A 55839-nucleotide genomic window follows, 5' to 3' on the forward strand; every position below is an offset into this window, starting at 1 on the left:
CCTCGGGGGGCCGCCCGGGGTGCCCCCGCCGGACCCGGGCCCCCACCCCGCGGGCCGCCCAAAACCGGGGTTCTTTGTCAACTTCCGGGCGGCTAATTTCCACTCGGACCCCGGTTTTGATTTAGACCCGCCTTTGCGACGTCTGTACCCGACTCTGGACGCACGCGAACATCACCTGCTGGGATGTGGGGCAATCCCTGGCCAGGACGCCGCGCCGCCGGACGAGCACCTCGATGCGCCCGCTGACTTCGACACGAACCCCAAAAAAAAACCCGGCCGTTTCCGGCCGGGTCGGTGCAGCATCCAGTAGGGGGAGAGGGGACGCGCCAGGGGAAGCGCGGACCGGATGCTGCGGGGACTCTTACCAGCTCAGACGGGGGCCGACGAACCACTGCACGTCGCCGCCCTTGATGAGCTTGACGTCACCGGCGACGCCGAAGTTGGGGTTGAACTTCCACTGCGCGCCGAGGCGGCCGTAGAACTCGCTGTCGATGCCACGGCCGTAATGCTCGTAGCCGGCCAGTGCATAGCCTTCGAGCGCCGGCAGCAGCGCACTGCGCGCGCCCACTTCAACGGCGTAGCCGCTGGCGTCAATGCCCTGACCGAAGTCGATGCTCTGGTAGGCCACGCGGGTCAGCAGATCGGTGCGGTCCGACAGTTCGTGGTTGTAGCCGATGCCCAGCCGCCACTGGTCGCGGTCGCGGTGCACGTTATCGATGCTTTCGCGGGTGTAGTCGCCGAAGGCGTGGAAATTGGGATGGAACGCCGCGGCGCCACGGATCGACCAGCCGTCGGAATCGACGTCGCGGTTGATCGGCGCGATGTCGGCCTTGCTGGCCGAATAGCCGCCTTCGACGTAGTTGTAGGACAGGCCCTGGGCCGCGTTCGCGGCGAACGGAAGGGCGGCGGCCAAGGCCGCGATCGGCAGGATGCGCTTCATGGGGGACAACTCTCTCTCAGTGAATCGGGACAACGAAATCGAACGTCTTGTTGTTTTTATGGACTTGCGCAGATGCGCGGACGCATCGAAAAAGGCCGGCCCGGGTGGCGGGGAGGGGATGGCGCTTCGAGGGGGAGGGGAAGCACGACCACCCGGGCCGTGAACGCATCTTCGGCCCGCGCGCTGAAATCCCGGCTGAATATTGAACTTTCCAGTACAGGAACTTTTGTCCCCGCATTCAGTCCGCTCATGCGCCGCCTTCGAAGCCCTGCTGCCGCCACGCCTCGAAGACGACCACCGCCACCGCGTTCGACAGGTTGAGGCTGCGGTTGCCTGGCCGCATCGGCAGCCGCAGGCGCTGGCCATCCGGGACGGAGGCGAGCACGTCGTCCGGCAGGCCGCGGGTCTCGCTGCCGAACAGGAACGCATCGCCGGGCGCGAAGTCCGGCGCGTCGTAGCGCACGGCATTCCGGGTACTCAGCGCGAACAGCCGAGAAGGCGCGATCGCCGCCAGCGCGGCGTCGAGGGTGTCGTGCACCTGCAACGTCGCGTACTCGTGGTAGTCGAGCCCGGCGCGGCGCAGGTTGCGGTCGTCGAGGTCGAAGCCCAGCGGCCGGACCAGGTGCAGCCGCGCGCCGGTGTTGGCGCACAGCCGGATGACGTTGCCGGTGTTGGGCGGGATTTCGGGCGTGTGCAGGATGACGTCGAACATGGTGCGGGGGCCGGGACGCGGGCCGCCATTGTCCGTGCTTGCGGCGTCACCAGGGCATCGACGCGCCGGTCCAGTCGAGGAACTGGCCGCTGTCGTCGGCCGACAGGCCGTCGATCACCCGCAGCAGGCCGGCGACCGCGTCGTCCGGCGCCTCGCTCGCCTGCTCGCCGCCCATGTCGGTGCGCACCCAGCCCGGGTGCAGCGCGACGACGACGATGCCGCGCTCGCGCAGCGCATGCGCCAGTTGCACCGTGGCCATGTTCAGCGCGGCCTTGCTGATCGCGTAGCTGGGCGTGCCAAAACGGGTGGTGCCGGCGATCGAGCCCAGTTGCGAGGATAGGTTGGCCACGCGGGCGCCGCCCGCCAACCACGGCGCCAGCGCCTGGGTCAGCAGCAGCGGGGCGATCGCATTCGTGCGCAGGCTGTGCTCGAGGGTGTCGCCGTCCAGGTGCCCGAAGCGCTCGCCGCCATGCAGGACGCCGGCGTTGTTGACCAGCAGATCGATCCGGCCGGTCTTGCCGATCGCCAGCGGCAGCTCGCGCACCAGCTCGGCGCGCGAACGCGGGTCGATCGCATCGAGCGGCAGGACCTTGAGGTGGCCAGGGTGTTCGCCAGCGAGTGCGTTGAGTGCTGTCGCGCGCCCTGGCTGCCGGCAGGTGGCGACGACCGGTGCGCCTGCCGCCAGTCGCTGCCGGACGAACTCCAGGCCCAGGCCGCGGTTCGCGCCAGTGACCAACGTCCACTCTGGCATGGCGGCAGACTCCAACGGGGCAGTGCCCCCACCCTAGCCCGCCGGCGATGAGGGCGAAGTCGTCGCGGCCGAGGCGATCGCGGCATGCGCGGCCACCGGCCATGACCTGCGGCCCGTGCCAGCCCACGGGCGTGTGGCTAGGATGGGCGCATCGTCCGCCCCGCGCGGCCCGTTGCTCAGGAATTGCACATGCCCGTCGGTCTTGCCCGTCCCGCCTTCTTCCGTCCCCGCCGCGCTGTGTTGGCGCTGGCCACCGGGCTCGCCCTGGCCGGTGCCGGCCTCGCACCGTCGGCCATGGCGCAGGCATCCGCCCCGGCCGCCTTCGGCGTCGACATCCCCTTTGAGAGCTTCACCCTGCCCAACGGGCTGCGGGTGGTGGTCCACACCGACCGCAAGGCGCCGATCGTCGCGGTCAACATCTGGTACCACGTCGGCAGCAAGGACGAGCCGGCCGGCCGCAGCGGCTTTGCGCACCTGTTCGAACACCTGATGTTCCAGGGCAGCGAGAACCACCACGGCGAGTTCTTCGAGCCCTTCAAGCAGGTCGGCGTCACCGACCAGAACGGCACCACCAACACCGACCGCACGAACTACTTCCAGAACGTGCCGACCACCGCGCTGGACATGGCGCTGTGGATGGAATCCGACCGCATGGGCCACCTGCTCGGCGCGATCGACCAGGCCGCGCTCGACGAGCAGCGCGGCGTGGTCCAGAACGAGAAGCGCCAAGGCGAGAATCAGCCCTACGGCCAGGTGTGGGACAAGCTCACCCGCGCGCTCTATCTCAAGGGCCATCCCTACCACCACGGCGTCATCGGCTCGATGAACGACCTCGACGCAGCCTCGCTCGACGACGTCAAGCAGTGGTTCCGCACCTGGTACGGCCCCAACAACGCGGTGCTGGTGCTGGCCGGCGACATCGACCCGGCGACGGCCAGGCAGAAGGTCGCGCGCTACTTCGGCGATATCCCGGCCGGCCCGACGATGGCCCAGCCGCAGGTGGATGTCGCCCGGCGTAACGCCGACACCCGCGAGACCATGGAGGACCAGGTGCCGCAGGCCCGGATCTACCGCGCGTGGAACGTCGCGCAACTGGGCACCGCCGACCTCGACCACCTGCAGGTGCTGGCCAGCGTGCTCGGCGGCGCGAAGGCCTCGCGGCTCGACAAGCGCCTGCTGCACGACGACCGCCTGGTCGACAACATCAGTGCCGGGGCCTACGGCTCGCAGCTGGGTTCGAACTTCATCGTCATGGCGACCGTCAAGCAGGGCGTGGACCCAGCGAAGGTGGAAGCGGCGATCGAGGAAGAACTCCAGCGCCTGATCGAGCAGGGCCCCACGGCCGAGGAACTCGAGCGCGCCAAGACCTCGTTCCGCGCCGGTTTCGTCCGCGGCATCGAGCGCATCGGCGGGTTCGGCGGCAAGGCCGACGCGCTGGCCGAATGCACCGTCTACGACGGCGACCCGGGCTGCTTTCGCGCGGCACTGGCGAACGTCGCGGCGACGACCATCGACGACGTCAAGGCGGCCGGCGCGACGTGGCTCGATGTCGGCAGCCACACCATCACCGTGGTGCCGGGCGCGCGCACGCCGCTGGCCGAGGAACCCGCGGTCACGCCGGCACCGTTCACGCCGCCAGTGCCCGATCCGAAGTACCGCACCGCGCGCACGGACGTCGATCGCAGCCAGGGCGTGCCCCGGACCACGTCGTTCCCGGAACTGAAGTTCCCCCAGCAGCAGCGCGCGACGCTCACCAACGGCACCCAGGTGATTCTCGCCCGTCGCCCGGAAATCCCGGTGGTGCAACTGAGCTACGAATTCGGCGGCGGCTACACCGCCGACCAGGGGCGCACGCCGGGCACCGCGAGCTTCACGATGAGCGTGCTCGACGAAGGCGCTGGCGGCCTGGGCGCGCTGGACTTCGCCGACCGCGTCGAATCGCTGGGCGCGAGCTTGGGCGCCGGCGCTTCGCTCGACGGCAGCAACGCCTATGTATCGGCGCTCAAAGAAAACCTGGACGCATCCTTGGCGCTGTTTGCGGACATGGTCCGCCGCCCGAACTTCGAGCCCAAGGAGATCGAGCGCATCCGCGCCAGCTGGATCGCCGGGATCGGCCAGGAAAAGGCGCGGCCGTCGAGCGTGGCGATGCGGGTGCTGCCGCCGCTGGTCTACGGCGCCGGTCATCCTTACGCGATCCCGTTCACCGGCAGCGGCGACGAGGCCTCGATCGCCAAGCTCACGCGCGAGGACCTGGTGGCCTTCCATCGCGACTGGGTGCGCCCGGAAGGCGCGACGCTGATCGTGGTCGGCGACACCACGCTCGAGGAGATCGTGCCGCTGCTGGAGAAGCACTTCGGCGACTGGCGCGGCACCGGCACTGCGCCCGCCCCGATCACCGTGCCGGAGGTCGCCCGTCCCAGCGCGCCGCGGGTGTTCCTGATCGACCAGCCGGGCGCGGTGCAGGCCAACATCTTCGCCGCCCAGGTGATCCCCCCGACCAACGACCCAGCCTCCACCCGCTTCGACATGCTCAACACCGTCGTCGGTGGCGACTTCACCGCACGCTTGAACATGAACCTGCGCGAGGACAAGCACTGGTCGTACGGCGCACGCAGCTCGGCGACCGGCACGCTGGGCCAGCGCCCCTGGATGGCTTCGGCGCCGGTGCAGATCGACAAGACCGCCGAGGCGATGGCCGAGATCCGGCGCGAGCTGGCCGAGGTCGCCGATGGCGAGCGTCCGGCCACCGACGCCGAGCTCGCGCGCGCCAAGGCGATCCAGACCCTGAGCCTGCCCGGCGCCTACGAGACCGCGTGGTCGGTGATGTCGACGATCGGCGGCAACCTCCGCTTCGGCCGGCCGGACGACTACGTCTTCCAGCGCAAGGCCGAAATCGAGGCGATGACGGTGACCGACCTGGCCGGCGTGTCGCGCACGTTCGACCCCGCGACGTTGACCTGGGTGGTCGTGGGCGACCTGTCGAAGATCGAGACACCGATCCGTGCGCTCGAGTTGGGCGAGGTCCAGGTGCTCGACGCCGACGGCAAGCCGGTGGCCCGGTGACCGCATTGATCGCGCGTCCGCGCGATGCCCGCCACAATGGCGGGCATCGCGCCCTTCCTCGACTGTCCGGAGTCTCCATGCGCAAGTCCCTGCTGGTTCTGCTGCTGTCCGTGTCCGCCACCGGCTGTACCTGGGTGCACATGGCGCCCGGTGCGAGCGCGGTACGTGTGGTCAACCCGGCGCCGGGCAACTGCGAGAAGCGCGGCGAGGTCGAGGTCTCGGTCAAGCACAGCATCGCGTTCGTGGAGCGCAACGCGCTGCGTGTGCGCGAGGAGCTCGAGACACTGGCGCGCAACGAGGCGCCGGGCCTGTCGGCCGACACCATCAGCCCGCTGGGCGAGCCGGTCGCCGGCAGTCAGCGCTTCGGCGCCTGGCGCTGCGGACGCTGAACACGGTATTCCCCCTGCGGATCGGCCCGCAGGGCATCGCCCGCCCCATCCTCGCGCGGTCGGGCGGCCGACTGCGCGCCCGCAACATGCGTCGCCCTGGCGAAGCGGTTACCCTATGCGGCTCCCTTTGCCACATCCGGCGCCCAGCCCATGCTTTTTGAAAACGTCGCCATCGCCGGCCTCGCCCATGTCGATGCGCCGCACCGTCTGTCCAGCGACGACATCAACGCTCGGCTGAAGCCGACCCTCGACCGCCTCGGCATCAAGACCGACGTCCTCAAGGACATCGCCGGCATCCACGCCCGCCACCTGTGGGACGACGAGACGCTCGCCTCCGACGCGGCGACGCTGGCCGGACGCAAGGCGCTCGCCGATGCCGGCATCGAGGCCACGCAGCTGGGCCTGCTGGTCAACACCTCGGTCAGCCGCGACTTTCTCGAGCCGTCCACGGCGAGCATCGTCGGCGGCAACCTCGGCATCGGCGACACCTGCCAGAACTACGACCTGGCCAATGCCTGCCTGGCATTCGTCAACGGCATGGACGTGGCCAGCCGCATGATCGAGTTGGGCGAGATCGACTACGCACTGATCGTCGACGGCGAGACCGCCAACCTCGCCTACGAAAAGACCATGGAGCGTCTGCTGCATCCCGACGCGACCGAAGAGGACTTCCGCAACGAGCTGGCCACGTTGACCCTGGGCTGCGGCTCGGCGGCGATGGTGCTCGCGCGCGCCGACCTGGTGCCCGACGCGCCGCGCTACAAGGGCGGCGTGACCCGCTCGGCGACCGAGTGGAACACCCTGTGCCGCGGCAACCTCGACCGCATGGTCACCGACACCCGCATGCTGCTGCTCGAAGGCATGAAGCTGGCGCAGAAGACCTTCATCGCCGCACGCGAGGCGCTGGGCTGGGTCGTCGACGAACTCGACGAGTTCGTGATCCACCAGGTCAGCAAGGTCCACACCGCCTCGTTCGTGCAGGCCTTCGGCATCGATCCGAAGAAGGTCCACACGATCTTCGGCGAGCACGGCAACATCGGCCCGGCCTCGGTGCCGATCGTGCTGAGCAAGCTGCGCGAGATGGGCCGCCTGAAGAAGGGCAACCGGGTCGCCCTGCTGGGGATCGGCTCGGGCCTGAACTGCTCGATGGCCGAGGTGGTCTGGTAACCATCGACCTGGCGTCGCGCGCATCGCGCGGGCGCCCGGCGGTCCCAGCATCGCCACAGGCCGGTCGTACCGGCCTGCGACGAGGCGTCAGTTCGCGGTCGCGTGCGCCGGTCCGATCAACGATTGCAGTTCGGCCTCCAGGCCGTTGATCCGCGCCGACAGCTGCGCCGCTTCCTGCGGGCTGACGTGCACTAAACCGTCGAGCAGTTCGGACATCTGCATCAGCCGGGTCCGCTGCTCGCGCACGTCCATGCGCGCGCGATGCGCACGCAGGTCGCCGACCTCGGCATGCAGCACGCTGTGGCGGTAGCGTTCGCGCAGGGTGGCCTGCAGGCGACCGACGATCCGACGGTCGGCATCCGACCACGGCACGCCGACGCCGCGCACGGTCTCGTGCCAGGCGGCAAAGCTCGCCCGCGGACCGATGCGACCGCCATCCTCGTCGATCAGGAACGGCTCGTCCGGGCGACCGGCCCAGCGCACATCCTGGACTTCCTCGCAGCGGAAGAAGAACAGCCATTCCTCGCGTGCCGGGTCGAGCGGCAATGCCAGCACGCCGGCGATGCCATCGGCCTCGTCCAGGTCGCGGCTCCAGTCGGCAGCGGTGTCGGTGCTCACCAGACCGGTGCCCGCATCGTTGCGCTGGATCCAGTCCAGCAGCCCGGGCATCTGGTCCTGGCCGGGCGTGCGTCCGGCACTGTGCCAATGCCCGCCCTGCAGCAAGCCGACGCCGTCGCAGTCGACTGCGCGGGCCAACAGGTCGAGCTCGGTGGACAGCGCCAAGCGCGGATCGATCGCGTTGTCGAGCCGCAGGGCGAGGGTCTCGCGTACACCGCGTGCCGCTTCCTCCAGCGCCAGCGCCCGCTGCTGCTCGCGCGCGGCCACCCGCATCGAGACGAACAGCCCGAACAGGTCGGCCGCCGCACGCACGCCCGGGGGCACGCGGCGCGCCGTGCGGTGGTGGCAGGCGATCAAGCCCCACAACCGGCCCGCAGACACGATCGAGATCGACATCGACGCGACCACGCCCATATTGGCGAGGTATTCCAGATGCACCGGCGAGACACTGCGCAGCGCCATCTGCGCCAGGTCCAGCGGCCCGCCGCGCCCGTCGCGATCGGGCAGAATCGGCACCGGCACATACGTGGCATCGGGGATCACGCGGATGCGGTTGCGCAGGTACAGGGTGCGCGCCTGCACCGGGATGTCGGATGCGGGATAGCGCAGGCCCAGATAGGACGTCAGCGCCGAATCGCGCGACTCGGCGATCACCTCGCCCGAGTCGTCGTGGCGGAAACGATAGACCATCACCCGGTCATAACCAGTCAACAGGCGCACCTGCTCGGCGACCCGCTGGTGGAAGTCGACGATGTCGTCGCTGCCGGCCACGCGCGCGATCATCGCCTGCGCGACCACCGTCGGCGAGCGCTCGGCTGCGCTGCGCGGCTGCGGCTCGATCTCCAGGTGCACCAGTCCATCGACGACGTGCACGCTGACATCGCATAGATGCGCCATCGGGCCGATGTTGCCCACCGCGGCGCGCTGCGGCGGTGCGCCGGATTCGCCAAAGCCGATGGTCTCGGCCACGGCCTGGATCAGGTCGTCGGTCAAGAATTCCCGCAACGTGTGCCGCAACATCTCCTCCGGACCCACGCCCAGCAGCGATTCGATGTTGGCCGAGACATGGTGGATGGTCCAGTCGGGCAAGTGGCAGCTGATCAGGTACCCGTGTGGCTGGATCGCCCCGGACAGGTGGATCGGTTCATTGGCACAGACCTGCAACGCGCGCTCGAGAGCGGTGTTCATGTGGCGGACTCCTGAGCGGGAACGGGGTGGGTCTGGAAACTGCGTTCGAAACAGTCATGCACCTGGACGAACGCATCGCAGGCGCCGCGCTGCAGGCGTGCCATCAGGGCCTCGTCCTCCGGCGCGCACGCCGCGAGACGTTCGAGCACGCGGGCCCAGCCTTCATCGTTCGCATGACGGGTGAGGAACCGCGCGCCGGCCGCCTCGTCGTGACCGAGCGCGAGCGCGTGCCGCAGCAGATAGCGGGCGCCGACGCTGCTGCCGGCCATCACGTAGTGCCAGCCCAGGCGTTCGTCGGCATTGGCGACCGGCGTGCAGACCCCACCCGGCGGCAAGGGGGCCAGCCCGAGCGTCTGCAGATCGCACGCAAGCCAGAACGACTGCCGCGGCAAGGCGCCGACGGCGATCTCGTGGTCGGCCGCAAAGCGATGCATGCCGACCAGATAGCGCGCGTAATCGCCCGCGGTCCGCAACCCGTCGGCGAAGAAGGCGTCCACACGCGCGTGCAGATGCCGCGTCTGGCAACGCAGGAATTGCCTGGCATCGACCCGTGGATCGGCCGGCTGATGGACGCTCGCATTCATCGAAAAAAGCATACCGGGCCGCATCGTCGCCTTCTGTTGGATTCCGACATTGCGTGCAGATCGCCGCACCCTCGGGCAGTTGAGGCCCTGGCGCCTACAATGGCGCGTTTCCACGACCGCGCCGGATCCACGTCACCGTGCAAGAATTTCCCGATTACGACTTCGCCCGCCATCGCCTGGAGGTCCGGCCCGGCATCGGCATGCATTACCTCGACGAGGGCCCGCGCGACGGCGATGTCGTGCTGATGCTCCACGGCAATCCATCGTGGAGCTATTACTGGCGACATCTGGTGCGCGGCCTGCGCGACCGCTATCGCTGCATCGTGCCCGACCATGTCGGCATGGGCCTGTCGGACAAGCCCGACGACGGCCCGCGCGCGTGCCCGCGCTACGACTACACGCTGGACTGGCGCGTCGAAGATGTCGGTACGCTGCTCGCGCACCTGGGCATCGACGGACCGCTGACGCTGGCCGTGCACGACTGGGGGGGCATGATCGGCTTCGGCTGGGCGCTCGCGCATCAGGCGCAGGTGCAGCGCCTGGTGATCACCAACACCGCCGCGTTTCCGATGCCGGCCGACAAGGCGATGCCCTGGCAGATCGCGCTGGGGCGCGACTACACCGTCGGCGAATGGCTCATCCGCGGCTTCAACGCGTTCTCGGCCGGGGCCTCGTGGCTGGGCGTCGAGCGACGCATGCCCGCCGACGTGCGCCGCGCCTACGTCGCCCCGTACGACAGCTGGCGCAACCGGATCGCCACGGTGCGCTTCATGCAGGACATCCCGCTGGGGCAAAACGACCGCGCCTGGCCGCTGCTCGAAGCCGCCGGCCGGGCGCTGCCCGACTACGCCGACCGCCCGGCATTCATCGGTTGGGGCCTGCGCGATTTCGTCTTCGACCGGCATTTCCTCGACGGGTTCCGCAGCGCGCTGCCGCAGGCCGACGTCGAGGCTTTCGACGACGCCGGTCACTACGTGCTGGAGGACCGGCATGCCGTGCTGGTCCCCCGGATCCGCAGCTTCCTCGAACGCCATCCGCTGCCCGCCTAGTTCACGTACGCGCAGCGGCGGTTCAGGCCGCAATGGGCGGCACCGTCGGTGGCGTCGGACTGTGGCCGTTGTCGTCGGGTTCGTCGTCGTTGGCCGGCTCGTCGCGCCAGCGCCAGTCGGCGGCCGACAGCAGCGGCAGGCCATGCGCCAGGCGCGCCCGATCGCACTGGCCGCTGCGCTCGCCGAACTCGAGCGAGGCCTGCACCGCGGCGCAGACCGACGGCCGCACCGGATGGATGGTGCAGCGCGAATACCGGCCGATGTCGGCGTCGAGGGCGATGCAGCGCGGCTGGGCACAGGACGTACCCCGCATCGCGCGTTCGTGCGTGCGCAGCGGTTCGGTCAGCGCCAGCGGGACCGGCCCGCCGAGTTCGGGGTCGGCCTCGCTCCAGTGGAAGCTGATGCGGAAATGCGCACAACAGGCACCACAGGTCAGACACGGATGCGGCATGGCGCGACCGGACGGGAGAAGGCAGGCGGGGCGCGGATTCTCGATCCCTGCGGCGGTGCGCGCAAGGGGGCCGGGGACCACGCCCACGCGGCATTCAGCCCAATGCGCTCAACGGTCGGCGCCGGGCCGGAGAATCGCGGCGTAGCGGGCCTGCATGCCAGTCGCGACTGCGCCATCGGGCAGCACCACCTGCGCGGCCAGTTGCACGCGTGCACGGCCCCGGGTGCGCAGGGTCCGTACGAACGTGTCCCAGTCGCCGTCCGACAGCACGGCCTCGGCCTGCAGGTCGTCGCACAGCGGCGCACGGTAGCGGATCTGCGAATCGGCGACGTAGACATCGGCATCGAGTCCGGCGGCTTCGGTGCGTAGCGTGGTCAGCCCCCAGCCGGCGAGCGTCATCAGCGACACCAGGCTGCCGCCGAACGCCGACCCCTTGTCGTTGACGTGCTCGGCGAGCGGCGCGCGCAGGCGCAGGCGCTCGCCATCGAAGCCGGCGATGTCGATCCGCATCGCCGCGACCGGCGGCATGGAAGCGTAGTGCGCCGCGAGCCGGCGCAGCGGTTCTTCGTGTTGCATCGGGTGTCCTGTCGGGGGGAGAGTCGTCCGGCTTGCGCCGTTCCCCGGCAGCCACCAAGCTTCGCGCATGCATGTCGCGCCGGCTTCCTCGCTTCTGGCGGGATACTACGTCATCTCGCTGCGCCCGGTCGGGGCCCACGTCGCATTGCGGCGCGCCGCCGCACGCCTGGGTGCGCGCACGTTCGCACTGTCGCCTTGGCGCATCGCCCAGCGCGACGGCGACGCCGTCCGCGCCTCGCTGCAGGCCGCGCTCGAGGCCGAGATCGTGATCTTCTCCAGTCCGCCGGCGGTGGCCGCGGCCGCGGCCTTGCAGCCCCTGCTGCGCCGCGCAGGCCAGGACTGGCTTGCCGTCGGGGCCGGCACGGCCGCAGCGCTGGCGGCGCGCGGCGTGGCCGAAGTCCGCGCGCCGACGCGCATGGACAGCGAGGGCCTGCTGGCGCTGCTGCCACTGACCGACCTGGCGGCGCGCAGCGTCGGCCTGGTCACCGCGCCCGGCGGCCGCGGCATGATCGCGGCCGCACTCACGGCCGCAGGCGCCCTTCTGCGGCGCGCCGATGTCTACGCGCGGGTGCCGGTCCGGCCGTCCGCGCGCCGGCTGGCGGTCCTGCAGACCTTGCCCGACCCCTGGCTGTTGCCGGTCAGCAGCGGCGAAGCGCTGACGACGCTACTGGCCGACCTGCCCGATCCCGTCCGTACGCGTCTGCAGCGCGCGCAGGCGCTCGCGGCCAGCGAACGGCTGGCCGTGCTGGCGCGGACACTGGGATTTGACGACGTGCGCGTCGCCGCCGACGCCCGCCCGGCATCCCTGCTCGCGGCCGCATCGCCCGCCACGCAGGCGCGTGCGCACGTATCCTGAATGGCGCTCCCATCCACCACGGAGCCATCACGATGCTGTCAGGCACCGTAGTCTGTCTTCGCATCGCCTTTACGGAAGCCTCCCCATGTCCCTGCTTCGCGCGTTGCTGATCTGGATCGTCATTGCCCTGCTGGGCGCGCTGGCTGCGCAGTTGCTGCTGTCCAGCGATCCTGGCCTGGTCATCGTCCGCTACGACGGCCTCGATCGCAGTACCACGCTGGTCAATGCGATCGCGATGGCGCTGGGTGCGCTGGTGCTGCTCTGGCTCGTGATGAGCCTGATCGCCTTGCCGTTCCGCAGTTGGGGCCGCTATCGAGAGTCGCGCGCCCAGAGCCGTCTGGGCGAGGGGCTCGACGCCTTGCACCAGGGCCATTACACGCGGGCCGAGAAGCTGCTCACGCAGTCGGCGAACGAGAATCCGCATTACGAGCCGGCGGCCCGCCTGGCGGCCTCGCAGGCCGCATTCGCACGCGGCGACGCGGCAGCGGCACGTGCGTACCTCGACGGCCTGGGCGACCGGCATCCGGCCACGCGCGCCATCGCACTGGCGCAGATCGCCATGCTCGAAGACCGTCCGATCGATGCGCTGACCGCACTCGATGCCCCCAGCGCGCAGCCGCTGCCGCCGCGCGGCCTGGCGTTGCGCGCCGACGCCTGGGCCCAGACCGGGCACGCGGCGGAAGCCTACGGGCTGCTCGGCGCGCTGCGGCGCCAGCAGGCGCTGTCCGAGGCCGAACTCGCTGCCCGCGAGGTCCGCTGGGCGGCCGCGTCGCTGCACGAAGCGGCCGACGCCAACATGCTCGCCGAGCGCTGGGAAGCGCTGCCCAAGGGGCTGCGCACCGAGACCCCGGTGGTGCTTGCCTATGTCGACCGCGCATCCGCGCTGGGCTGGCACGATGCCGCACTGCGCAGCCTGGAAACCGCACTCGATGCCCGCTGGGACGAGCAACTGGCCTCCCGTTACGCGATGCTCGATGTCGGCGACCCCGAGCATCGACGTGCGCGCCTGGAGCGCTGGCTGCAGGCACATCCGGCCAGCTCGGCGGCGATGCTGGGCCTGGCGCGGCAGCATCACGCGCGCCGCGACTGGGGTCGTGGGCGCAGCCTGCTGCAGCGCGCAGCAGAGCAGGGCGCCGGCAGCGAAGCCTGGGTCCAGCTCGGCGACGGCTACGCGGCCGAGGGCGATGAGCGCACCGCACGTCTGTGCTACGCCAACGCCCTGCGTGCGGCGCGCAACGAGCCGATCCTGGCCTTGCCCGCGGACGCATCGGCACCCACGATGGCGGCGGCCGAACGGCGCGACGATCACGGCCTGCCGCACCTGCGCGATCCCGACGACCTCACGCCGCGGCCCTGAGCCCGACACCGCGGTCGCCTCGATGGGCGGCCGAGACCGGCCGTCACCCGCGGCCGGTCAGCGCATCAGGCGATGGATCGCCGCTGCACCATCGACAGCCTGCGCCAAGGTCACATCGGCCACTGCGCCACGCGCGTTCGCGGCCAGGGTCACCGTGACCGGACCGACGATCACCTGCGGCCCGACCGGCCCCAGGATCTCGGCCCCATCCAGGCGCCCTTCGGGATAGGCGATGAAGCCGCCGAGCGCGGCGACCCTGGGATCGTCCACGTACAACCCGGCCCGGCGCATATCGGCCTCGGTCAGTGGCTGCTGGTCGACGATCACGATCGCGCCCAACGCAGCGCCATCGTCCGCCCCGCGCCAGGCGCAGCTCAGGCTGAAGGCGTCCGCGGTGTCCTGCCGGGTCCCGGCGGGGTCGACCACCTCCAGGCCGGCGACCAGCTCGCCCAGCGCGGTGGCGATCGCATCGCAGTCCGGCAAGGCGTCGGGCGGGGGCGGCGCAGAGATGACCGCAGGTCCACGCGCCGGCGCCGGGGCCTGATCGCAGGCGGCCAGGGCGACGAGCAGGACCGCGGCGAGCGGCCCGAGCCGGCGCGCGGAAGAAGGGAGAGCGGACATGGATGCGGCCTTGGATGGACGTACGATCAACGTTCGAGGATCGCGACCACGCCCATGCCACCGGCGGTGCAGATCGAAATCAACGCCCGGCCGCCCCCGCGCTCGACGAGTTGCTTGGCGGTGGTGGCGACAATGCGCGCGCCGGTCGCCGCGAACGGGTGGCCGGTCGCCAGCGACGAGCCCAGCGGGTTGATCTTCTGCGGGTCGATGCGTCCCAGCGGCGCCTCCAGGCCCAGCCGCGTGCGGCAATAATCCGCGCTCTCCCACGCGCGCAGCGTGCACAGCACCTGGGCGGCGAAGGCTTCGTGGATCTCGTAGATATCGAAGTCCTGGAGCGTCAGGCCATTGCGCGCGAGCATCTGCGCGACCGCGACCGTGGGCGCCATCAGCAGGCCCTCGCCGTGCACGAAGTCGACCGCGGCCACGTGCGCGTCGCGGATGTGGCACAGCACCTGGTGTCCGTGCACGGCTGCCCAGTCGTCGCTGGCCAGCAGGCACGCGGCCGCGCCGTCGGTGAGCGGCGTGGAGTTGGCGGCCGTCAGCGTGCCGCGGCCCGACGCCTTGTCGAATGCCGGCTTGAGCGTGGCGAGCTTCTCGATCGAGGTGTCGGGCCGCAGGATGTTGTCGCGCGCCACGCCGCGGAAGCTCACGACCAGATCGTCGAAGAACCCGCGCTCGTAGGCGGCGGCGAGCTTGTGGTGCGAGGCGACCGCGAGCTCGTCCTGCGAATCGCGCGCGATGTTCCATTCCTTGGCCATGTCCTCGCAGTGCTCGCCCATCGACTTGCCGGTGCGCGGCTCGGCCACGCCCGGGAAATCGGGCTTGAGTTCGCGCGGACGAAATCCCCGGAACGCCGCGATGCGGTCCTTGGTGGATTTGGCCGCGTTGGCCGTCAGCAGCCTGCGACGCAACGCGCGGCCGTAGACGATCGGCACGTCGGAGGTCGTGTCCGAGCCGCCGCCGATGCCCGATTCGATCTGGCCAGTCGCGATCTTGTTGCCGATCGCCACGATGGTGTCGAGCGAGGTGCCGCAGGCGCGCTGCATCGTGATGCCCGGCGTCAGCGCCGACAGCCCCGACGACAGCGCCGCCTCGCGTCCGAGGTTCCAGTCGCTCGAGTGCTTGATCACCGCCCCCATCGCCACCTCGCCCAACTGCTGCCCGTGCAGACCGAACTTCTCGACCAGGGCGCCGAGCGTGCGGACCGACATGCCCAGATTGCCGACGTCGGCGTACGCGGTGTTCTGGCGACAGAACGGGATGCGGACGCCACCGAGCACGGCGACGGGACGACCTAGCAGCATCGGATTTTCCTCGCAGGGGCTTGCGTGAGACTGTCCACGACGCGGGACGGGCATAATGTGAACGAGTGTATCCCTGCCCGTGTGGACGGCCAATGACCGCAGATCCCGACTTTTCCCGACACGATGCCGCGCCGCTCGTGCGCGGCGTCCTGGCCCTGGAACTGAGCGACTACTCGGTACCGGCCCGCGATGCCGTGGGCCAGCAGGCGGCCGGCGCACTGGCCACGCGCTTGGGGCGCGACCTGGGCGTGCTGGTGCCCGGGGTGCGCGATCTCGACCTGGTCTTCGCCGCGGCGCATTTCGACCCGGCCGAGCTGCTGCGCCCGGGCTGGCCGGTGCACCGCCGGCTCGAGGAACTGCGCGCGCGTGCACCGCAGGCCGGGCAGGGGCCGCGGATCATCGCCTTCGGCGCCGACGAGCAGGGCGAAACACCGTTGCCGTTCCGTGCAGACCCGCAACTGGCCGGCGGTCGCCTGCGCGTGCTGCCGTATCTGTTCGTCGGCGAACCCGCCGCGACCGAAGCAGTCTCGGCGCACATGGAGTCGATGCTGCTCGACCTGGGCATGGTCCAGGCCGACACCGCGTTGCAGACGCAGGACGCGTTCGGTGCACGCATCGAACACGCCCGTTACCTGACGCTGCACGACCTGTTGGCAATGACCGCGCTGCAGTACCGCAACCAGGGACTGGAGCCGCTGTGGGACGTGCTCGAGGCTGCGTTGTTGGCGCCCGACGACGAGATCTGGCTCGATGCCCCGCCCGAGCCGCTGCTGCGACATGCGCAGGGCGAGGTGCGCATGGCATTGCTGGGCCCCGACGACTGGCGGCGACGCTGCGCGCCCGGCGAGCAGGACGAAAGTCGCCTCGCTCATGGCCTGGCGATGCACGAAGCCCGCCAGCGCCAGTTCGCGGCCGTGCTGCAGGCCCATGGCGTGCCGGCCGAGTTCGTGCACGTCACCCCGGGCCATGACCCGCGCGCCGCGCTGGCCTGATCACAGGCAGCCGATCGGCGCTACAGACGCCACGCGGAAGGTCGGCGGGGCCGCCTCGTGGCCGACCTGGACTCATCTCCCCGCATGCGGGGAGGTCGATGCTACAGGCATCGGGCGGGGGCAGCGGCTTCTGCATGCACCACCGCGACCTCTTGCCCCCACCCAACCCTCCCCCGCGATGCGGGGGAGGGCTCATGGCATCGCGCCTGCGACAACTCATGGCATCGCGCCTGCGACGACGTGATCGCGCCTGTGACGAACTCGCGCGACGATAGGCAGCGCATCAGCGTGCCGAGGCCTGCGAACAGAGCCTACCTCCCCGCGCGCGGGACATCGGCGGGTGTAACCGTTTTGCGGCCGACCTGGATTCACCTTCCCCGCGCGCGGGAAGCGTCGATGCCGTAGGTATCGGGTGGGGGCAGCGGCTTCTGCATGTACCACCGCGGACTCTTGCCCCCACCCAACCCTCCCCCGCGATGCGGGGGAGGGCTCATGGCATCGCGCCTGCGACAACTCATGGCATCGCGCCTGCGACGACGTAATCGCGCCTGTGACGAACTCGCACGACATGACGGCGGGCAGCGCATCAGCGGTACCGCCATACCCCGTATCAAGCGCCGCACCGAGGTGCGATTCGACGCGGAATCTGGACGCCATCAACGCGCAGCTCCCCGCTCAGCCCGAAATACCAGCAGTGAACTGGCGCCAGACGCTGCCGAGGTTCGCTAGCAGAGCCACCTCCCCCGCTTGCGGGGGAGGTCGATGCCGCAGGCATCGGGTGGGGGCGAGGCTTTCATCGCGCTCGCCGGCGCCCAGCCGCGAGGCGCAAGGCCCCGCGAGCGGGCCGGCAGTCCGTCAGGACCGGATCACACCGCAGGCCAGCCGATCGCCGGCGTTGCCGGTCGGCTGGGTTACGTAGTCGTCGGCATTGGCATGGACGATGACCGCCTTGCCGACGATGTCGGTGGGCGCACCATCGCCGAGCGTCGCGCCTTCCAGCCAGCCGTCGACCGACGCGGTGCCGTCGGTACCGGCGACGATGTTGTCGCTGTCGCCGACGTGGTGCGCGCCGTGGCCCACTCGGCCGTGATCGCTGCTGGCCGGATTGAAGTGGCCACCGGCACTGGTGCCGTCAGGCGCGCTGCAATCGCCGTGTTCGTGCACATGGAAGCCGTGGGTACCGCCAGGCGGCAGGCCGGTGACCGTGCCGGTGACCTGGATGCGGCCATCGACCATCGCAAAGCGCAGGGTGCCGGCGGTCTCATGGCCCTGGGTCGGGGCGAGCTCGGCACTGGCGCCAGCGTTCGCGGCCTGCGCGGCAGGCGCGGACGCCTGGCCCGACGCAGGCGCAGCGGCGCGGTCGGCCTCGGCGGCGGCATCTTCGTTATCGGTCGTGCTGCTGTTGCCGCAGGCCGACAGTGCCAGCGCGAGCACGGCGACGGCAGGAACGAGGCGACGGGTCTGGGTCATGGGAACACTCCTTCGGGGTCGAAATGGCGCAGTGCGCCGAGAATGGGATGAACGCAGGCGGATCATTCGGTCCGGACGATGCCGCAGGCGACCCGCGCGCTGATCGCGCCGGGCGTGGCGCCGAGCACCAGCAGCGCGCGGCCGACGACATCGTTGGGCGCGCCGCCGCCCAGCACCGCGCCGGGCAGCAGCAGGTCGACCATGGCGACACCGCGCGCATCGGCAACGATCCGCCCGCGTTCGCCCGAGTCAGGCACTTGCGAGGGTGCGCCACGCTGGGCGTCGTACTCGGGGCCGGCGCTGGCGGCATCGACCGCGCTGCAGTCGCCGCGGGCGTGCAAACGCAGGTTGTGGGTGCCGTTGCCGACCAGGCCGCCGATCTCACCGCGTATGCGCACGCCGCCTTGCGCAGGGCTGAGCATCACGCGCCCACTGACCAGGGTGCCCGACGCCGACGCGAGGTTGGCGACCGCAGCATTCGCGGTGCCGGTGCCGGCCAATGGCGGCGTGGCCGCAGCGGCCGGCGGCGGCGCCGGGCGCGGCGCGCTCGCGCAGCCCACGACCAGTGCGGCGACGAACAGGGACAACACGGGGCGAAACGATCGAAGCATCGGACGACACCTTATGGATCGGGAGTTCAGTGCGGATGAAGGCCCGGGACCCGCTCAGCCGCGCCGACCGCGGGCACCGAGCTTGCGGGTCAGCGTGTTACGGCCCACGCCCAGGCGCACCGCGGCCTCGGCGCGGCGCCCCCCGGTCTGGGCCAGCGCGGTTTCCAGCAGCACCCGGTCCAGGCGTTCGCGGGCCTGGGCATGGAGGTCGGCATCGCCGGCGCGCAGCCGCAGGTCGGCCCAGGCGCGCAGCGCGTCCTCCCAGTGCGTGGCGTCGCCCGGGGCCTCGTCGCTTGGCCGCGCGAGAACGGACTGCACCGGCAACAGCGCGTCGAGATCCTGCACGGTGATGCGCTCCGACGGCGCCAATGCCGCCAGCCGCCAGCACAGGTTCTGCAGCTCGCGCACGTTGCCCGGCCAGTCGTACGCCGCCAGCCGCTGCAGCGCGGCCCGCCCCAGCCGCTTGGCCGGCGCGTCGAGCTTGGCGGCGGCCGCCTGCAGGAAACGTTCGGCCAGTCGCGGCACGTCGTCACGGCGCTCGCGCAGCGGCGGCAGGCGCAGGCGCACCACGTCCAGCCGGTGCAGCAGGTCGGCGCGAAACCGCCCCTGCGCGACCAGCGCTTCGAGATCCTGGTGGGTCGCGGCGATCACCCGCACATCGACCCGGATCAGTTCACGGCCGCCGACCCGGAAGAACTCGTCCTCGGCCAGGACGCGCAGCAGCCGGGTCTGCAGCGAGGCGGGCATGTCGCCGATCTCGTCGAGGAACAGCGTCCCGCCGTCGGCCTGCTCGAAGCGGCCGACATGGCGCCGCGCAGCGCCGGTGAACGCGCCGGCCTCATGGCCGAACAGTTCGCTCTCCAGCAGTTCGGCCGGAATCGCCGCGGTATTGAGGGCGACGAACGGCCGCCCAGCGCGCGGGGATTCACGGTGCAGCGCGCGCGCGACCAGCTCCTTGCCGGTCCCGGTCTCGCCAGTCACCAGCACCGCGACCGGGGCCTGCGCAAGCCGGCCGATCGCGCGGAACAGCTGCCGCATCTGCGGCGTGTCGCCGACCAACGCATCGTCCGCACCCGCGCCCGCGCCCGCGCTCTCGACCGCCGGCTCGCCGGCGCCGGCCGGTGCAGGCTCGCGATCGCCGAGCACGCGCGCCGCCAGGGCCACCGCTTCGTCGAGATCGAACGGCTTGGACAGAAACTCCTGCGCACCGCCGCGGAATGCACCGGCGGTGCTGGCGACATCGGTATAGGCCGACATCACCACGACCGGCAGCTGCGGATGCGCCTGTTTGAGCGCATCGAGCAGTTGCAGACCACTGTCGCCGGGCATGCGTACGTCGGTGAACAACAGATCGGGCGCGGCACGCCGCTGCAGGGCCTCGTGCACCGCCTGCGCACTATCGAAGCCGGACACGTCGTAACCCGCCTCGCTGAGCGCGGTGGCGAGCACGAAGCGGACGGCGCGATCGTCGTCGACGACCCAGATGCGGCGGGCAGTGGAGGTCATCGGGGTGCAGGATCCTCAGAGGCGCCGACCTCAGCAGCGGTGTCGGTGGGCAGCGCAGACGCGACATCGAGCGGTGGCAACGGCAGTTGCAGCGTGAACACGGTATGGCCCGGACGCGAGCGGTAGACCAGCGCACCGCGATGCTCGCGCGCGACCTGCTGCGCCAGCGCCAGCCCGAGCCCGCTGCCGTCCGGACGCCCCGACACCAGGGGCAGGAAGATCTGCTCGACGAGATCGCCCGGCACACCGCGGCCATCGTCGACGACCTCCAGCCGCAAGGCCATCGCATGCACCTCGTCGCCGATCCGCGCCGCGAGTGCGGCGCGGGTGCGCAAGGTCACGTTCGCCGCGCCGGCCTGGATCGCATTGCGCACCAGGTTCCAGATCGCCTGGGTCAGCCGATCGGCATCGCCCGCCAGCTCCGGCAGGCTGGGATCGTAGTCGCGGACCATCCGCACCGCCCAGCCGGCATCGGCCTCGGCCAGCCGCAGGACCTGTTCCAGGACACCGTGGATGTTCAACGGCCGATGCGGCTGCGGCGCCTGGGGCGACAACAACTGGTCGACCAGCGCACTGAGCCGGCCGACCTCCGAGCCGACCAGCGCGACCAGTTCCCCCGTTTCGCCGTCGCCGGCACGACGGGCCAACAACTGCGCTGCGCCCTTGAGCCCGGCCAGCGGATTGCGCAGCTCGTGCGCCAACCCGCGCAGCGCGGCCGACAACGCCATCGGCATCGCCAGCGTCGGATCGGCGCCCGGAAACTCGTCCACCGGGTGCGCCTCGAGCAGCACGCCGCCATCGGCGGCGTGCGTCACCCAGGCGTCGGCAAAGCGCGGCTCGCCGCCGAGGAAGGCCAGTGCCAGGCGCCGCAGTCGCAGCGGCGTGTCGCTCTCGTCGCCGGGCTGGCGCAGCGCATGCCGCAAGGTCTCGCCCTCGACCTCCAGTGCGGCCAACGGCTGCTCCAGCAACCGGCGCCGGCCCACCCCCAACCAGCGCGCGAAGGCCACGTTGCAGTCTCGGATGCGGCCATCACCCCCGGTCCACACCAGGGGCGTGGCCAGCGTGTCGAAGTCGGCAGCGGGCAGGGGGGCGACGGCGGGCATCGCACCAATGTAGTGCACTGCGCCGCCGCCGGCACCCTTCCCCTCACGCCGCCCGTGTCGTGTAGAACTGCGCCTCCTCGGTCGAGCCGGTCAGTGCGGTCACGCTGGAGGCGCCGCCCTGGATCACGGTGGTGACATCGTCGAAGTAGCCGGCACCGACTTCCTGCTGATGCGAGACGAAGGTGTAGCCCTGGTCGCGGGCGGCGAACTCGCGTTCCTGCACCTGCTCGACGTAGTGGCGCATGCCTTCGCCGCGCGCGTAGTCGTGCGCGAATCGGAAGCTGTTGAACCAGTTGATGTGGATGCCCGCCAGGGTGATGAACTGGAATTTGTAGCCCAGCGCCGACAGTTCGTCCTGGAACGAGGCGATCTGGCGGTCGTCGAGGTTCTTTTTCCAGTTGAAGCTCGGCGAGCAGTTGTAGGCGAGCAGCTTGCCGGGTGTGGCGGCGTGGACGGCCTGGGCGAATTCGCGTGCAAAGCCCAGGTCCGGGGTGCCGGTTTCGCACCACACCAGATCGGCGAACGGCGCATAGGCAACGCCGCGGCTGATCGCCTGCTCCAGGCCGTTGCGGACCTTGTAGAAGCCCTCGGCGGTGCGCTCGCCGGTGACGAACGGCGCGTCGTTGGGATCGAAATCCGACGTCAGCAGCGTCGCGGCCTCGGCGTCCGTGCGCGCCAGCACGATCGACGGCACGCCGAGCACATCGGCGGCCAGGCGGGCGGCGATGAGCTTCTGCACCGCTTCCTGGGTCGGCACCAGCACCTTGCCGCCCATGTGGCCGCACTTCTTGACCGCGGCTAGCTGGTCCTCGAAATGCACGCCCGCCGCGCCGGCGACGATCATGTTCTTCATCAGCTCATAGGCATTGAGCACGCCTCCGAAGCCGGCCTCGCCGTCGGCGACGATCGGCAGGAAGAAGTCGATCGCCTCGTGCGCGTCGAGCTTGCCGTCGGCGATGTTCTTCCATTGGATCTCGTCGGCGCGCTGGAAGGTGTTGTTGATCCGCCGCACCATCGCCGGCACCGAGTCGTAGGCGTAGAGCGACTGGTCGGGATACATGGTCTCGGACGTATTGCCGTCGGCCGCAACCTGCCAGCCTGACAGGTACACCGCTTCCAGCCCGGCCTTGGCCTGCTGCATCGCCTGCCCGGCGCTGATCGCCCCGAACGCGTTGACATAGCCCTTCCTGGCCTGGCCGTTGAGCAGCGTCCACAGCCGCTGCGCACCGCGCCGGGCCAGCGTGTGCTCGAGCTGCACGCTGCCGCGCAGGCGCACGACGTCGGCCGCGGTATAGGTGCGCCGGATGCCGCTCCAGCGCGGGTCAGTGGTCCATTCGTGCTGCAGGGCGTCGATCTGGTGCTGGCGCGTGGTCATGGAGAACTCCTTCGGGCGTGGTGATGGGAATGGGTGCGGCGGCGCGGGCAATCGGCTTTCCGGATGTGTGTTGGGGGGACAATCACGCCACCCATCACCCATCGCGGGGTTTCACAGCCGCTCGTACGCCGGCAACGTCAGGAAATCGGCCAGCGTGTCGGCCCGGGTCAGCACCTCGAGCAGGGCAATGGCCTCGGCCACGCGAGCGGCGCCGGGGACCGCCTGGCGCGCCAGGCGCGAGGGCAGTGACAGCAGCACCCGGTCGAACAGCGCGTCGTCGATCGCGGTGCCGTCGTCGAGATGCAGCGGCGTGCCGGTCACCCCGCTGGCGTCGGCGTCGGCGTAATGCAGCCACTGCCACAGCTGGGCACGTGCGATCTCCGCGGTCGCGGCGTCTTCCATCATTCCGTGGATCGGCACGCAGCCGTTGCCGTCGAGCCAGGCAGCGAGGTAGCGCACGCAGACCTCGACATTGCCGGCGAAGCCGGCGTGCGTGATCGTGCCCAGCGACGGCACGATCAGATCGTCGCGTGCCACCAGCACGTCGTCGCGCGTCATCGCGTGCTGGTGCGGGCCGCGCATGCGCGCATCGAACACCTGCCGCGCGATCGGGATCAGCGCCGGATGCGCGACCCAGGTGCCGTCGTGGCCGGCGGTGACCTCACGCAGCTTGTCGGCGCGCACCCGGTCCATTGCCGCCTCGTTCGCAGCCGCGTCGCCCGGAATCGGGATCTGCGCGGCCATGCCCCCCATCGCATGCGCACCACGGCGATGACAGGTCTGGATCAGCAACTCGGAGTACGCCTTGAGGAACGGCTGGACCATCGTCACCTGGCCGCGCTCGGGCAACACGCGATCGCGGTGCCGGCGGAAGGTCTTGATGTACGAGAAGATGTAGTCCCAGCGTCCGCAGTTGAGGCCCGCGATGCGCCCGCGCAGGGCGTGCAGGATCTCGTCCATCTCGAAGGCGGCCGGCAGCGTCTCGATCAGCACCGTGACCCGGATCTGCCCCGTCGGCAGGCCCAGCGCGCGCTCGATGTGCGCCAGCGCGTCGTCCCACAGCTGCGCTTCTTCCATCGACTGCAGCTTGGGCAGGTACAGATAGGGCCCGCGATCGCGCGCGGCCAGCGCATGGGCGTTGTGGAACGCGAACAGGCCGGCATCGAACAGCGCTGCCGACATCGGCGCGCCATCGACGAGCACGTGCTTCTCGTCCAGATGCCAGCCACGCGGCCGCACGATCAGCACCGCCTGGCGTGCCTCGGGCAGCAGCGCGTAGTGCTTGCCGTTGCCTTCGAACGTCAGGCTGCCGGCGACCGCCTCGCGCAGGGCGCACTGGCCGGTCAGCAGATTGGCCCAGGTCGGCGAGGTCGAGTCCTCGAAATCGGCCATGTAGCACTGCGCGCCGGAGTTGAGCGCGTTGATGACCATCTTCGGATCGACCGGCCCGGTGATTTCGACCCGCCGGTCGCGCAATGCCGGTGGTGCCGGGGCGACCGTCCACGCCGACTCGCGGATCGTCCGGGTGTCGGTGCGGAAGTCGGGCAGGGCGCCTGCATCGAAGGCGGCCTGGCGGGTCTGCCGGGCGCGGAGCAGGGCCTGACGCCTGGACTCGAATTCGCGGTGCAGATCCGCCAGACAGGCCTGGGCGGCGTCATCGAGCAGGTCGGCCGGGAGACCTGCCGGCAGGCCCGCCGGCAGGTCGCAGGCGGGAGAGGGGGACAGCGCATGCAGTCGGTGGACAGCGTTCATCGCAACGGTCGCCTTGGGGGTGGTGCGGTGCAACAGACCGTCACTCCACACCCGGTATTTGACAAACGAGTTCTGTCAATGCGAACTATGAGTCTGACTAATAACCATGCCGAAATGGCCGCCAAGTCCCCGCCCGCATTACGGTTTCCGTACAAGAGCGACCGGCTCAAGCCGCTGCGCGCGTTCTGCCAGACGACCCGGCTGGGCTCCGTCTCGCGGGCCGCCGAGGCGCTCTACGTCAGCCAGCCCGCGATCTCGCTGCAGTTGCAGGCGCTCGAGCGCGAGCTCGGGGTCAAGCTGCTCGAGCGCAGCGGCCGACGGCTGGTGCCCACCCGGGCCGGCGAGGTGCTCTACGACCTGGCGCTGCCGCTGGTGGAGGGCATCGACGGGCTGCCGGCGGCCTTCCGCCGCGAAGTCGGCGGCCTGGACGCCGGTGCGCTGACGATCGCCGCCAACAGCGCGACCATCCTGTACCTGCTGCCGAAGATCGTCGAATTGTTCCGCCGCCAGCATCCCGATGTGCGGCTGACGCTGCACGATGCGATCACCGCCGACGGCAACGACCTGCTGCGCAGTGACACAGTCGACCTGGTGGTCGGCTCGATGGTCGACGTGCCGCCGGACCTCGACTACGCACCGGTGTACCGCTTCGAGCCGGTCCTGCTCACGCCGCCCGACCACGCCCTGGCGCGCGCGCGGCGGATCACCCTGGAGGAGATCGCGCGCTACGGCCTGATCCTGCCGCCCAAGCGGCATGTGACCTACCGGCTGGTCGACCAGGTGTTCCAGCAGGCGCGCGTGCCCTACACGATCGCGCTGGAAGTCGGCGGCTGGGAGGTGATCAAGCAGTACGTCGCGATGGGCATGGGCATCTCGATCGCCAGCGCGATCTGCCTGGAGGCGGGCGATGCGACGCGACTGGCGACGCGTCCGGTCTCGGAGTGGTTTCCCGCACGCAGCTACGGGGTCGTGGTGCGCAAGGGCAAGCTGCTCTCGCCGCAGGCCCGCGCGTTCGTCGAGCTGATCCGCCCGGACCTGTTCGCCCGGCGCGACGGCAGCGGCAGCGGACACTCGGAACGCTGAGCGCCCGCGTCGCCGTCGTGACTGTCACCGGCCGGCGGTAACCGGCTCGGCGCGCTCGGGATCCGGTGCCGCGGACCGGCGCGAGGCCTTCTCCAACTGCGCCAGTGCGACCTCGCCGGCGGCCTTGGCCTCCATCGCCTGCTTCTGCACCATGCACAGGGTCTGCATGTGGTCGGCGTCGAAGTTCAGGCGCTCGATGAGGAAATCGACGAACGCACGGACCTTCGGCGAGACCAGCCGGCCGCCGGCGAACACCGCGTTGAAGTCGACCTCCGGACCGGTCCAGCCGGCGAGCACGCGCTGGACCATGCCGGCTTCGACAAAGGCCTTGGCCATCACGTCGCCGGTCAGCATCAGGCCCTCGCCCTTGATCAGCGCCCAGTTCAAGGCGGCCGGGTCGTTGCCGACCAACTGCGGATTGACCGGGAACTCGCGCAGCGCCTGGCCGTCGGTCAGCGACCACACGAACCGGCCGTTGTGCGGGTTGCGGCTCTTGCGCATCACCAGTGTGCGGTGGTGCTGCAGGTCGTCGGGATGCAGCGGCTCGCCGTGCTGTTCGATGTAGGCGGGGCTGGCAAAGACCTGCGTGCGCAGGCTGCCGAGCTTGCGCGCGACGAAGTTGGAATCGGGCAGGGTGCCCACGCGCAACGCCAGGTCGGCCTCGCCGCCGATCAGATCGAGATGCTCGTTGCCCATGTGCATGTCGAGCAGGATCTCCGGGTATTGGGCCTGGAAATCGCCGAGCAGCGGCGCGATCCAGGTGATGCCAATCGAGTAGGGCACGGTGAACCGCAGCCAGCCGCGCGGACCGCCCTGCAATTGGCCCACCGCGGCCTCGGCCTCTTCAAGCCCGCGCGCGATGCGCTGGCAATGCTCGTGGTAGACCGCGCCGGCCTCGGTCAGCCCCAGGCGACGTGTGGTCCGATGCAGCAGCCGCGCCCCCAGCCGCTGCTCGAGCTCCTGCACCTTGCGGCTGACCGTGGTCTTGGGCAGGCCGAGCGCGTTGGCGGCAGCGATGAAGCTGCCCTGCTCGACCACCTTGACGAAGATCAGCGTGTCGTTGAGATCGTGGGCCATGCGCGCACTCCGGTGGGGACGGACGCGATTGGCCCGTTCGAGGGACAATTATTCCCTCGAATCGGGACTAATCAAGTCCGGGATGGCGGCCTATCGTTTGCCGCCTCGCCCGACCGGAGCTCGCCGGTGTCCCTCGATCGCCCTGTTCCCAGCCTCCATGCCGTCACCCGACAAGGCCGCACGGCCGCGCCCCGGCGTCGGTTGGAAGTCCCGCCGAATCAATCATCTAGCGCCCGCCTTGCGGTCCCCCGCGGGGTGCGTGGTGGCGGTTTCGACTGGCACCGGATGTGGGCGTGGCTGGGGGTGTCGGCCCCCGACGAGGAGTCCCAGGCCTCGGTCGAAGCCTGTTTTTCGGGAGACAAAATCCCATGACCGGGACAATGTCGCCGCTGCTGGTGCTCGGCGCGACCGGGGCGATCGGCACGCGCCTGGTCGCCCGCGCTGCAGCCGCCGGACGTCGGACGATCGCGGTGGCGCGCGACGCCGCCGCCCTCGCCGCGCTGCGCGAGCGTCACGGCGCGACCGTGCTGCCGCTGGCCGCGACGTTGTCCAGCGATGCCGACGCCGCCGCGCTCGCGGACCGCGTCGCCGCGCTGGCCGGCCCCCGTCCCGGCGCGGTGGTCGCAGCGATCCGCGGCGCCGCCCCGGCACGCCGACTGCTCGATGCCCCGGCCGACTTCCTGCGCCGGCGGCTCGACGAAGACCTGCTGCCGCATCTGGCCGCCGCGCGGCATCTGTTGCCGCTGCTCGCACCGGTCCCTGGCGGCGCCTATGTCCTGGTCGGCGGCCCTGGCGCCGAGCAGCCTTGGTCGGGCTACGGCCACCGCTCGATCGGTGCGGCCGCGTTGCAGATGCTCGCCCGTGTGCTGCACGAGGAAGCACGAACGCTGCCGGTGCGGGTGCAGATGCTGGCGATCGACTCGCCGGTGCGCACCGCGCACAACGCCGCGCACGCCTGCACTCAGTGGCCGGACGCCGATGCGATCGCCGACTACGCGCTGCGCATGGTCGACGGCCGCCTGCGCCCGGACGCCGCGCTGCTGCGGTTCCCGTCCGAGGAGCCGGTGCGCCCGCCCGGGCTGTCCGACGACATCGACCTCGCGGCGGCACCGTGCCTGCCCGCATCGACCCACGACACCGCCGCGCAGGCGCTGCTGCAGCGCATCGCGGCCCGTTCCCGATCCCCCCAGGAGTTCCGCTCATGACCCCCATCCTCACCCGCGCCCTGGCCGGCTCGCTGCTGGCCGCCGCGATCGCCGTCACCGTGGCCGGCTGCGACAGCCGCGCCGAATCGGCCAGCCCGCCGCCCCCGCCTGAAGTCGGGGTCGCCGCGGTGCTCGCCGAGCCGGTCAAGGACTGGAACGACGCCACCGGCCGGATCGCTGCGGTCGAGAGCGTCGAGCTGCGCCCGCGGGTCAGCGGCTACGTCGAGCGCGTGGCCTACGCCGAAGGCGACGAAGTGAAGCAGGGCGACCTGCTGTTCGTCATCGACCCGCGTCCGTACCGCGCCGCGTTGCAGCGCGCCGAGGCCGAGCTGGCCCGGGTCCGCGCCGAGGCGCAATTGGCGGCGACGCGGCACGACCGCGCGCAGTCGTTGATCGAGGCCAGCGCGATCTCGCGCGACGACTTCGAGGCCCGCAGCGCCGGACGCGCCGAAGCCGAGGCCGCAGTGCGCGCCGCGCAGGCCGCGGTCGAAACCGCGAAGCTGGATCTGGCGTTCACCCAGGTCCGCGCACCGGTCGACGGCCGCGCCGGGCGCGCGTTGCTGACCGCCGGCAACCTCGCCCAGGCCGATGCCTCGCTGCTGACCACGGTGGTCTCGCAGGATCCGGTGCACGTCTACTTCGAGACCGACGAACGCACGTTCCTGCGGCACCAGGCGCTGGCCCGCGAGGGCGCGCGCACCGCCGGCCGCAACGCAGTGCGCGTGGGTCTGTCGGATGAGACCGGCTACCCGCATGCCGGCACGGTCGATTTCCTCGACAACCAGGTCGATCCGGCCACCGGCACCGTGCGCGCCCGCGCCGTGCTGCCCAACCCCGACCGCCGGTTCACGCCGGGGCTGTTCGCCCGCGTGCAGCTCGAAGGCGCGACCGCACGCGAGGCGGTGCTGATCGACGACAAGGCCGTGTTGACCGACCAGGACCGCAAGTACGTCTACGTGCTGGGCGAGGGCAACACCGCGCAACGCCGCGACATCGTTCCCGGGCGCATGGTCGATGGCCTGCGCGTGGTCGACTCGGGCCTGGCCGCCGGCGACCGCGTCATCGTCAACGGCGTGCAGAAGGTCTTCATGCCCGGCATGCCGGTCGCACCGCAGACGGTCGCGATGCGCGATGGCCAGCCGGTCAAGGCGGTCGCACAACACTAAGGGTCGCATGACCGCGGCCTCCCTCTGGGGAGACGCGTGCAGCGCATCGGGCACGAGCCGGGCCTTGCCGAGCAAGCCCGGTGCGCATCGGCACCCTCGGGGCATCTTCGCCGTCGCGGAGAAGGCCTCGCTGTACCCGCGTTTTCTTTCGCTGCGGCCTTCGCGCCGCCCACAAGGATGCTCCCGTGGACTTTTCCCGCTTCTTCATCGACCGGCCGATCTTCGCCGCGGTGCTGTCGATCCTGATCTTCGCCGGCGGCCTGATCGCGCTTCCCTTGCTGCCGATTGGCGAGTACCCGGAAGTCGTGCCGCCCTCGGTGGTCGTGCGCACCGTGTACCCCGGCGCCAACCCGAAGGTGATCGCCGAAACGGTGGCGACCCCGCTCGAAGAAGCCATCAACGGGGTCGAGGACATGATGTACATCAAGTCCGTGGCCGGCTCCGACGGCGTGCTGCAGCTCACCGTGACCTTCAAGCCCGGCACCGACGCCGATGACGCCGCGGTGCGCGTCCAGAACCGCGTGGCGCAGGCACAGGCGCGACTGCCCGAGGACGTCCGGCGGCAGGGCGTGACCACGCAGAAGCAGTCGCCGGTGTTCCTGATGGTCGTGCACCTGACCTCCCAGGACGGCCGCTACGATTCGCTGTACCTGCGCAACTACATGCGCCTGCACGTCAAGGACGAGATCGCCAAGATCGCAGGCGTGGGCGATGCTCAGGTCTTCGGCGGTGGCGACTACGCCATGCGCTTGTGGCTGGACCCCGACAAGATCGCCGCGCGCGGCCTGACCGCCGGTGACGTGGTGCGTTCGGTGCGCGAACAGAACGTGCAGGTGTCCGCCGGCCAGCTCGGTGCCGAACCGATGCCCAACGGCAGCGACTTCCTGCTGCCGATCAATGCCAAGGGCCGCCTGGAGACCGTCGAGGAATTCGGCGACATCGTGCTCAAGGCCGGCAGCGACGGCGAGCTGGTGCGCCTGGCCGATGTGGCCCGGATCGAACTGGCCGCCGGCGACTACACGCTGCGCGCGCGCCTGGACGGCAAGAACGCCGCGGCCATCGGTGTCTTCCAGGCCCCGGGCGCGAACGCGCTCGAGATCCGCGACGGCGTGGTCGAGACGATGGAACGGCTGCGGCCTTCGCTCCCGCCCGGCGTGGAGATCCAGTCGATCTACGACACCACGATCTTCGTGCGCGATTCCATCAAGTCGGTGGTGACGACGCTGATCGAAGCCACGCTGCTGGTGGTGCTGGTGGTGATCCTGTTCCTGCAGACCTGGCGCGCATCGATCATTCCGCTGCTCGCGGTCCCGGTGTCGATCGTCGGCACGTTCGCGGTGCTGTACCTGCTCGGCTACTCGATCAACACCCTCACACTGTTCGGACTGGTGTTGGCGATCGGCATCGTCGTCGACGACGCCATCGTGGTGGTGGAGAACGTCGAGCGCCACATCGAGCTGGGCGCCTCCCCACTGGAAGCGGCCCACTTGGCGATGCGCGAGGTGTCCGGGCCGATCATCGCGATCGCGCTGGTGCTGTGCGCGGTGTTCGTGCCGATGGCCTTCCTGACCGGCGTCACCGGTCAGTTCTACAAGCAGTTCGCGGTGACCATTGCCATCTCCACCGTGATCTCGGCGATCAACTCGTTGACGCTGTCGCCGGCCCTGGCGGCCAAGCTGCTGCAACCGCACGGCGCGCCGAAGGACCGGCTGACCCAGCTCATCGATCGGGCGTTCGGCTGGGTGTTCCGTCCGTTCAACCGCTTCTTCCATCGCAGCTCCGAGCGCTACGAAAGTGCGGTCTCGCGTTCGTTGGGCCGTCGGGGCGCGGTGTTCGTGGTCTATGCCGTGCTGCTGGCGGGCGCCGCCCTGATGTTCAAGATCGTGCCGGCGGGCTTCATCCCGGTGCAGGACAAGATGTATGTGATCGCAGGCGTCAAAATGCCCGAAGGCGCATCGATCGAACGCACCGACGCGGTACTCAAGCGGATGGCGGCACTCGCCAGCGAGGTCGACGGCGTCGCCAGCGAGATCGCGTTCCCGGGCCTGAACCCGCTGCAGTTCACCAACACGCCCAACAACGGCGTGGTGTTCTTCACGCTCGATCCGTTCTCCGAACGCAGCCGCAGCGCCGAGGCGATCACCGCCGAGCTCAACCAGAAGTTCTCGACCATCCAGGAAGGCTTCACCTTTGCCTTCATGCCGCCACCGATCCAGGGGCTGGGCAACGGCTCGGGATGGTCGCTGTTCGTCGAGGACCGCACGCGCCTGGGCTACGGCGAGCTGCAGGCCGCGGTGCAGGCCTTCCAGGCGGCCGCGATGCAGACGCCGGGACTGGGCTATCCGATCAGCAGCTACCAGGCCAACGTGCCGCAACTCGATGCCGAGGTCGATCGCGTCAAGGCCAAGGCACAGGGTGTGCCGCTGACCGAGCTGTTCGACACGCTGCAGACCTATCTGGGCTCGGCCTACGTCAACGACTTCAACATGTTCGGCCGCACCTGGCAGGTCATCGCCCAGGCCGACGGTCCGTTCCGCGAGGACGTGTCGGACATCGCCGCGCTGCGCACGCGCAATGCGGCCGGTGAAATGGTGCCGGTGGGCTCGATGGTGCATGTCCGCCAGACGTATGGCCCGGACCCGGTGATCCGCTTCAACGGGTATCCGGCCGCCGATCTGCTGGGCGATGCCGACCCGCGCGTGCTGTCGTCGGGCGAGGCGATGGCCAAGGTCACCGAGCTGGCCGGCCAGGTGCTTCCGAACGGCATGGGCATCGGCTGGAGCGACCTGAGCTATCAGCAGTCCAACCAGAGCGGCGCCGCGCTGGTGGTGTTCCCGCTGGCGGTGATGCTCGCCTTCCTGGTGCTGGCCGCGCTGTACGAAAGCTGGTCGCTGCCGCTGGCGGTGATTCTGATCGTGCCGATGACGTTGCTGTCCGCTCTGTTCGGCGTGTGGCTGGCCGGCGGCGACAACAACGTGTTCGTGCAGGTGGGTCTGGTGGTGCTGATGGGCCTGGCCTGCAAGAACGCGATCCTGATCGTGGAGTTCGCCCGCGAACTGGAGACGCAAGGCAAGGACATCATCACGTCGGCGCTGGAAGCCAGCCGCCTGCGCCTGCGGCCGATCGTCATGACCTCGGTCGCGTTCATCGCCGGCACCGTGCCGCTGGTGCTGTCCACCGGTGCGGGCGCCGAGGTCCGGTCGATCACTGGAATCACCGTATTCGCCGGCATGTTGGGCGTCACGCTCTTCGGCCTGTTCCTCACGCCGGTGTTCTACGTCGCGATGCGCAAGCTCGCCAACCGGCCACTCGTGTCGCATGCCCCGGTCGCCCCCATGGCACCGGCCCATTCCTGACCCCCACTAGGAGTTGCTCATGTCCGTTTCCGATTCCCGCATCGCTCTGGTCACCGGCGCCACTCGTGGCATCGGCCTGGAAACCGTGCGCCAGCTCAGCGCCGCCGGCGTGCACACGCTGCTGGCTGGCCGCAACCGCGACCGCGCGGTCGAGGCCGCGCTCAAGCTGCAGGCCGAAGGGCTGCCGGTCGAGGCGATCGCACTCGACGTCACCGACGCGGCCAGCATCGCCGAGGCCGCGAAGACCATCGAGGCCCGCCACGGCCGTCTCGACATCCTGGTCAACAACGCCGGCATCGTTGCCGACGACCCGACGAAAGGCACGACCGGCCAATCGCTCGACACCTGGCGCACGACGTTCGAGACCAACGTGTTCGGCCTGATCGCGACCACGCAGGCGCTGCTGCCGCTGCTGCACAGGTCCAACGCGGGCCGGATCGTCAACGTGTCGAGCCTGCTCGGCTCGATCAGCCAGCACCAGGACCCGGCCTCCTTCATCTACGACATGAAGGGCCTGCCCGCCTACAACGTATCCAAGAGTGCGGTGAACGCGTGGACGGTGCACCTGGCGCACGTGCTCAAGGACGCCGGCATCAAGGTCAACACGATCCATCCCGGCTACGTGCGCACCGACATGAACAAGGCCGGCGATGAACAGAACGGCGAGCTCGAGGTCGTCGACGGCGCGCGCACCAGTGTGCGGCTCGCGCTGATCGACGACGACGGCCCGACCGGCGGCTACTTCTACTTCGATCAGGCACTGCCATGGTGACGCGTCCGCTCATCGCCACCTTGGCCACGGCGCTGCTCGCCGCCTGCGCCGTCGGCCCGGACCACGTGCGTCCGACGATGGCGGTGCCCGAGACATTCGGCGTGCAGGCCTCCGCGACTGATGCGGCGGCGGCGTTGCCCGTCTCCGCACCGGCCGATGGCGCTTTCTGGCAGGCCTTCGGCGACCCGCAGCTCACCGCGCTGGTCGACGAGGCGTTGACCGCCAACCACGACCTGCGCATCGCGCTCGCCCGCTTCGATCGCGCCAACGCCTTGTTGCGCGGCGCGCGTTTCGACCAGTTGCCGACGATCGACGTCAGTGGCCGCGCAACCAGCAGCCGCGCCAGCGCCGACCAGGCACCGGGCGTGCCGCGTGACGCACGCGACAGCGACGCCTTCGAGGCCGGTATCGGCGCGAGCTGGGAGCTCGACCTGTTTGGCCGCGTGCGGCGCGGCGTCGAGGCCGGCCGCGCCGAAGCCGCCGCGAGCGCCGACGACCTGCGCGCCTTGCAGGTCGCGATCGTCGGCGAGGTCGCGACCGCCTACCTGGACCTGCGCGGGCTGCAAGAGCGGTTGCGCGTGGCGACCGAGAACGCCGGCAACCAGCAGCACACGCTGGCGCTGGTCGAGGCCCGCCGCAACGCCGGCCAGGACAGCGACTTCGACAGCGCGCGCGCCTCCGCGCAGGCGGCCTCGACCGCATCGCGGATTCCGGCGCTGGAGGCCGAGATCGCGGTCGCGATCCATCGCATCGCGGTCCTGACCGGCCGCACGCCCGACGCGCTGCGCGATGCTCTCAGCGCCGCGCGCGATCTGCCTGCCGTGCCGCGCGCGATCGACCCCGGCACGCCGGCCGACGTGCTGCGGCTGCGCCCGGATGTCTCGGCCGCCGAACACCGGTTGCACGCCGCGACCGCGCGCGTGGGCGTCGCGACCGCCGACCTCTTCCCCCGGCTCACCCTGGGTGGCCTGATCGGCAGCCAGGCTGGCGACGTCGACGCGCTGTTCAAGCGCGACAGCGAGACCCGGCTCGTGGCCCTGGGCATCGACTGGTCGTTCCTCGACATCGGGCGGGTGCGTGCCCGCATCGCTGCGGCCGATGCCGACGCCGAACTGGAACTGGCGCGCTACCAGCAGACGGTGCTGCGCGCGCTCGAGGACACGGGCAACGCGCTGGCACGCTTCGATCGCGCCCACGACGAAGATGTCGAGCTCGCGCGCGCCGCCCGCGACAGCGCGCGCGCTGCACGGCTGGCCCGCATGCGCTTCGAAGCGGGCGCGACCGGGCTGCTCGACGTCCTCGACGCCGAGCGCACGCAGCTGCAGGCAGAAGACGCGTTCGCCGCGGGCCGCACCCGGACCGCCACCGGCGCCGTCTCGCTGTATCGGGCGCTCGCCGGGGGCTGGCCGCAATCGCTCCCCCAACGCGAAGCCCTCGACACGCAGGTCTCGCGACGCTGATCGACACCCGCGCCCCTTCCCGAACGCAGGGACGTAACGCTCAGCACATCTCCCCCGCTCGCGGGGGAGGTCGGCGCCATCGGCGCCGGGTGGGGGCATGACTTTCATGCAGTCGCTTTCCGCATCCACCCCGCGACCTGCTCGGCCCCCACCCAACCCTCCCCCGCATTGCGGGGGAGGGCACGTCAAGCTCAGCCCAGCAAGACGCGGTTGAGGCGCTGCACGAAGGCTGCCGGGTCGGGCAGCGGGGCACCGGCGGCGATCTCGGCCTGCTCGAGCAACAGCGTGGCCAGGTCGGTCGCCTTGGCGTCATCGGCCTCGGCTTCGATCCGCTGCAGCAACGCGTGCTGCGGATTGATCTCCAGCGTCGGCTTGCTGTCGGGGATCGCCTGGCCGGCCTCACGCAGCAGCCGCGCCAGGTGCGGGGCCATCTCGTAATCGGCCAGCGCCAGGCACGAGGGCGAATCGGTCAGGCGGGCGGACACGCGCACCTCGCCCACGCGCTCGCCGAGCAGGCCCTTGAGCCGCTCGATCAGCGGCGCGGCGGCCTTCGCGGCCTCTTCCTGCTTGGCCTTGTCGGCGGCATCGAGTGGCAGCTCGCCCTTGGCGACGTTCTTCAGCGACTTGCCGGCGTACTCGTGCAGGTGACCGAGCATCCACTCGTCGATGCGGTCGAACATCAGCAGCACCTCGATATCCTTCGCGCGGAAGGCCTCGAGCTGCGGGCTGCCGGCCGCGGCGGCGTAGCCGTCGGCGGTGATGTACCAGATTGTGTCCTGGCCCACGGCCATGCGGCCGACGTAGTCGTCCAGCGACACGGTCTGCGCCGCGCCCTCGCCCTGGGTCGAGGCGAAGCGCAGCAGCTTGGCGATGCGCTCGCGGTTGCCGGGATCCTCGACGATGCCTTCCTTGAGCGTGTTGCCGAAGGCCTTGTAGAACGCGGCGAACTTGTCGGCATCGTCGCGTGCGAGCTTCTCGATCAAGTCGAGCACGCGCTTGACGCACGCGCCCTTGATGCGCTCGAGCTGACGGTTGTGCTGCAGCAGTTCGCGGCTGACGTTGAGCGGCAGGTCGTCGGCGTCGACGACGCCGCGCACGAAGCGCAGGTAGTTGGGCAGCAGTTCCTCGGCCGCGTCCATGACGAACACGCGCTTGATGTAGAGCTTCAGGCCCTTGCGCTCGTCGCGGCCACCCATCATCAGGTCGAACGGCGGCTGCGACGGCAGGTACAGCAGCGTGGTGAAGCTCTGGCTGCCCTCGACGCGGTTGTGGGTCCACGCAGCCGCGTCGTTGAAGTCGTGGCCGAGCGCCTTGTAGAAGTTCTGGTATTCCTCGTCTGAGATCTCGGACTTGGGCTTGGTCCACAGCGCCGAGGCGTCGTTGGCGGTTTCCCACTCCGGCGCGGCGTCGGCCTTGGTCGCGTCCTCGTCCGATGCGTCGTCGGCCGGCGACGGCGCGTCCTTGGGCATGCGGATCGGGAACGCAACATGATCGGAGTACTTGCGCACCAGCGCGCGCAGCTTCCAGCCGTCGAGGAACTCGTCCTCGTCGGCCTTCAGGTGCAGGACCACCGTGGTGCCGCGCTCGGACAGCGTGACGTCCTCGAGCGCGTACTCGCCGCGGCCGTCGCTCTCCCACTTCACGCCGGCTTCGGGGGCGGCGCCGGCGTGGCGGGTGCGCACGGTCACCCGGTCGGCGACGACGAAGGCCGAATAGAAGCCCACACCGAACTGGCCGATCAGTCGCGCGTCGGCCTTCTGCTCGCCGCTCATCGCTTCCAGGAACCGCCGTGTGCCGGAGCTGGCGATGGTGCCGATGTTGGCGACCACGTCATCGCGGGTCATGCCGATGCCGTTGTCGCGGATCGTCACCGTGCGTGCAGCCTTGTCCCAGCTCACGTCGATATGCAGTTCGCTGCTGCCGGCCAGCAGCTCGGGATTGGCGATCGACTCGAAGCGCAGCTTGTCGCAGGCATCGGAGGCGTTGGAGATCAGCTCGCGCAGGAAGATCTCCTTGTGCGAGTACAGCGAGTGCGTCACCAGGTGCAGCACCTGGGCGACTTCGGCTTCGAACTTGCGGGTCTCGGTGGTGGCGGTCATGACGGTCCGTGTGGCGTGTTGCGAGAGCGCCGATATTGGTCTGGCTGCCGCGGAATCAAGCCGGGGGCACCTGGCACCGACACATACCCCGCCAGGTCCGGTCGAGCGCTGGGTGCAAGATCGCAGCCCATTCAGCGGAATTAACCGCCGTTGAACACACCAGGCTCGTCATTGGATGAATTGCGCGACCTCACGCGCTTGTCACATTAACGAGATCTTAACTGCGGCAGCCGCTCCGCACGCGTGTGCGGGCGACCGGGATCCCCCGTTCCGTCGTCGCTTTCCAGCTCAGGACCCTTTCCATGACATCGCCCGTCCGCCGTCCCTTGCGCCGCCGTGCGCTCGCCCTGTCGATCCCCCTCGCGCTCGCCGCCATCGCGCCGATGCAGGCCACCGCGCAGCAGACCACCACCACGCTGGACCGCATCACCGTGACCGGCTCCAACATCCCGCGCACCGACACCGAGACCGCGTCGCCGGTGCAGGTGATCTCGCGCGAGCAGATCGACCGCACTGGCAAGACCACGGTCGGCGAGTACCTGCAAAGCCTGGCGGTCGATGGCGCGGGCTCGGTGCCCAAGAGCTTCGGCAACGGCTTCGCCGGCGGCGGTGCGGCCATCTCGCTGCGCGGCCTGGGCGCCGGCTCGACGCTGGTGCTGCTCAACGGCCGCCGCATGGCACCGTTCGGCCTGGCCGACGACGGCCAGAAGGTGTTCACCGACCTGAGCACGATCCCGCTCGATGCGGTCGAGCGCATCGAGGTGCTCAAGGACGGCGCATCGTCGGTCTATGGCTCGGACGCGATCGCCGGCGTGGTCAACGTGATCCTGCGCACCGACTTCACCGGCGCAGTGGCGACCGTGTCGTACGGCTGGTCGGACGATGGCGGCGGCGACCAGCCCAAGGCGTCGCTGACCGCGGGCACCGGCAGTCTGACCGAGGACGGCTACAACGCCTTCTTCAGTATCGAAGCGGCCAAGACCGACGCCATCCGGCTCTACGACCGTCGCAACCGCGACTGGATCGGCACCGGCGACACCCGCCGCTGGGGCTACGGCATCGGCGGCAACCTGCCCGGCCGGATCACCGGCGGCGGCACCGGCGCCGGCGCCAGTCCAAACGGCGCGGTCCAGAACCCGGTCACCGGCCGCTTCGAGTCGCTGCCCGGCTGCGCGGGTCTGTCGGATGTGACCCCGCAGGATCCAGCCGGCGGCTGTCTGTGGGATGTGGCCCGATTCCGCGACCTGTCGCCCGAAGAGAAGTACGTGAACTTCTTCTCGCGCGCCGCATTCGCGGTCGGCGACAGCAGCGAGCTGTACATGGAACTGGGCATCGCCAACAAGCAGACCGTGTTCCAGAACACGCCCTCGAGTGCGTCGGGCGCCTGGGGCTATCCGGGCGGCCCGGTCAATGCGTCCGATCCGGGCCCCGGCGCGGTCGTGCTTGGCCCGGACCATCCGGACAACCCGTATCCGGGCACGGCCAACCGACTGCGCTACGCCGCGTTCGACGTCGGCCCACGCACGACCTACAACGACAGTCGCTTCATGCGCCTGCTGCTCGGCTTCAAGGGCACCGCCGGGGCCTGGGACTACGACGTTGGCTACCTGCACTCGGGCACCGACCTGACCAACGAGCGCACCGGCTTTTTGCGCTACAGCCACGTCAAGACCGCGCTCGAAGACCCCAACAGCCCGGTCGGCTGGTGGCGCATCGGCGACGACGCCGGCCGCAATAGCCAAGCGCTTTACGACTACATCTCGCCACGCATCCGCGCCACCGGGCGCACCCGCCTGGACATCATCGACGCCAAGGCCACGCGTTCGCTGGCCGACCTGGCCGGCGGTCCGCTGGGCCTGGCAGTCGGTGCCGAGTACCGCCGCCAGTCGGTGCTGCTGACGCCGCAGACCTACACCGACATCGGCGACATCATCGGCCTGGGCTACTCGGCCTATGGCGGCGTGGAGAAGGTCTCCAGCGCCTACGTCGAGTTGCAGGCGCCGGTGCACGAGACCCTGGAACTGACCGGCGCGCTGCGCGTGGACAAGTACGACGGCGGCGAGACCTCGACCACGCCCAAAGTCGGCGTGAAGTGGTCGCCCAGCGACTGGATCGCGCTGCGCGGCACCTACGCCGAGGGCTTCCGTGCCCCGAACCCGGCCGAGGCCGGCACCGGCGGCCTGGCCGCCTTCAGCACCGCGGTCGACCCGGTGCGCTGCGCCGCGCCCGGCCACGAACCGCAGGACTGCGATGCCGGCTCGATCGCGCTGATCACCTCGCCCAATCCGGACCTGCGCCCCGAGGAATCCAAGAGCACGACCCTCGGCCTGGTGCTCTCGCCCTGGACCGGCGGCTCGCTCGCACTCGACGCGTTCCGCATCAAGCGCACCGACGAGATCTTCGGCGGCAGCGCCGACGCGGCGATCGCCGCCGGCGGTGCCAACGTGATCCGCGGCACCAACGAGATTCCGGGCACGCCGGGCAGCGGCTCGATCCTCGCCGTGCTGGTGGGCTATGAGAACGCCTCCTCGACCACTGTCGAGGGCTTCGACGTCGACCTCGAGCAGCGATTCGAACTGGGCAATGCGGGCCGCCTGCGGCTGGACCTGCAGTTCACCCACATCAGCAAGTTCGCGCGCGAGGATGTCGATGGCACGGTGTACGAGTTCGCCGGCACCCACGGCAACTGCGATGTGACCAACTGCATCGGCACACCGAAGAACAAGGCGAACTTCGGCGCCACGTGGGAGATGGATCAGTTCACCATCAGCAGCGTCGTCAACTGGCGCGACAGCCTGCGCAACGTCACCGAGGCGAGCGACACCGACTGCGCGAACGGCTTCGCCAGCGGCGACGACGCCCCGCGTGGCTGCAAGCTGCCCTCGTTCTACACGATCGACCTGTCGGCGCGCTGGATGCCGGCCGAGCACTGGGAGCTGTTCGGCTCGGTCGCCAACCTCACCGATCGTGTCGCACCGCTCGACCCGTTGACCTACGGCGCCATCAACTACAACCCGATGGACTTCAGCGGCGCGATCGGCCGCTACTTCACCGTCGGCGCGAAGTTCAAGTTCGACTGACCTTCCCGCAATCGGCAGGACTCGGACGCCCCGCTTGTCGGGGCGTCCGCATGTCTGCAGCCAGAAAGCACGATGCGGATCGACACGTGAATCCGTGCGGCCATCTGCGCACCGACGGTTGATCTGCATCAATGCCGGGCGTCCAGGGCGGCCCTACCTTGGGGCCACACCCACCGGCGATGCACCGCCACTCGCCGTCACCCGGAGCCGCTATGAACGTCCTGCCCTATTCCGCGTTCGAGGTACTGGCCATGGTCATGGAGGGCACGCATGTGCCGCCGCCGGCCATGCCCGCCGCGCCACCTGTCACCGACGCGCCCGCACCTGCGCCTGCCCAGCCGACTTACCTCGACGTGCGCCAGGCCGCCTGAGCGTTGCGCCGCGCTTGCCCCGGCAGCCCACCAGAGGTGGCTACAGGGGCCAGACGGACAGCAGCATCGGCATCGACACCGCGAACACGACCAGTTGGACGGGCAATCCGAGCCGCCAGTAGTCGCCGAAGCGGAAGCCGCCCGGCCCGAGAATCAGCGTGTTGTTCTGGTGTCCGATCGGCGTGAGAAACGCGCACGAGGCACCGATCGCCACCGCCATCAGATACGGGTCGGCACTCACGCCGAGCGTGGCCGCCGCTCCGATCGCGATCGGGCACATCACCGCTGCCGTCGCAGCATTGTTCATCAGGTCCGACAGTGTCATCGTGACCACCAGCACGAGCGCGAGCCCGATCACCGGATTGCCCTGGGCCACCGTTTCGAACATCACGCGTGCAATCCGCTCGGCGGTTCCGGTCGACTCCATCGCACCGGCTACGGGAATCAGCGCCGCCAGCAATACGATCACCGGCCAATCGATCGCCGTGTAGACCTCGCGCGGCGGCACTGTGCCCAATGCCATTGACGCCAGCACGCCGAGCGCGAAGGCGACCGGTGCAGGCGCCAGGCCGAAAGCGGCAATCGCGATGGCCCCTGCCAGGATCGCGGTGGCGGTGATCGCTTTGCGCCGATCGGGCATGCGCAGTTCGCGCGCCGCCAGCGGCACCCCGCCAAATTGCGAGGCGAATGCGGAGATCGACGCCGTCGTCCCTTGCAGCAGCAACAGGTCGCCGGCACGGAACACACGCGAACGCAGGCGCTTCATCGAGCGCTTGCCCTCGCGCGCGAGCGCCAGCAGGTTGATGCTGTACTGCGTGCGCAGCGACAGATCGGTGGCGCTGCGTCCGACCAGCGCGGACCCGGGCAGCACCGTGATCTCCTGCAGCACGATATCGCTGTGCGGGGTCCGTCGCTCCTCGGCGTCGTCATCGTCTTCGTCGGCATTGTCGCGCGCGATGTCTGTCTCTTCTTCTTTCGGGTGCGCGTGGTCCGCATCGTCATCGCGGACATCCTCTTCGAGCATCAGCCCCAAGTGCGCCAACGCGCCGGGCAGCGCGCCGACATCGGCTTCCAGTACCAGGATGTCGCCGGCACGCACAATGCGGTCGGGGCTTGGAGCGTGCACGCGGAATGCGTTCTGCACGATGCCGACCACCTGCGCCTCGTGCTCGTCGAGCATGGTCTCGATCTCGCGTACGCTGCGGCCGACGGCCTTGGCGCCTTCCGGCACCTTGGCCTCGGTCAGGTAGGCGCCGGTATCGAAGCTCTCCGCACCTGCGTTGCGGCGCGCCGGCACCAGCCGCCAGCCGCCGACTGCGATCAGCAACACCCCGGCCGCAGCGACCGAGACGCCCACAGGCGAGAAATCGAACATCGTGAAACCGCCGTCTCCGGCTTCTGCCCGGAAGCCGGAAACGATCAGATTGGGCGGCGTGCCGATCAAGGTGGTCATGCCGCCAAGAATCGAGCCGAACGCCAGCGGCATGAGAATCTGGCCAGCGGCCAGGCCCTGCTTGCGCGCAACCTGCACCGCGATCGGCATCAGTAAGGCCAGCGCGCCGACGTTGTTCATGAAGGCTGACAGCAACGCCGCCAACATGGTCAGCGCCGCGATCGACAGCGTCGGCCCGGCGCTGCGCGGCAGCGCAACGCGCATCAGAGCGTCCACGGCGCCGGAGAGCTGCAACCCGCGACTGAGCACGAGCACGCAGGCGACAGTGATCACCGCCGGATGTGCGAAGCCGGAAAAGGCCTGCTCAGGTTCGACCAAGCCGATCGACACGCAGGCCAGCAACGACGCACCCGCCACCATGTCGTGGCGCCAGCGCCCCCACAGGAACAGGGCCACCGTGCAAGTGAGGATGCAAAGGATCAGGATCTGGTCGGTCTGCATGCGCATCCATGAAAAGCAGGGCATCCGCAGCAGTGCACGCAGCGGTGAGGACACACGTCGTCCGGCGCCAGTATCACCGCCATCGTCAGGACGGGGTCATTGCTTGCCCAGTCGGTCACGCGATCCGCTCCACTCTGCATTGCCGACACAGCGGGTAATCGTCGAGGAACGGGCGAATCGCCGCGTGCATTTGCTCGAAATCGGCGCCGTACATGTAGAGCGCAGTCTCGCTCGGCCCCTGCCAATGGCTGTTGACCATGCCGCGCTCGCCCAGCAGGCGCTCGCATTCTTCGACGACGTGATGGATGTCGCACGTGTCATACACCGACTGCGGCAGATCGGCGCCATTGAGGTAGAGCGCCAGGCCCTGATGGGCGCCGAACACGATCGGCGCGTCGCGATCGGGCACATGCAGGCGCGAGCCGATCGGCGCGAGCATCGCGGTGAAGGCATCGCGGACGAAGTCGATCTGGGCCTGCGAGGCATCGGTCAGCTGGATCTCGATGTCGCAATTCTTGACCTCGCCGGTCTCCGCCAGCAGCGTGCCGCCGCCCACGACCTCCGCATCGATCTCGCGATGCCGGCACAGATCGCAGAACGCATCCTCGAGCGCCGCGCGATCGAAGGGCGCCAACCGCGCATTGAGGCTGACAGTGACCACCGCCGGCTGCGGCTTGCGCTTCAAACGTCCGAACATAGCGGGACTCGGTGAGGGGCGATCGCCGTATTGTCGATGAAGCGAAGCCAAATACCGATACCGCGACGACCGGCACGCGTGATCAAGGCCGCGTGCGCCGCCCGAGCGGCCAGGGTGCCATCGTCCGGAACACCCCATCCTGGCGTACCCAGACATGATGGAGGGCTGCGGCCAAGTGCAGCGCGATCACCGCCAGCAGCGCACGGGCGAGCCAGGCGTGCGCGGCGCGCAGCACGCTGTAGAGCGCCGGGTCGTGGGGGGCGATCGCCGGCAGCCGCACCTCGCCCCACAGCAGCACCGGATTGCCGGCGGCCGATACCATCGCCCAGCCGATCAGCGGCATGGCCAGCATCAGCACATACAGGGCGACGTGCGAAGCGTGCGCGGCAGCGCGCTGCCAACGCGGCAGATCAAGCGGCAGCGCCGGCGTGCGGCGCATCAGGCGATGCGCCAGGCGCACGACCACCAACACCAGCAACAACGCCCCGATCGGCCGGTGCAGCGCAAGCAACGCGGGGCGCAGCGTCATCGAGACGACCATCGTCACGCCGATGAACAGCATCGCCAGGATCAGCATCGCCATGCCCCAGTGCAGCAGCCGGGCGAACGCATCGTGGTGGTCGGGCCGCGGGCTCATCGCGCGGCGTCCGGCGGCGCCACGCCAGTGACGTCGGCGCCGCGCGCGATCTCGCGCTCGCGGCGGTCGAAGGACTGCGCATAGACCGCCGCGCGGGCGGCGAGGATCGGATCGTCGGACAGGGCCACGCCGGGCGGCACGATCGTGGGATCGAAATTGAGGTCACGGCACGCACCCGTCGCCTGATCCTGCGCCTGGGTCAGCACCAAGGTGCCCACGCTCACCTGCTCGCGTGCCGCCGGCCAAGGCGTGGTCGGGTCGCGGGTGTCGTCTTCGGGGCCTGCGAGCGTGACGACCATGTCCCAGCGCAGCGGGCCGCGGGCCAGCCGCGCGCGCAGCTCGTCCTGCAGGTAGTCGCGCTCGGCGACCTCGCGCTGCGCGGCGTCCATCTCCACGAACGGCGCCTGCGGCCGCATCGACCAGCGCACCCACCGCGACTCGCCCGCGGCATCGACGAAGCGGTAGGCATGGATGCCGTTGTATTGGGTGTTGGCGAAGCTGTCCGACCACGGCGCGGCCTTGGCCCAGGCGGCGAAGCGCTGCGCCTCGGGATGACGCGCGGCGAACGCCGCCATGCGTTCGGGATCGGGCTTGCCGGTCGCCGGATCCGGCGCGGACGCGCGGGTCTGTTCGAGGAACGTCTCGATCGACGCCGCGCCGAAGAACGGAAAACTGTTCATCGCCATGCGCCATTGACTGCCGTCCGCGCCGTCGAGCACCAGCGCCATGCTGCGCACCCGCGCTTGCGCGTCCAGGCCGTACGGCGAGCCGCCCCCGATCGACAGCCGGCCGAGCACCGGGGTGCGTGCGTTGTCGAACACCGCGGCCCGGCTCAGCGCGCGCCCCGCCGGGTGCCCCTCGAAATGGCCGGCCACGCAGATGCCTTTCGCATGCGCACGTCGGAATCCGGGAAACGGCGTGGTCGAGGTCGCCTCGATGGCATCGGTCATGCGCGCGGGGGTCAACCGCCCGGGGCTCAACCCGCCGGCGGTCCAGGCGAACAGCAGGACCAGGGCGCCGACGATCGCGGCAATGGCGGCGTACGCCCACAGCGCGCGGCGGCGTGCAGGACCAGGAGACGACGGCTCGGCGGCAGGCATCATGGCGTCCGACAGGTGGCTGCGGCCGAGCATACGCCCAGACGCAGAACGCGCCGTGCAGGGCAATCCGCACAACCGCGACCGACCGGCACACGCCATGCGGGTTGACCCCGGCGGGTCACGCGACCAGACTTCGCGCACCGCGACGCACCCGCGTCCTTTTTTCGCGGAACACCTTCCGATGTCCAGCGACAGTCCCAGTCGATCTTTGACGCCGCCCACGGCAACGACGGCCTGAGTCCGCCAGGACAGGCTGCCCGTGCCGCTGTTGCGGCACTGCGAGGCAGCCCATGTTCAAGCAGCACCCCACCGCCACCGGCCCGTTGGCGGCCTTCAACACCGCCGATGCCGTCGAGCATCTCAATCGACTGGACCTCGCGGAGGCCGCGCACCTGGTCGCGCAGGTTCCTCCTGCGCGCGGGGTGCGCCTGCTCGAACAGCCCGAACTGACCCACGCCGCGCAGATCCTGCAGCGGTTGCCGCCCGCGCAGGCCAGCGCGCTGCTCGACGCCATGGCCGACGACCGCGCCGCCGACCTGCTGTTGGCCCTGGAGACCGACAAGCGCGAGCGCTTGATCGGCGCGCTGCCCGCCACGACGCAGCAGGCATTGCGCGGACTGATGCATTACCCAGCCGGCAGCGCCGGCAGCCTGATGACGACCGAGTTCGTCAGCGTCGCCGCCGACCAGCGCGCCGGCGAGGTGCTGCAGCACGTGCGCGAGGTCGAACGCGACCGCGAGACGATCTACGCGATCTACGTGCTCGACCCGAAGACCCGCGCGCTGCAGCAGGTGGTGACGTTGCGCCGGCTGATCACCGCCGATCCCGACGCGCCGATCCTCGACGCCGCGCAGACCAATCCACCGGTGTTCGTGACCCCGACCACCGACCAGGAAGAAGTCGCCCGCCTGATCCGCCGCCACGACCTGCTGGCGATCCCGGTGCTCGACCCGCAGCGGCAGGTCGTGGGGATCGTCACCGTCGACGACGTGCTCGATGCGCTGATCGCCGAGTCCAACGAGGACGTCCACCGCTTCGGCGGTGTCGAGGCGCTGGACCGGCCGTACATGCAGATCGGCTTTCTGGCCATGATCCGCAAACGCGCCGGCTGGCTGAGCGTGCTGTTCCTCGGCGAAATGCTCACCGCCAGCGCGATGCAGCACTACGAGGACGCACTGTCCAAGGCGCTGGTGCTGACGCTGTTCATCCCGCTGATCATGAGCTCGGGCGGCAACTCCGGCGGCCAGGCCACCTCGCTGCTGATCCGCAGTCTCGCCCTGCAGGAGATCCGCCTGCGCGACTGGTGGCGCGTCGTCCTGCGCGAATTGCCCACCGGCATGACTCTCGGCGCGATTCTCGGCCTGCTCGGCATCGCGCGCATCGCCACCTGGCAGCTGGCCGGCTTCTACGACTACGGCCCGCACTGGATGCTCATCGCCCTGACCATCGGCGCGGCACTGCTGGGCATCGTCACGTTCGGGTCGTTGGCCGGCTCGATGCTGCCGTTCATCCTGCAACGGCTCGGCTTCGATCCGGCCAGCGCCTCGGCGCCGTTCGTCGCCACGCTGGTCGACGTCAGCGGCCTGGTCATCTACTTCAGCATCGCCGCCGCGATCCTCGGCGGCACGCTGCTGTAGCGCCGCAGCAGGACGGCGTATGCGGCCGCGCCCCAGGCGTCGGGTTGAGCCCCGTCCCGGCCGTTCCACTCGGGTCTGCCCGAGTAGTTCGCCGCCGGCGCGGCGACGACTGTCGTGCCTCACTCCCTGCGAATGGATGAACACGGCACACCCACCGATCCCGCGCTCGGTCCCAGCGTCGGCGACAAGCTCGGTGGGCGGCTCGATGCCGGTATCGACGCACTCGGCGCCGGTCTCGCGACCGGCCTGGGCACGGTCGGCGAGGTGCTGCGCAACGGCCCCGGCGCGACCCCGGAGAGCTGGATCGTGGGCAGCCTGCTCAACGGCGCAGGCGCCGTCGCTGGCGACCCGGGCCAGACCGTCAGCGACACCGCCGGTGATGTGGCGCAGACCGTCGCCGACGGCGCGCGCGACTTCGGTCGCGGCGTGACCGAGGGCGCCGGCAAGGTGGTCGACTTCCTCAATCCGTTCAAGTGAGCCGCGACGCGGTGCGTGCGCGACCTCCGCACAGCGCTGCGCGGCGCGGTCTGTGGGTGGAGATCACACGCGGCTTGACGCCTCTTGCGGCATGCTGCGCACCATGAGCCGTCGCCCGCTTCCGCACCTGCTGCTCGCTGCCCTGCTGCTGGCGACCTCCGGTTGCACCCAAGGGCATTCGCCGATGACCCCGGACGCGCCCACGTTCACCAATCCCGACCAGGCCCAGTTGCTTGCGGCTGTCCGCAGCGGCGATACCGCGCTCGCGCGCCAGCTGCTCGCGGCAGGCGCCAACCCCAACGCCACCGACGAGGACGGCATGCCCGCGCTCAACTGGCTGATCCGCCAGGGCGACCGTGAGGCCGTGCGCTTGCTGCTCACGCTCGGTGCCGACCCCACCCGCGGCGATGCCAAGGGCCGCACCGCACTGCACGAAGCCGCGCTGTCCAAGGACGACGACTGGATCGGCCTGCTGCTCGAACACGGCGTCGCCGTGGACGTGCCCAACCCGCGCAACGGCCAGACGGCACTATTCGAGGCGCTGCGCGCCCGCGAACCCGACAATATCGAACGCTTGCTCGCTGCCGGCGCCAGACTCGATGTCCGCGACCGCGCGGGCCTCACCCCGCTCCATCAGGCCGCGTTGGTCAACGACATCCCGTCGGTAAAGCGGTTCATGGAGGCCGGTGCCGACCCGCAGGCCACCGACGATACCGGCGCCACGGTCGGTACCTATCTCTACGACGGCGATCCCTCGGTGCTGGACGCGCCGGTGCGCCGCGACTATCTGTGGATCCGGGCGCACCTCGAGTCCGCGCCGACGCGCTGAGGAGCCGGACGCCCATCGCGGCGTCGTGATCGATCAGGAAGCCGACGCCTGCCCGGACATCACGTCCTCGATCCAATCGGCGTAGTGACCCAGGCGCACGTTGCAGGTCGTCTGGCCGTAGCGCCCAGGCCGCGCCGTCCTCACGTCGCCTGCCACGACCTTCCAGGCCCCCAGTCCGGCCAGCCGCCATTGCCCGTCGGTTTCGATGAGCAATGGACCGCCGCTGTCGCCATTGCCGAGCGCCCCTTCCAGTGGGATCGCCGCTGGCGGTGCATCGAAGACGTAGCACAGCCAACGCTCGTGCGCGCTGCTGACCCGGTTGTATGCGCGACGAAGCACGGTGCGATTCGGGCCGCCCGGGTCGTGCCCCGTCGCCCCTGTCCCGGTCGCGCCTTTGCCCAGCAGCTTGACCACGTGCCCGACCTCGTCGGTGCCGCGATAGAGCCCGACCGGCACGATGTCCTCGACCGGCTGCTTCAACCGGATCAGCGCGATGTCGTCCGACCCGGCCAGGAACACCACGATCAGCATCGCCTCGCCACTGGCCATCGCCTGGTCGATCAGCGATTGCGGCAGCGTCCTGTAGCCGGGATGGACCACGACGTCGGCGACCTCACGCGATCGCCCGTCCAAAACGACCGACTCGAGCCTGCCATGCATGGGCAGCGTGTGTGCGGCGGTCACGATCCAGCTCGGCGCGATCAGCACGCCATGCCCTTCGCCCGGCATGTCGACCAGCGCGGGAAGCTCGGAGGCCGGCACCCGATACTGGCCATCGTCGACATCGTCACGCACGACGACCGCGCCGGCGGTCGAGCACGCCGCGAGCAGGCATGCAACTCCGAGGGACCGGATCATGCGGTGTCACCCACGAGGCTCTGCGCCGCGCCATTGCTGCGGCCGATCTCGTCGATCGCGTCGAGATCGATGCCCTCGATGCACGCCAGGTTGAAGCCGTACTCGGTCGGCACGCTGCGGCGCTGATGATGGGTGTAGATACCGCATACGCTGCAGAACCAGTGCTTGGCGATCTTCGTGTTCCACTGGTATAGCGTCAGCACGTCAGCGCCACGGATCACGCGCAAGCGGTCCAGCGTCGCGCCGGCCATGATCGCGCCCTTGCGGCTGCACAGCGAGCAGTTGCAGCGGCGGATGTTCTCGAAGCCGTCGATCAGGTCGACCTCGAACGCAACGGCCTTGCAGTGGCAGGTGCCCACGACCGTGCGCTTGCCGCCAGGCAAGCCGCTCATGCCTGCAGCCCCGCGAGGCAGCCCGTTGCGTCGCGGCGCGCGCGCGGGCAGCCCAGCCCAGGCAAGACGGCGGACACGACGACATCACCGACATCGCGCGGGATCGAGGCAGACAGGGCCGAAAGCGCCATCGCACATCGCTCGATAGGAAGAGAGGCGTATTGTGCGCCTCATCGCGAATACCCGCATTGCCGGTGCCGCTTTCCAACGGCCCCGCATCCACCGCTTCCTGCAGGCCTTCCTGGCCCGCTACGATGCCGATGCCCACACCGGGCGCCTTTCGCCATTGCCTGCCCTTGCCATGACGTTCGTCCGCCAGCTCGGCCTCTACCTGTTGTGCGGGGCGCTGGTGGGCGCACTGCTGCTCGCGTGGATCGGGCTGGTCTACGCGATCGACGTGTACACCACGGCCAAGGTCTCGGCCGACGCCATCCTCAACATGATGCTGACCGGCCTGCTGAGTGTCGTCGGCCTGCCGATCGTGCACCGCGCGCTGTACCGGCGGTTCTGGGACGTCAGTCGCAAGACCGCAGCGGGTGAGCTGCGGCCCGGCGCGGCGGTGCCGGTGATCGGCGTCGCCAGCCCGCCCGTGCCGCGCGTCCGCACGACATGGCAGCAGCGGGCGCTGTACACCGCGCTCTACGTCGTCGGCATCGCCTCGTTGTTGGCCGCGTATGCGCCCTTGGGGCACCACGAAGCCCTGAACGCCTTCCTCGCTCGCTTCAGCGCCGGGCGCAGTTCGTTCTCCAGCCTCGCCACGCTGATGGTGGTGTACGTGCCGATGGCGATCAGCCTGGGGCTGGCGATGCTGTTGCTGAGCGGCGACCGCAAGCGCCTGGAGGCGCGCACACTGCCGCCGGACGAAACGCTACGCCTGCAACTGCGCCAGGACTGGGTGTTCTCGTTCGTGGCCGCCTACGTGCTCATCGGCTTTCTGTCGTTCTTGGCCGGCCACATGCTCCTCGCCTACCTCTGAGCGACCCGCACGCGGCCGCCGGCCGGCGCGGCAAGCCATCGGCGGGCCCGCTGCACATCGCCGGCACGCCGATGCCCGGATCGGCCCGTCGGCCTGCGCTGTCAATCATCCCTCCGGAGGATGGCACCGCGCGGCGTCGTGCAATGCGGCGGCGGTGGCCTCAGGCCTGGGACCAGACCGCGAGCTCGTAGCCATCGGGATCGGTGAAATGGAACCGCCGCCCACCCGGGAAGTCGAACGCCGGGCGGACGAGACGACCGCCCGCCCGCAGCACCGCGGCCTCGCTGGCGACGAGATCATCCGAGCCCAGCACCACAAGCGCCCCGCCGGGCGTCGGCGTGCCGTGGAAGAAACCGCCGGTCAGGCGGCCATCGCGGAACTCGCAGTAGTCGGGGCCGTAATCCTGGAACGTCCAGCCGAAGGCCTCGCCATAGAAGCGCCGCGACGCCTCGATGGAGGCCACGGCGTACTCGAGATAGTCGATGCGGTGATGCGCGTCGGAGCGGGTCATGACGAATCCTGGCAGTCGGGAGCGGGCATTGTCGGGTGTCGCGACCCCGGCGGCTTGCAAGAATCGGACAGCCGGCCGTGCGATGGCTGCGCAGGCTCAATGGCCGTGATCGCGCAGCAACGACGTCGGGGTCAGCCCGGTCAAGCGCCGCACGTCGTGCGCCAGATGGGTCGCATCGGCGTAGCCGGCATCGAGCGCGGCCGGTGTCAGTGGGACCGCACCCGACGCCAGGCGCAGCCAGCGCTGCAGGCGCAGCACGCGATCCAGCACCTTGGGCCCATAACCGAAGGCCTGCAGGCAGTGGCGGTGCAGGCTCCGCTCACTGAGACCCAGCTGCCGCGCCAGCTCGGGGAGGCGCGGCGCCGCCAACCCGCTCAGCTGCGCGAACACCCAGGCCATGTGCGGGTCGGGCTGCACCGAGCGCGCACCCACTGCCGCGAGCAAGGTCCGGGCCGGATCGTCGCCGTCGGCCAGGCGACGCTCCAGCGCGCCTGCGCGCGGGCCGATCACGGCCTCGGCGGCGATGCGCTGATCGGCGAGCGCCTGCATCGGCATGCCGAGCAGGCGGTGTGCCACACCCGGTGCCAGGCGCAGGCCGGTAAGCGTGGCCCCCGGCGCGAGTTGGGCGGGCATGGCTTGCTGGTCGGGACCGGCGATGAACAGCCGGGCGCCATCCCAGATCAGGTCGACGCATCCGTCCGGCAGGATCAGCGGCGCCACCGGCGAATCGCCGGACTGGAAGCACCAGACGCGCTTGACGCGGTCGCGCAAGGCCGCCGGCGGCAGCCCTTCTGCATAGGCCGACGCGGGCGGCTCGGGGTCACGGGACATGCCGCGATGATGGCATTGGGGGCGCGACGCCGCCCATCTCAGTGGGCTGTCGAGCAAGGTGGCATCCCACGATGCCGTGCCTTGCGTGGCCGCCCTAACGCACCGTCGACGACCACTGCACCATCGCCATGCCGGCGAGGATCGTCAGCACGCCGCCGATGCGGCCCAGGTTCGCCTCCTTGACCGGCAAGCCCATCAGCCCGAAGTGGTCGATCAGCAGGGACGTGAGCATCTGGCCGGCGACGACGCAGACGATGAAGCTGGTCGCGCCCAGGCGCGGGGTCAGCATCAGCGCCGAGGTGATGTAGATCACGCCGGCGACGCCGCCGAACCAGGCCCAGATCGGCAACGCGCCCACCTGGCCGAGGGCGGGTGATGGCGTCCGCATCGCCACGATGACCGGCAGCACCACCAGCAGGCTGACCAGCAGCGAGGTGACGGTCGCCCACAGCGGATGGCCAAGTGCGCGCCCCAGTGCGGCATTGCTGCCGGCCTGGAACGGCACCAGCGCGCCGGCGATGACGGCGGCCAGCGCCAAGCCTGCGCCGGCATAGGAAAGCGGAGAAGACATGCGTTCGCTCCAAGTCGTCGGGGTCTGCACCTCACTCTACGGATCATATCTACGAATGGAAATTCGAACTTCGATGATCCATTATTCTTCGCATGAATAATTTGAGGCGGATGGATCTCAACCTGCTGGTCACCCTGCATGCCTTGCTGTCGGAGCGGCATATCTCCCGCGCGGCGTTGCGTCTGCACAGGAGCCAGCCGGCAGTGAGCCACGCACTGGCCCACCTGCGCCGGCTGTTCGACGATCCGCTGCTGGTCCGACGCGCGGGCAAGCTCGACCTCACCGAGCGGGCGAGTGCCTTGGTGCAGCCGCTGACCGAAGCGCTCGAACAACTCGGCGCGCTGCTCGACCCGCCGGCGTTCGACCCGGCGTCCGCACGGCGGACAGTCCGCCTGGCCATGTCGGACTACGGCGCGCGCGTGCTCCTGCCGGGGCTGGCACGCACGCTGCGCAGCCAGGCGCCGGGAATCGACCTCGTCGTCAGCCAGGCCAGCCGCGAATCGATGCTGGCCGATATCATCGACGGCGAGATCGAGATGGCGTTGGGCGTCTTTCCCGGGCGACACCCGGAACCGGTGCGCAGGCACACGCTCTTCGTCGAGGACTTCGCCAGTCTGGCCGATACGTCGACAGTGCCGCCAAGCGGCACGCTCGATCGCCAGGCCTGGCTGGCGCGCCCGCACGTGCTGGTCGCCCTGCGCGCGGAGAGCGACAACGAGATCGACCGTGCGCTCGCACGCGACGGCCTGCACAGGCGGGTCGCGATGACCCTGCCGCACTGGGGCGTCGCCAACGACCTGATCGCCGGCACCGATCTGATCCTGACCGTCGCCCGGCGCAATCTCGACTCCGTCGCCGCGGACCCGCGCCTGCGCATCTTCGCGCCGCCGCTGGCGATCCCCCCGTTCGACTTCGACCTGATCTGGCATCAACGTCGGGAGCGCGACCCGTCGCACACCTGGTTGCGCGACACGGTCATGCGCGTGGCGAAGGTGGGACACCCTGCCGCGACGGATTGAGGCTGCCGCCCGCGCCCACGAACGCAGGCGCCGCCGAAAAATGCACTCTGACCCCGGTTTAGAGCTGGGCCTCGACCGCGGCCTTGTCGATGATCGACCAGACCTCGTGGATCTTCTGGTCCCGAAACGCACACAGGGCGTGTTCGCAGAACATGATACGGCGGCCATTCACAGGCAGACCCAGGAACTCGCCACGCGAAGTGACATCGAAGCGATGCCTGCATGCCACCTGCCGCGGATCGGCGATCAGCCTCTCGATCTCGAAGTGCAGATCCGGAATCTGCGCGAGATCATTTTCGAGCATCGCGCGATCGCCATCGAGGCCGAGCGGCGCGTCGTCATGACGGCCATCGTCATGGGCAAACTGTCCAAGGCGAACCCAGTCCCGCGCATTGAGGCAGGTGATGTAGTCGCGGTAGATCGCTTCACTCTCAAGCTTTCGCATGCGTGGTGTCACCCTCCGTTATGCAGACAGATGTGCCCAACTGAGGCCTGACCAAGAGCGCCTGGCTCGACGACCGCCGGGCGCGCACTCGCGACGCAGCACGATGTCGAGCCCGGCCCCGGAAACGCATTGGCATTGCCGTGTCCGATGTGTGCCCCATGTCCTCGGTTCAAGTGCGATTGATCGACACGCCGCCATCGACCAGCATCGCGCTGCCCGTCAGGAACGTCGCCTCTTCCGAAGCCAGGAACAGCGCAGAGCGTGCAAGCTCCTCGGGCTGCGCCAACCGTTTGAGTGCATGCAGTTGCGCGACCTGCGCCAATGCCTCCGGTGTGCCGTTCATCTCTTCCGCCATCGGCGTGTGCGTGCCGCCGGGCAGCAACGCATTGACCCGGATCGCCTGCGGACCGAACTCGGCGGCCAGCGCCCGAGTCAGACCGATCAGGCCGGCTTTGCTGGCGGCATACGCGGCGGTACAGGGGAAGCCAACGGTGTGGCCGACGAAGGTGGAAGTGAAGATCAGCGACCCACCCCCGCGTGCCAGCATCGCCGGAATCTGGTGCTTGGCGCCGAAGAACGCGCCGCTGAGATTGATGTCAAGCGCCTCGCGCCAGGCCTGTGCCTCAAGCGTTGTGGTCGGGACCAGCGCTCCGAGCGTGCCGGCGTTGTTGAACGCGATGTCCAGTCCGCCGAAGCGTGAGGTCGCCAGTGCGACCAGCGCCTGTGCGTAGGCTTCCTCACGCACGTCGCCGGCCAGCCACGCAGCCTGACCGCCGGCGTCGATGATCTGCGTCGCAATGGCCCCTAGCCGCGCTTCGCGGCGTGCGCCCAGCACCACACAGGCGCCCTCGCGCGCGAATAGATGCGCCGCGGACTGGCCGATGCCGGAACTGGCGCCCGTGATGAGCGCGACCTTGCCGTGCAAACGTTGCATACGTCTCTCCACTGTCTCGAAGGAGCGCGGAGCATGGGCGCCGAATGGAAGCTGCGCTCGCCATGTTCGGACACGACATTGGCCGACCGCGCACGCGCTTGGCGATGCGGCACACGAAATTGCACTCTGACCCCGGTTTCAGAGTTCGATCGAGACTTGCGTTGGCATCGATTTCGGTGGCGAGTGGTCCCCATACAACATCGAACACCGCGCACGCGCCGAGCGATGCGGTGGCTCCTACATCCCGGCCGGAACCATACCTACGAGCGCAGCACACGAAGTTGCGCGCTGATCCTTTGTTGGAATTGAGTGGACCGTGCAATCAGGCACCCAACGCCTATCGCGCAAGCGCATTGCGCAGTGCCTCCGTCACCAACTGCCGCAGAAGCGGGCTTGAAACCTGTCGCATTTCGCCCGCGATAGTCGCCTGGGTGGAGCGAAACTTGGCGGCGTGGGGCGAACGCGTCCCCTGCGTCGCGAGGGAACGAAGTTCGTCTGCGGTGAAGTGCTTGGCGTAGATCGTCGCCAGATTCCGATCCCACCGCGCTTGATAGGCAGGGGCCAGCTTCGACATCTCGCCGGCCACCAATCGTTTGGCCTGCGCGGTGCCATGCCGCTGCGCCAGTGTGGCAAACGCCGTCGTCGCCCCCGCCGCTTGGTTCGCGATGGACTCAAGTCCCGCGCCCATCTTGAAGCGCTGAACAAGCGCAACCGCGGGATCGCCCCCGGCCGCTGGGATCGTGGACTGCGCCTCGGGCGCGGCCGGGCTACACCCCACTGCCGACAACGCCATCGACAAACAGACCGCCGCACCAAAACCGAGGTGCTTCCAGGACATGACCGCACTCTCCATGCGCCGTTGCAGTGTGATCTGGGGTCGCCGCGAAGCGACAACGCTTGAACACGTGTCAGGCGACGATCGAACGCTCTGACATCGGAGGTCTGCGCGGCCTCTGCCGCCCGCAATCCTTCTTGCAGGACCCGGCGCCCCAGCAGCGCTCGACCATGCGGCGTCAATCGGCATGTTGATGGAGATGCATCCGGGTTCCTGGGACTGGGTTGGCGTCCTCATCCCCATCGTCCACTGATGCCCCGGATGAACAATCGACTGATCACACCTCACGCCTGAGATGAGCCGCTCCGCGGAACGGCATCGGCCAGGAGGACTTGCTAGGTCGCACCCGGCCTACACATGCTGAAGGATGTTGATGAGCCTGCCCGTTGGGTCGCGTACGTAGAACCGCTTCACGCCCCACGGCTCGATGGCTGGCCCGTACTCGACCGAGATTCCCGCTTCTTCGACTCGGCGCAGCGCCTCTGCCAAGTCATCGACCTCCACGGAAAGATGGGGCACCTCGGTTCCGGAACCGCCCTCAGATGCGATGCTGACTTGGACCGTCATTTTCGCATCGCTGGTGTACGTTCGGATCCAGCCATGGTCCATGGCCAGCTCCAGACCCAATACGTCGCTGTAAAAGGCCGCAGCCTGTGAGGGGTTGGCGGCCTGGATGTCCGCGACGATGCGTTTTACTTTCATCCGCTTGCCTCCGCAGTTGACTGTTTACCCAAACCACGATTCAACCCCATAAATAGGGTGCACGGGAGTATGGCTGCGCCCGCTGCAGACCGCCAACTGCCTCATCCCGCGCTGCGCAGCGTTACCCGAACGCGTCCATGAGCAGATAGGTCCCCGGCGCGCGCTGGTGCTTGTCGATCAACGGCACCAGCCGCCGGAAATGCTCGGTGTTGCAGTGCGCGTCCAGGGCGGCGCGGTCCGGCCATTGCTCGATGAAAACGAAGTGCCCCGGGTCCTTTTGATCCACGTATAGATCGTACGAGATGCACAGCGGCTCTTGCCTGGTTTTCTCCACAAGCTCTCGATAGAGCGGGGCCACGGCATCGAGGTGTTCGATCTCGATGAAGTCTT

Annotated in this window: 50 protein-coding genes and 1 pseudogene (1 of these 51 only partly in view); 20 read left to right on the top strand and 31 right to left on the bottom strand. The window is 69.6% G+C overall.

Annotation, left to right across the window (positions count from 1 at the left end):
• Positions 1 to 361: 361 nt before the first annotated feature.
• The 3 genes from ABE488_RS06860 to ABE488_RS06870 form a co-directional block, all read right to left on the bottom strand.
• Complete coding sequence (locus ABE488_RS06860; protein WP_346447600.1) at positions 362 to 940, bottom strand: diffusible signal factor-reguated Ax21 faimly protein; 579 nt, start codon at positions 938 to 940, stop codon at positions 362 to 364.
• Between the two features lie 247 nt (positions 941 to 1187).
• Positions 1188 to 1652: a tRNA (cytidine(34)-2'-O)-methyltransferase gene (locus ABE488_RS06865; protein WP_346447601.1), complete on the bottom strand. Its 465-nt coding sequence runs from the start codon at positions 1650 to 1652 to the stop codon at positions 1188 to 1190.
• Positions 1653 to 1698: 46 nt separating this feature from the next.
• On the bottom strand, positions 1699 to 2403 hold the full coding sequence (locus ABE488_RS06870; protein ID WP_346447602.1) for an SDR family oxidoreductase: 705 nt from the start codon (positions 2401 to 2403) through the stop codon (positions 1699 to 1701).
• Positions 2404 to 2697: 294 nt separating this feature from the next.
• Between ABE488_RS06870 and ABE488_RS06875 the strand changes: the two genes are divergently transcribed.
• From ABE488_RS06875 to ABE488_RS06885, 3 genes are all read left to right on the top strand, one after another.
• Positions 2698 to 5466, top strand: coding sequence for a pitrilysin family protein (locus ABE488_RS06875; protein ID WP_346447680.1), 2769 nt, complete (start codon positions 2698 to 2700; stop codon positions 5464 to 5466).
• A 77-nt stretch (positions 5467 to 5543) separates the two neighbouring features.
• Positions 5544 to 5855: a DUF4156 domain-containing protein gene (locus ABE488_RS06880; protein ID WP_346441968.1), complete on the top strand. Its 312-nt coding sequence runs from the start codon at positions 5544 to 5546 to the stop codon at positions 5853 to 5855.
• A 150-nt stretch (positions 5856 to 6005) separates the two neighbouring features.
• Positions 6006 to 7022, top strand: coding sequence for a 3-oxoacyl-ACP synthase III (locus ABE488_RS06885; RefSeq protein WP_346441969.1), 1017 nt, complete (start codon positions 6006 to 6008; stop codon positions 7020 to 7022).
• A gap of 87 nt (positions 7023 to 7109) precedes the next feature.
• Here the strand turns inward: ABE488_RS06885 and ABE488_RS06890 are convergent, their stop codons facing one another.
• Both ABE488_RS06890 and ABE488_RS06895 read right to left on the bottom strand, forming a co-directional pair.
• Positions 7110 to 8828, bottom strand: coding sequence for a GAF domain-containing protein (locus tag ABE488_RS06890; RefSeq protein WP_346447603.1), 1719 nt, complete (start codon positions 8826 to 8828; stop codon positions 7110 to 7112).
• Complete coding sequence (locus ABE488_RS06895) at positions 8825 to 9412, bottom strand: biliverdin-producing heme oxygenase (protein WP_346447604.1); 588 nt, start codon at positions 9410 to 9412, stop codon at positions 8825 to 8827. The genes ABE488_RS06890 and ABE488_RS06895 overlap by 4 nt, the downstream gene beginning before the upstream one ends.
• A 200-nt stretch (positions 9413 to 9612) precedes the next feature.
• Here ABE488_RS06895 and ABE488_RS06900 point away from each other — a divergent pair, with 200 nt between their 5' ends.
• The gene (locus tag ABE488_RS06900; RefSeq protein ID WP_346442083.1) at positions 9613 to 10461 is read left to right on the top strand and encodes an alpha/beta fold hydrolase; all 849 of its coding nucleotides are present in this window, start codon (positions 9613 to 9615) and stop codon (positions 10459 to 10461) included.
• A 22-nt stretch (positions 10462 to 10483) separates the two neighbouring features.
• Here the strand turns inward: ABE488_RS06900 and ABE488_RS06905 are convergent, their stop codons facing one another.
• Together ABE488_RS06905 and ABE488_RS06910 are read right to left on the bottom strand one after the other, a co-directional pair.
• Entirely contained in the window at positions 10484 to 10912 is a 429-nt protein-coding gene (locus ABE488_RS06905; protein WP_346447605.1) for a YkgJ family cysteine cluster protein, read from the bottom strand.
• Positions 10913 to 11020: 108 nt separating this feature from the next.
• Positions 11021 to 11488, bottom strand: a complete 468-nt coding sequence (locus ABE488_RS06910; protein WP_346447606.1) for a YiiD C-terminal domain-containing protein — start codon at positions 11486 to 11488, stop codon at positions 11021 to 11023.
• 67 nt (positions 11489 to 11555) lie between these two features.
• Here ABE488_RS06910 and ABE488_RS06915 point away from each other — a divergent pair, with 67 nt between their 5' ends.
• Both ABE488_RS06915 and ABE488_RS06920 read left to right on the top strand, forming a co-directional pair.
• Positions 11556 to 12344 carry a uroporphyrinogen-III synthase gene (locus ABE488_RS06915; protein ID WP_346447607.1) on the top strand — a complete coding sequence of 263 codons (789 nt, stop codon included), beginning with the start codon at positions 11556 to 11558 and terminating at the stop codon, positions 12342 to 12344.
• Between the two features lie 85 nt (positions 12345 to 12429).
• Positions 12430 to 13701 carry a heme biosynthesis HemY N-terminal domain-containing protein gene (locus ABE488_RS06920; RefSeq protein ID WP_346447608.1) on the top strand — a complete coding sequence of 424 codons (1272 nt, stop codon included), beginning with the start codon at positions 12430 to 12432 and terminating at the stop codon, positions 13699 to 13701.
• Between the two features lie 57 nt (positions 13702 to 13758).
• On the opposite strand, the gene ABE488_RS06925 is transcribed toward ABE488_RS06920, so the two are convergent.
• Positions 13759 to 14322: a hypothetical protein gene (locus tag ABE488_RS06925; protein ID WP_346447609.1), complete on the bottom strand. Its 564-nt coding sequence runs from the start codon at positions 14320 to 14322 to the stop codon at positions 13759 to 13761.
• Between the two features lie 26 nt (positions 14323 to 14348).
• Positions 14349 to 15626, bottom strand: coding sequence for an acetyl-CoA C-acetyltransferase (locus ABE488_RS06930; RefSeq protein WP_346447610.1), 1278 nt, complete (start codon positions 15624 to 15626; stop codon positions 14349 to 14351).
• A 92-nt stretch (positions 15627 to 15718) separates the two neighbouring features.
• On the opposite strand from ABE488_RS06930, the gene ABE488_RS06935 reads away from it, so the two are divergent.
• Complete coding sequence (locus ABE488_RS06935) at positions 15719 to 16618, top strand: hypothetical protein (protein ID WP_346447611.1); 900 nt, start codon at positions 15719 to 15721, stop codon at positions 16616 to 16618.
• A gap of 855 nt (positions 16619 to 17473) precedes the next feature.
• Here the strand turns inward: ABE488_RS06935 and ABE488_RS06940 are convergent.
• The 6 genes from ABE488_RS06940 to aceB all read right to left on the bottom strand — a co-directional run bounded on the left by ABE488_RS06940 (position 17474) and on the right by aceB (position 24435).
• Positions 17474 to 18088, bottom strand: a complete 615-nt coding sequence (locus ABE488_RS06940) for a superoxide dismutase family protein (protein ID WP_346441984.1) — start codon at positions 18086 to 18088, stop codon at positions 17474 to 17476.
• Between the two features lie 62 nt (positions 18089 to 18150).
• A complete protein-coding gene (locus tag ABE488_RS06945) occupies positions 18151 to 18699 on the bottom strand; it encodes a superoxide dismutase family protein (protein WP_346447612.1) in 549 nt (182 codons plus the stop codon).
• Between the two features lie 54 nt (positions 18700 to 18753).
• Positions 18754 to 20205, bottom strand: a complete 1452-nt coding sequence (ntrC, locus tag ABE488_RS06950; RefSeq protein ID WP_346447613.1) for a nitrogen regulation protein NR(I) — start codon at positions 20203 to 20205, stop codon at positions 18754 to 18756.
• A complete protein-coding gene (locus tag ABE488_RS06955; protein WP_346447614.1) occupies positions 20202 to 21308 on the bottom strand; it encodes an ATP-binding protein in 1107 nt (368 codons plus the stop codon). Before ABE488_RS06955 ends, ntrC begins: the two co-directional genes overlap by 4 nt.
• Before the next feature lie 43 nt (positions 21309 to 21351).
• Complete coding sequence (gene aceA, locus ABE488_RS06960) at positions 21352 to 22683, bottom strand: isocitrate lyase (protein ID WP_346447615.1); 1332 nt, start codon at positions 22681 to 22683, stop codon at positions 21352 to 21354.
• 111 nt (positions 22684 to 22794) lie between these two features.
• Positions 22795 to 24435: a malate synthase A gene (gene aceB, locus ABE488_RS06965; protein ID WP_346447616.1), complete on the bottom strand. Its 1641-nt coding sequence runs from the start codon at positions 24433 to 24435 to the stop codon at positions 22795 to 22797.
• Between the two features lie 114 nt (positions 24436 to 24549).
• Here aceB and ABE488_RS06970 point away from each other — a divergent pair, with 114 nt between their 5' ends.
• Positions 24550 to 25518 (top strand): LysR family transcriptional regulator, encoded by a 969-nt coding sequence (locus tag ABE488_RS06970; protein WP_346447617.1) that lies wholly within the window; start codon positions 24550 to 24552, stop codon positions 25516 to 25518.
• 165 nt (positions 25519 to 25683) lie between these two features.
• Here ABE488_RS06970 and ABE488_RS06975 read toward each other — a convergent pair.
• A pseudogene (locus ABE488_RS06975) lies at positions 25684 to 26595 on the bottom strand (LysR family transcriptional regulator); the annotation flags it as partial.
• 368 nt (positions 26596 to 26963) lie between these two features.
• Between ABE488_RS06975 and ABE488_RS06980 the strand changes: the two are divergent.
• The 5 genes from ABE488_RS06980 to ABE488_RS07000 all read left to right on the top strand — a co-directional run bounded on the left by ABE488_RS06980 (position 26964) and on the right by ABE488_RS07000 (position 34554).
• Positions 26964 to 27800 (top strand): SDR family NAD(P)-dependent oxidoreductase, encoded by an 837-nt coding sequence (locus ABE488_RS06980; protein WP_346447618.1) that lies wholly within the window; start codon positions 26964 to 26966, stop codon positions 27798 to 27800.
• Positions 27797 to 28966, top strand: a complete 1170-nt coding sequence (locus ABE488_RS06985; protein ID WP_346447619.1) for an efflux RND transporter periplasmic adaptor subunit — start codon at positions 27797 to 27799, stop codon at positions 28964 to 28966. The genes ABE488_RS06980 and ABE488_RS06985 overlap by 4 nt, the downstream gene beginning before the upstream one ends.
• Before the next feature lie 185 nt (positions 28967 to 29151).
• A complete protein-coding gene (locus tag ABE488_RS06990) occupies positions 29152 to 32322 on the top strand; it encodes a multidrug efflux RND transporter permease subunit (RefSeq protein ID WP_346447620.1) in 3171 nt (1056 codons plus the stop codon).
• Positions 32323 to 32341: 19 nt separating this feature from the next.
• Entirely contained in the window at positions 32342 to 33094 is a 753-nt protein-coding gene (locus ABE488_RS06995; protein WP_346447621.1) for an SDR family oxidoreductase, read from the top strand.
• A complete protein-coding gene (locus ABE488_RS07000) occupies positions 33091 to 34554 on the top strand; it encodes an efflux transporter outer membrane subunit (RefSeq protein ID WP_346447622.1) in 1464 nt (487 codons plus the stop codon). Before ABE488_RS06995 ends, ABE488_RS07000 begins: the two co-directional genes overlap by 4 nt.
• Before the next feature lie 191 nt (positions 34555 to 34745).
• Here ABE488_RS07000 and htpG read toward each other — a convergent pair whose 3' ends face one another.
• On the bottom strand, positions 34746 to 36653 hold the full coding sequence (gene htpG, locus ABE488_RS07005; RefSeq protein ID WP_346447623.1) for a molecular chaperone HtpG: 1908 nt from the start codon (positions 36651 to 36653) through the stop codon (positions 34746 to 34748).
• 302 nt (positions 36654 to 36955) lie between these two features.
• Here htpG and ABE488_RS07010 point away from each other — a divergent pair, with 302 nt between their 5' ends.
• Entirely contained in the window at positions 36956 to 39733 is a 2778-nt protein-coding gene (locus ABE488_RS07010; protein WP_346447624.1) for a TonB-dependent receptor, read from the top strand.
• A gap of 212 nt (positions 39734 to 39945) precedes the next feature.
• Positions 39946 to 40104: a hypothetical protein gene (locus tag ABE488_RS07015; RefSeq protein WP_346442002.1), complete on the top strand. Its 159-nt coding sequence runs from the start codon at positions 39946 to 39948 to the stop codon at positions 40102 to 40104.
• A 40-nt stretch (positions 40105 to 40144) separates the two neighbouring features.
• On the opposite strand, the gene ABE488_RS07020 is transcribed toward ABE488_RS07015, so the two are convergent.
• The 4 genes from ABE488_RS07020 to ABE488_RS07035 all read right to left on the bottom strand — a co-directional run bounded on the left by ABE488_RS07020 (position 40145) and on the right by ABE488_RS07035 (position 44432).
• Positions 40145 to 41998, bottom strand: a complete 1854-nt coding sequence (locus ABE488_RS07020; protein WP_346447625.1) for an SLC13 family permease — start codon at positions 41996 to 41998, stop codon at positions 40145 to 40147.
• A gap of 115 nt (positions 41999 to 42113) precedes the next feature.
• Positions 42114 to 42695, bottom strand: coding sequence for a hypothetical protein (locus ABE488_RS07025; protein WP_346442005.1), 582 nt, complete (start codon positions 42693 to 42695; stop codon positions 42114 to 42116).
• Positions 42696 to 42777: 82 nt separating this feature from the next.
• On the bottom strand, positions 42778 to 43332 hold the full coding sequence (locus tag ABE488_RS07030) for a cytochrome b/b6 domain-containing protein (RefSeq protein ID WP_346442007.1): 555 nt from the start codon (positions 43330 to 43332) through the stop codon (positions 42778 to 42780).
• On the bottom strand, positions 43329 to 44432 hold the full coding sequence (locus tag ABE488_RS07035) for a catalase family peroxidase (RefSeq protein ID WP_346447626.1): 1104 nt from the start codon (positions 44430 to 44432) through the stop codon (positions 43329 to 43331). The genes ABE488_RS07030 and ABE488_RS07035 overlap by 4 nt, the downstream gene beginning before the upstream one ends.
• Positions 44433 to 44722: 290 nt before the next feature.
• Between ABE488_RS07035 and mgtE the strand changes: the two genes are divergently transcribed.
• The 3 genes from mgtE to ABE488_RS07050 all read left to right on the top strand — a co-directional run bounded on the left by mgtE (position 44723) and on the right by ABE488_RS07050 (position 47375).
• Positions 44723 to 46069, top strand: coding sequence for a magnesium transporter (mgtE, locus tag ABE488_RS07040; RefSeq protein ID WP_346447627.1), 1347 nt, complete (start codon positions 44723 to 44725; stop codon positions 46067 to 46069).
• 132 nt (positions 46070 to 46201) lie between these two features.
• Entirely contained in the window at positions 46202 to 46546 is a 345-nt protein-coding gene (locus ABE488_RS07045) for a hypothetical protein (RefSeq protein ID WP_346447628.1), read from the top strand.
• 103 nt (positions 46547 to 46649) lie between these two features.
• On the top strand, positions 46650 to 47375 hold the full coding sequence (locus ABE488_RS07050; RefSeq protein ID WP_346447629.1) for an ankyrin repeat domain-containing protein: 726 nt from the start codon (positions 46650 to 46652) through the stop codon (positions 47373 to 47375).
• Between the two features lie 33 nt (positions 47376 to 47408).
• Here the strand turns inward: ABE488_RS07050 and ABE488_RS07055 are convergent, their stop codons facing one another.
• The gene (locus ABE488_RS07055; protein ID WP_346447630.1) at positions 47409 to 48233 is read right to left on the bottom strand and encodes a trypsin-like serine protease; all 825 of its coding nucleotides are present in this window, start codon (positions 48231 to 48233) and stop codon (positions 47409 to 47411) included.
• On the bottom strand, positions 48230 to 48625 hold the full coding sequence (locus ABE488_RS07060) for a GFA family protein (RefSeq protein ID WP_346447631.1): 396 nt from the start codon (positions 48623 to 48625) through the stop codon (positions 48230 to 48232). The genes ABE488_RS07055 and ABE488_RS07060 overlap by 4 nt, the downstream gene beginning before the upstream one ends.
• 301 nt (positions 48626 to 48926) lie before the next feature.
• Here ABE488_RS07060 and ABE488_RS07065 point away from each other — a divergent pair, with 301 nt between their 5' ends.
• Positions 48927 to 49601 (top strand): hypothetical protein, encoded by a 675-nt coding sequence (locus ABE488_RS07065; RefSeq protein WP_346447632.1) that lies wholly within the window; start codon positions 48927 to 48929, stop codon positions 49599 to 49601.
• Positions 49602 to 49761: 160 nt separating this feature from the next.
• Here the strand turns inward: ABE488_RS07065 and ABE488_RS07070 are convergent, their stop codons facing one another.
• The 3 genes from ABE488_RS07070 to ABE488_RS07080 form a co-directional block, all read right to left on the bottom strand.
• Positions 49762 to 50112 (bottom strand): VOC family protein, encoded by a 351-nt coding sequence (locus ABE488_RS07070; RefSeq protein ID WP_346447633.1) that lies wholly within the window; start codon positions 50110 to 50112, stop codon positions 49762 to 49764.
• A gap of 96 nt (positions 50113 to 50208) precedes the next feature.
• Positions 50209 to 50943: a helix-turn-helix domain-containing protein gene (locus ABE488_RS07075; protein ID WP_346447634.1), complete on the bottom strand. Its 735-nt coding sequence runs from the start codon at positions 50941 to 50943 to the stop codon at positions 50209 to 50211.
• Between the two features lie 94 nt (positions 50944 to 51037).
• Entirely contained in the window at positions 51038 to 51514 is a 477-nt protein-coding gene (locus ABE488_RS07080; protein WP_346447635.1) for a DMT family transporter, read from the bottom strand.
• Positions 51515 to 51606: 92 nt separating this feature from the next.
• Here ABE488_RS07080 and ABE488_RS07085 point away from each other — a divergent pair, with 92 nt between their 5' ends.
• Entirely contained in the window at positions 51607 to 52533 is a 927-nt protein-coding gene (locus ABE488_RS07085; protein ID WP_346442019.1) for a LysR family transcriptional regulator, read from the top strand.
• A 58-nt stretch (positions 52534 to 52591) separates the two neighbouring features.
• Here ABE488_RS07085 and ABE488_RS07090 read toward each other — a convergent pair whose 3' ends face one another.
• The 5 genes from ABE488_RS07090 to ABE488_RS07110 all read right to left on the bottom strand — a co-directional run.
• Positions 52592 to 52978 carry an ester cyclase gene (locus ABE488_RS07090; protein WP_346442020.1) on the bottom strand — a complete coding sequence of 129 codons (387 nt, stop codon included), beginning with the start codon at positions 52976 to 52978 and terminating at the stop codon, positions 52592 to 52594.
• A gap of 169 nt (positions 52979 to 53147) precedes the next feature.
• The gene (locus tag ABE488_RS07095; protein ID WP_346442021.1) at positions 53148 to 53912 is read right to left on the bottom strand and encodes an SDR family oxidoreductase; all 765 of its coding nucleotides are present in this window, start codon (positions 53910 to 53912) and stop codon (positions 53148 to 53150) included.
• A gap of 337 nt (positions 53913 to 54249) precedes the next feature.
• On the bottom strand, positions 54250 to 54750 hold the full coding sequence (locus ABE488_RS07100) for a hypothetical protein (protein ID WP_346442022.1): 501 nt from the start codon (positions 54748 to 54750) through the stop codon (positions 54250 to 54252).
• 348 nt (positions 54751 to 55098) lie between these two features.
• Positions 55099 to 55449 carry a VOC family protein gene (locus ABE488_RS07105; protein WP_346442023.1) on the bottom strand — a complete coding sequence of 117 codons (351 nt, stop codon included), beginning with the start codon at positions 55447 to 55449 and terminating at the stop codon, positions 55099 to 55101.
• 121 nt (positions 55450 to 55570) lie between these two features.
• A protein-coding gene (locus tag ABE488_RS07110; RefSeq protein ID WP_346442024.1) for a putative quinol monooxygenase crosses the window boundary here: on the bottom strand, positions 55571 to 55839 show its 3' portion. Its footprint extends 19 nt past the window's final position; only the last 269 of its 288 coding nucleotides appear in the window; its start codon lies beyond the right edge, outside the window; the stop codon is at positions 55571 to 55573.

Origin of the sequence: Luteimonas sp. TWI662, from assembly GCF_039673825.1 — a bacterium.
Lineage (GTDB): Bacteria > Pseudomonadota > Gammaproteobacteria > Xanthomonadales > Xanthomonadaceae > Luteimonas.

Excerpts from the sequence above, each read along its gene's own strand:
- ABE488_RS06860 (WP_346447600.1), bottom strand. The coding sequence starts at position 940 with ATGAAGCGCATCCTGCCGATCGCGGCCTTGGCCGCCGCCCTTCCGTTC.
- ABE488_RS06865 (WP_346447601.1), bottom strand. The coding sequence starts at position 1,652 with ATGTTCGACGTCATCCTGCACACGCCCGAAATCCCGCCCAACACCGGC.
- ABE488_RS06870 (WP_346447602.1), bottom strand. The coding sequence starts at position 2,403 with ATGCCAGAGTGGACGTTGGTCACTGGCGCGAACCGCGGCCTGGGCCTG.
- ABE488_RS06875 (WP_346447680.1), top strand. The coding sequence starts at position 2,698 with ATGGCGCAGGCATCCGCCCCGGCCGCCTTCGGCGTCGACATCCCCTTT.
- ABE488_RS06880 (WP_346441968.1), top strand. The coding sequence starts at position 5,544 with ATGCGCAAGTCCCTGCTGGTTCTGCTGCTGTCCGTGTCCGCCACCGGC.
- ABE488_RS06885 (WP_346441969.1), top strand. The coding sequence starts at position 6,006 with ATGCTTTTTGAAAACGTCGCCATCGCCGGCCTCGCCCATGTCGATGCG.
- ABE488_RS06890 (WP_346447603.1), bottom strand. The coding sequence starts at position 8,828 with ATGAACACCGCTCTCGAGCGCGCGTTGCAGGTCTGTGCCAATGAACCG.
- ABE488_RS06895 (WP_346447604.1), bottom strand. The coding sequence starts at position 9,412 with ATGAATGCGAGCGTCCATCAGCCGGCCGATCCACGGGTCGATGCCAGG.
- ABE488_RS06900 (WP_346442083.1), top strand. The coding sequence starts at position 9,613 with ATGCATTACCTCGACGAGGGCCCGCGCGACGGCGATGTCGTGCTGATG.
- ABE488_RS06905 (WP_346447605.1), bottom strand. The coding sequence starts at position 10,912 with ATGCCGCATCCGTGTCTGACCTGTGGTGCCTGTTGTGCGCATTTCCGC.
- ABE488_RS06910 (WP_346447606.1), bottom strand. The coding sequence starts at position 11,488 with ATGCAACACGAAGAACCGCTGCGCCGGCTCGCGGCGCACTACGCTTCC.
- ABE488_RS06915 (WP_346447607.1), top strand. The coding sequence starts at position 11,556 with ATGCATGTCGCGCCGGCTTCCTCGCTTCTGGCGGGATACTACGTCATC.
- ABE488_RS06920 (WP_346447608.1), top strand. The coding sequence starts at position 12,430 with ATGTCCCTGCTTCGCGCGTTGCTGATCTGGATCGTCATTGCCCTGCTG.
- ABE488_RS06925 (WP_346447609.1), bottom strand. The coding sequence starts at position 14,322 with ATGTCCGCTCTCCCTTCTTCCGCGCGCCGGCTCGGGCCGCTCGCCGCG.
- ABE488_RS06930 (WP_346447610.1), bottom strand. The coding sequence starts at position 15,626 with ATGCTGCTAGGTCGTCCCGTCGCCGTGCTCGGTGGCGTCCGCATCCCG.
- ABE488_RS06935 (WP_346447611.1), top strand. The coding sequence starts at position 15,719 with ATGACCGCAGATCCCGACTTTTCCCGACACGATGCCGCGCCGCTCGTG.
- ABE488_RS06940 (WP_346441984.1), bottom strand. The coding sequence starts at position 18,088 with ATGACCCAGACCCGTCGCCTCGTTCCTGCCGTCGCCGTGCTCGCGCTG.
- ABE488_RS06945 (WP_346447612.1), bottom strand. The coding sequence starts at position 18,699 with ATGCTTCGATCGTTTCGCCCCGTGTTGTCCCTGTTCGTCGCCGCACTG.
- ntrC (WP_346447613.1), bottom strand. The coding sequence starts at position 20,205 with ATGACCTCCACTGCCCGCCGCATCTGGGTCGTCGACGACGATCGCGCC.
- ABE488_RS06955 (WP_346447614.1), bottom strand. The coding sequence starts at position 21,308 with ATGCCCGCCGTCGCCCCCCTGCCCGCTGCCGACTTCGACACGCTGGCC.
- aceA (WP_346447615.1), bottom strand. The coding sequence starts at position 22,683 with ATGACCACGCGCCAGCACCAGATCGACGCCCTGCAGCACGAATGGACC.
- aceB (WP_346447616.1), bottom strand. The coding sequence starts at position 24,435 with ATGAACGCTGTCCACCGACTGCATGCGCTGTCCCCCTCTCCCGCCTGC.
- ABE488_RS06970 (WP_346447617.1), top strand. The coding sequence starts at position 24,550 with ATGGCCGCCAAGTCCCCGCCCGCATTACGGTTTCCGTACAAGAGCGAC.
- ABE488_RS06980 (WP_346447618.1), top strand. The coding sequence starts at position 26,964 with ATGACCGGGACAATGTCGCCGCTGCTGGTGCTCGGCGCGACCGGGGCG.
- ABE488_RS06985 (WP_346447619.1), top strand. The coding sequence starts at position 27,797 with ATGACCCCCATCCTCACCCGCGCCCTGGCCGGCTCGCTGCTGGCCGCC.
- ABE488_RS06995 (WP_346447621.1), top strand. The coding sequence starts at position 32,342 with ATGTCCGTTTCCGATTCCCGCATCGCTCTGGTCACCGGCGCCACTCGT.
- htpG (WP_346447623.1), bottom strand. The coding sequence starts at position 36,653 with ATGACCGCCACCACCGAGACCCGCAAGTTCGAAGCCGAAGTCGCCCAG.
- ABE488_RS07010 (WP_346447624.1), top strand. The coding sequence starts at position 36,956 with ATGACATCGCCCGTCCGCCGTCCCTTGCGCCGCCGTGCGCTCGCCCTG.
- ABE488_RS07015 (WP_346442002.1), top strand. The coding sequence starts at position 39,946 with ATGAACGTCCTGCCCTATTCCGCGTTCGAGGTACTGGCCATGGTCATG.
- ABE488_RS07020 (WP_346447625.1), bottom strand. The coding sequence starts at position 41,998 with ATGCAGACCGACCAGATCCTGATCCTTTGCATCCTCACTTGCACGGTG.
- ABE488_RS07025 (WP_346442005.1), bottom strand. The coding sequence starts at position 42,695 with ATGTTCGGACGTTTGAAGCGCAAGCCGCAGCCGGCGGTGGTCACTGTC.
- ABE488_RS07030 (WP_346442007.1), bottom strand. The coding sequence starts at position 43,332 with ATGAGCCCGCGGCCCGACCACCACGATGCGTTCGCCCGGCTGCTGCAC.
- ABE488_RS07035 (WP_346447626.1), bottom strand. The coding sequence starts at position 44,432 with ATGCCTGCCGCCGAGCCGTCGTCTCCTGGTCCTGCACGCCGCCGCGCG.
- mgtE (WP_346447627.1), top strand. The coding sequence starts at position 44,723 with ATGTTCAAGCAGCACCCCACCGCCACCGGCCCGTTGGCGGCCTTCAAC.
- ABE488_RS07045 (WP_346447628.1), top strand. The coding sequence starts at position 46,202 with ATGGATGAACACGGCACACCCACCGATCCCGCGCTCGGTCCCAGCGTC.
- ABE488_RS07050 (WP_346447629.1), top strand. The coding sequence starts at position 46,650 with ATGAGCCGTCGCCCGCTTCCGCACCTGCTGCTCGCTGCCCTGCTGCTG.
- ABE488_RS07055 (WP_346447630.1), bottom strand. The coding sequence starts at position 48,233 with ATGATCCGGTCCCTCGGAGTTGCATGCCTGCTCGCGGCGTGCTCGACC.
- ABE488_RS07060 (WP_346447631.1), bottom strand. The coding sequence starts at position 48,625 with ATGAGCGGCTTGCCTGGCGGCAAGCGCACGGTCGTGGGCACCTGCCAC.
- ABE488_RS07065 (WP_346447632.1), top strand. The coding sequence starts at position 48,927 with ATGACGTTCGTCCGCCAGCTCGGCCTCTACCTGTTGTGCGGGGCGCTG.
- ABE488_RS07070 (WP_346447633.1), bottom strand. The coding sequence starts at position 50,112 with ATGACCCGCTCCGACGCGCATCACCGCATCGACTATCTCGAGTACGCC.
- ABE488_RS07075 (WP_346447634.1), bottom strand. The coding sequence starts at position 50,943 with ATGTCCCGTGACCCCGAGCCGCCCGCGTCGGCCTATGCAGAAGGGCTG.
- ABE488_RS07080 (WP_346447635.1), bottom strand. The coding sequence starts at position 51,514 with ATGTCTTCTCCGCTTTCCTATGCCGGCGCAGGCTTGGCGCTGGCCGCC.
- ABE488_RS07085 (WP_346442019.1), top strand. The coding sequence starts at position 51,607 with ATGAATAATTTGAGGCGGATGGATCTCAACCTGCTGGTCACCCTGCAT.
- ABE488_RS07090 (WP_346442020.1), bottom strand. The coding sequence starts at position 52,978 with ATGCGAAAGCTTGAGAGTGAAGCGATCTACCGCGACTACATCACCTGC.
- ABE488_RS07095 (WP_346442021.1), bottom strand. The coding sequence starts at position 53,912 with ATGCAACGTTTGCACGGCAAGGTCGCGCTCATCACGGGCGCCAGTTCC.
- ABE488_RS07100 (WP_346442022.1), bottom strand. The coding sequence starts at position 54,750 with ATGTCCTGGAAGCACCTCGGTTTTGGTGCGGCGGTCTGTTTGTCGATG.
- ABE488_RS07105 (WP_346442023.1), bottom strand. The coding sequence starts at position 55,449 with ATGAAAGTAAAACGCATCGTCGCGGACATCCAGGCCGCCAACCCCTCA.